Source organism: Gordonia spumicola (genome assembly GCF_009932475.1).
In the GTDB taxonomy this organism is placed as follows: domain Bacteria; phylum Actinomycetota; class Actinomycetes; order Mycobacteriales; family Mycobacteriaceae; genus Gordonia; species Gordonia spumicola.
Genome location: NZ_BJOV01000005.1, coordinates 2,122,448 through 2,179,144 on the forward strand (window position 1 = coordinate 2,122,448; position 56,697 = coordinate 2,179,144).

Annotated in this window: 53 protein-coding genes, 2 pseudogenes, 1 CRISPR repeat array and 1 riboswitch (2 of these 57 only partly in view); of the genes and pseudogenes, 24 read left to right on the forward strand and 31 right to left on the reverse strand. The window is 67.1% G+C overall.

The window, feature by feature from the left end; translation table 11 throughout:
- Positions 1-712: the 3' portion of an alpha/beta fold hydrolase gene (locus tag GYB83_RS21160; RefSeq protein ID WP_161897255.1), read on the forward strand. 65 nt of this gene lie to the left of the window's left edge; 712 of the gene's 777 nt are visible here — the last part of the coding sequence; the start codon falls outside the window, past its left edge; the stop codon is at positions 710-712.
- 12 nt (positions 713-724) lie between these two features.
- Here the strand turns inward: GYB83_RS21160 and GYB83_RS21165 are convergent, their stop codons facing one another.
- Positions 725-1,135, reverse strand: coding sequence for a hypothetical protein (locus GYB83_RS21165; RefSeq protein WP_161897256.1), 411 nt, complete (start codon positions 1,133-1,135; stop codon positions 725-727).
- Positions 1,136-1,281: 146 nt separating this feature from the next.
- Between GYB83_RS21165 and GYB83_RS21170 the strand changes: the two genes are divergently transcribed.
- Both GYB83_RS21170 and GYB83_RS21175 read left to right on the forward strand, forming a co-directional pair.
- Positions 1,282-1,914 (forward strand): DUF2461 domain-containing protein, encoded by a 633-nt coding sequence (locus tag GYB83_RS21170; protein WP_161897257.1) that lies wholly within the window; start codon positions 1,282-1,284, stop codon positions 1,912-1,914.
- Positions 1,915-2,037: 123 nt separating this feature from the next.
- Positions 2,038-2,679 (forward strand): dihydrofolate reductase family protein, encoded by a 642-nt coding sequence (locus GYB83_RS21175; RefSeq protein WP_161897258.1) that lies wholly within the window; start codon positions 2,038-2,040, stop codon positions 2,677-2,679.
- 12 nt (positions 2,680-2,691) lie between these two features.
- Here the strand turns inward: GYB83_RS21175 and GYB83_RS21180 are convergent, their stop codons facing one another.
- Together GYB83_RS21180 and GYB83_RS21185 are read right to left on the reverse strand one after the other, a co-directional pair.
- Positions 2,692-3,429, reverse strand: coding sequence for a class I SAM-dependent methyltransferase (locus GYB83_RS21180; RefSeq protein WP_228461692.1), 738 nt, complete (start codon positions 3,427-3,429; stop codon positions 2,692-2,694).
- Positions 3,426-4,385, reverse strand: coding sequence for a glycoside hydrolase family protein (locus GYB83_RS21185; RefSeq protein ID WP_161897259.1), 960 nt, complete (start codon positions 4,383-4,385; stop codon positions 3,426-3,428). Before GYB83_RS21185 ends, GYB83_RS21180 begins: the two co-directional genes overlap by 4 nt.
- A 152-nt stretch (positions 4,386-4,537) precedes the next feature.
- Between GYB83_RS21185 and arr the strand changes: the two are divergent.
- Positions 4,538-4,941 (forward strand): annotated as a pseudogene (gene arr, locus GYB83_RS21190) (NAD(+)--rifampin ADP-ribosyltransferase).
- 45 nt (positions 4,942-4,986) lie between these two features.
- On the opposite strand, the gene GYB83_RS21195 reads toward arr, so the two are convergent.
- On the reverse strand, positions 4,987-5,637 hold the full coding sequence (locus GYB83_RS21195; RefSeq protein ID WP_161897260.1) for a glyoxalase superfamily protein: 651 nt from the start codon (positions 5,635-5,637) through the stop codon (positions 4,987-4,989).
- A 152-nt stretch (positions 5,638-5,789) separates the two neighbouring features.
- Between GYB83_RS21195 and GYB83_RS21200 the strand changes: the two genes are divergently transcribed.
- From GYB83_RS21200 to GYB83_RS21210, 3 genes are all read left to right on the forward strand, one after another.
- Complete coding sequence (locus GYB83_RS21200; RefSeq protein WP_161897261.1) at positions 5,790-6,701, forward strand: SDR family NAD(P)-dependent oxidoreductase; 912 nt, start codon at positions 5,790-5,792, stop codon at positions 6,699-6,701.
- A complete protein-coding gene (locus tag GYB83_RS21205) occupies positions 6,694-7,668 on the forward strand; it encodes an alpha/beta hydrolase (protein WP_161897262.1) in 975 nt (324 codons plus the stop codon). The genes GYB83_RS21200 and GYB83_RS21205 overlap by 8 nt, the downstream gene beginning before the upstream one ends.
- Positions 7,669-7,736: 68 nt before the next feature.
- On the forward strand, positions 7,737-8,726 hold the full coding sequence (locus tag GYB83_RS21210) for a helix-turn-helix domain-containing protein (protein WP_161897263.1): 990 nt from the start codon (positions 7,737-7,739) through the stop codon (positions 8,724-8,726).
- A 7-nt stretch (positions 8,727-8,733) separates the two neighbouring features.
- On the opposite strand, the gene GYB83_RS21215 is transcribed toward GYB83_RS21210, so the two are convergent.
- Positions 8,734-9,171, reverse strand: coding sequence for a VOC family protein (locus GYB83_RS21215; RefSeq protein ID WP_161897264.1), 438 nt, complete (start codon positions 9,169-9,171; stop codon positions 8,734-8,736).
- Positions 9,172-9,256: 85 nt separating this feature from the next.
- Positions 9,257-9,835 (reverse strand): TetR/AcrR family transcriptional regulator, encoded by a 579-nt coding sequence (locus GYB83_RS21220; RefSeq protein WP_161897265.1) that lies wholly within the window; start codon positions 9,833-9,835, stop codon positions 9,257-9,259.
- Between the two features lie 83 nt (positions 9,836-9,918).
- Between GYB83_RS21220 and GYB83_RS21225 the strand changes: the two genes are divergently transcribed.
- Positions 9,919-10,362, forward strand: a complete 444-nt coding sequence (locus GYB83_RS21225; RefSeq protein WP_161897266.1) for an anthrone oxygenase family protein — start codon at positions 9,919-9,921, stop codon at positions 10,360-10,362.
- A 20-nt stretch (positions 10,363-10,382) separates the two neighbouring features.
- Here GYB83_RS21225 and GYB83_RS21230 read toward each other — a convergent pair whose 3' ends face one another.
- Positions 10,383-10,874 (reverse strand): peptide-methionine (S)-S-oxide reductase, encoded by a 492-nt coding sequence (locus tag GYB83_RS21230; protein WP_161897267.1) that lies wholly within the window; start codon positions 10,872-10,874, stop codon positions 10,383-10,385.
- A gap of 212 nt (positions 10,875-11,086) precedes the next feature.
- Between GYB83_RS21230 and GYB83_RS21235 the strand changes: the two genes are divergently transcribed.
- Positions 11,087-11,539, forward strand: a complete 453-nt coding sequence (locus GYB83_RS21235; protein WP_161897268.1) for a hypothetical protein — start codon at positions 11,087-11,089, stop codon at positions 11,537-11,539.
- Between the two features lie 57 nt (positions 11,540-11,596).
- Here the strand turns inward: GYB83_RS21235 and GYB83_RS21240 are convergent, their stop codons facing one another.
- Both GYB83_RS21240 and GYB83_RS21245 read right to left on the reverse strand, forming a co-directional pair.
- Complete coding sequence (locus GYB83_RS21240; RefSeq protein WP_161897269.1) at positions 11,597-12,010, reverse strand: styrene oxide isomerase; 414 nt, start codon at positions 12,008-12,010, stop codon at positions 11,597-11,599.
- 168 nt (positions 12,011-12,178) lie between these two features.
- Entirely contained in the window at positions 12,179-12,568 is a 390-nt protein-coding gene (locus tag GYB83_RS21245; protein WP_161897270.1) for a DUF1877 family protein, read from the reverse strand.
- A gap of 333 nt (positions 12,569-12,901) precedes the next feature.
- On the opposite strand from GYB83_RS21245, the gene GYB83_RS21250 reads away from it, so the two are divergent.
- A complete protein-coding gene (locus GYB83_RS21250; RefSeq protein ID WP_161897271.1) occupies positions 12,902-14,611 on the forward strand; it encodes a site-specific integrase in 1,710 nt (569 codons plus the stop codon).
- A 137-nt stretch (positions 14,612-14,748) separates the two neighbouring features.
- Here GYB83_RS21250 and GYB83_RS21255 read toward each other — a convergent pair whose 3' ends face one another.
- The 5 genes from GYB83_RS21255 to GYB83_RS21275 form a co-directional block, all read right to left on the reverse strand.
- Positions 14,749-15,075 (reverse strand): hypothetical protein, encoded by a 327-nt coding sequence (locus GYB83_RS21255; RefSeq protein ID WP_161897272.1) that lies wholly within the window; start codon positions 15,073-15,075, stop codon positions 14,749-14,751.
- 2 nt (positions 15,076-15,077) lie between these two features.
- A complete protein-coding gene (locus GYB83_RS21260) occupies positions 15,078-15,548 on the reverse strand; it encodes a hypothetical protein (RefSeq protein ID WP_161897273.1) in 471 nt (156 codons plus the stop codon).
- 305 nt (positions 15,549-15,853) lie between these two features.
- Positions 15,854-16,918 carry a P-loop NTPase family protein gene (locus GYB83_RS21265; RefSeq protein ID WP_161897274.1) on the reverse strand — a complete coding sequence of 355 codons (1,065 nt, stop codon included), beginning with the start codon at positions 16,916-16,918 and terminating at the stop codon, positions 15,854-15,856.
- A gap of 480 nt (positions 16,919-17,398) precedes the next feature.
- On the reverse strand, positions 17,399-17,767 hold the full coding sequence (locus tag GYB83_RS21270; RefSeq protein WP_161897275.1) for a hypothetical protein: 369 nt from the start codon (positions 17,765-17,767) through the stop codon (positions 17,399-17,401).
- A 669-nt stretch (positions 17,768-18,436) separates the two neighbouring features.
- Entirely contained in the window at positions 18,437-21,037 is a 2,601-nt protein-coding gene (locus tag GYB83_RS21275; RefSeq protein ID WP_308469726.1) for a replication initiator, read from the reverse strand.
- Positions 21,038-21,143: 106 nt separating this feature from the next.
- Between GYB83_RS21275 and GYB83_RS21280 the strand changes: the two genes are divergently transcribed.
- A complete protein-coding gene (locus GYB83_RS21280; protein WP_161897277.1) occupies positions 21,144-21,578 on the forward strand; it encodes a hypothetical protein in 435 nt (144 codons plus the stop codon).
- Between the two features lie 79 nt (positions 21,579-21,657).
- Here GYB83_RS21280 and GYB83_RS21285 read toward each other — a convergent pair whose 3' ends face one another.
- The 3 genes from GYB83_RS21285 to GYB83_RS21295 form a co-directional block, all read right to left on the reverse strand.
- Positions 21,658-22,254: a hypothetical protein gene (locus GYB83_RS21285; RefSeq protein WP_161897278.1), complete on the reverse strand. Its 597-nt coding sequence runs from the start codon at positions 22,252-22,254 to the stop codon at positions 21,658-21,660.
- 243 nt (positions 22,255-22,497) lie between these two features.
- Entirely contained in the window at positions 22,498-23,577 is a 1,080-nt protein-coding gene (ychF, locus tag GYB83_RS21290) for a redox-regulated ATPase YchF (protein WP_161897279.1), read from the reverse strand.
- Between the two features lie 6 nt (positions 23,578-23,583).
- On the reverse strand, positions 23,584-24,840 hold the full coding sequence (locus GYB83_RS21295) for an AI-2E family transporter (protein WP_161897280.1): 1,257 nt from the start codon (positions 24,838-24,840) through the stop codon (positions 23,584-23,586).
- A 49-nt stretch (positions 24,841-24,889) separates the two neighbouring features.
- On the opposite strand from GYB83_RS21295, the gene GYB83_RS21300 reads away from it, so the two are divergent.
- The 4 genes from GYB83_RS21300 to GYB83_RS21315 all read left to right on the forward strand — a co-directional run bounded on the left by GYB83_RS21300 (position 24,890) and on the right by GYB83_RS21315 (position 29,006).
- The gene (locus GYB83_RS21300; protein WP_161897281.1) at positions 24,890-26,389 is read left to right on the forward strand and encodes an AlkA N-terminal domain-containing protein; all 1,500 of its coding nucleotides are present in this window, start codon (positions 24,890-24,892) and stop codon (positions 26,387-26,389) included.
- Positions 26,386-26,922 (forward strand): methylated-DNA--[protein]-cysteine S-methyltransferase, encoded by a 537-nt coding sequence (locus tag GYB83_RS21305; protein ID WP_161897282.1) that lies wholly within the window; start codon positions 26,386-26,388, stop codon positions 26,920-26,922. Before GYB83_RS21300 ends, GYB83_RS21305 begins: the two co-directional genes overlap by 4 nt.
- 47 nt (positions 26,923-26,969) lie before the next feature.
- The gene (locus tag GYB83_RS21310) at positions 26,970-28,025 is read left to right on the forward strand and encodes a DNA recombination protein RmuC (protein WP_228461694.1); all 1,056 of its coding nucleotides are present in this window, start codon (positions 26,970-26,972) and stop codon (positions 28,023-28,025) included.
- 63 nt (positions 28,026-28,088) lie between these two features.
- Entirely contained in the window at positions 28,089-29,006 is a 918-nt protein-coding gene (locus GYB83_RS21315) for a DUF6542 domain-containing protein (RefSeq protein WP_161897283.1), read from the forward strand.
- 16 nt (positions 29,007-29,022) lie between these two features.
- On the opposite strand, the gene GYB83_RS21320 is transcribed toward GYB83_RS21315, so the two are convergent.
- The 5 genes from GYB83_RS21320 to trhO all read right to left on the reverse strand — a co-directional run bounded on the left by GYB83_RS21320 (position 29,023) and on the right by trhO (position 33,587).
- On the reverse strand, positions 29,023-29,562 hold the full coding sequence (locus GYB83_RS21320; protein WP_161897284.1) for a nucleosidase: 540 nt from the start codon (positions 29,560-29,562) through the stop codon (positions 29,023-29,025).
- Positions 29,559-30,455: an SDR family oxidoreductase gene (locus GYB83_RS21325; RefSeq protein ID WP_161897285.1), complete on the reverse strand. Its 897-nt coding sequence runs from the start codon at positions 30,453-30,455 to the stop codon at positions 29,559-29,561. Before GYB83_RS21325 ends, GYB83_RS21320 begins: the two co-directional genes overlap by 4 nt.
- Before the next feature lie 30 nt (positions 30,456-30,485).
- Positions 30,486-31,583 (reverse strand): N-acetylmuramoyl-L-alanine amidase, encoded by a 1,098-nt coding sequence (locus GYB83_RS21330; protein ID WP_161897286.1) that lies wholly within the window; start codon positions 31,581-31,583, stop codon positions 30,486-30,488.
- 142 nt (positions 31,584-31,725) lie between these two features.
- On the reverse strand, positions 31,726-32,757 hold the full coding sequence (locus tag GYB83_RS21335) for a CobW family GTP-binding protein (RefSeq protein WP_161897287.1): 1,032 nt from the start codon (positions 32,755-32,757) through the stop codon (positions 31,726-31,728).
- Positions 32,745-33,587 (reverse strand): oxygen-dependent tRNA uridine(34) hydroxylase TrhO, encoded by an 843-nt coding sequence (gene trhO / locus GYB83_RS21340; RefSeq protein ID WP_161897288.1) that lies wholly within the window; start codon positions 33,585-33,587, stop codon positions 32,745-32,747. Before trhO ends, GYB83_RS21335 begins: the two co-directional genes overlap by 13 nt.
- Before the next feature lies 1 nt (position 33,588).
- Here trhO and GYB83_RS21345 point away from each other — a divergent pair, with 1 nt between their 5' ends.
- The 4 genes and pseudogenes from GYB83_RS21345 to GYB83_RS21360 all read left to right on the forward strand — a co-directional run bounded on the left by GYB83_RS21345 (position 33,589) and on the right by GYB83_RS21360 (position 37,402).
- A complete protein-coding gene (locus tag GYB83_RS21345; RefSeq protein ID WP_161897289.1) occupies positions 33,589-34,344 on the forward strand; it encodes a hypothetical protein in 756 nt (251 codons plus the stop codon).
- 55 nt (positions 34,345-34,399) lie between these two features.
- Entirely contained in the window at positions 34,400-34,738 is a 339-nt protein-coding gene (locus tag GYB83_RS21350) for a histone-like nucleoid-structuring protein Lsr2 (RefSeq protein WP_161897290.1), read from the forward strand.
- Positions 34,739-34,867: 129 nt separating this feature from the next.
- Positions 34,868-36,647, forward strand: a pseudogene (locus tag GYB83_RS21355) (ABC transporter substrate-binding protein/permease).
- Positions 36,647-37,402 (forward strand): amino acid ABC transporter ATP-binding protein, encoded by a 756-nt coding sequence (locus GYB83_RS21360; RefSeq protein WP_371865351.1) that lies wholly within the window; start codon positions 36,647-36,649, stop codon positions 37,400-37,402. Before GYB83_RS21355 ends, GYB83_RS21360 begins: the two are co-directional and overlap by 1 nt.
- Before the next feature lie 6 nt (positions 37,403-37,408).
- Here the strand turns inward: GYB83_RS21360 and GYB83_RS21365 are convergent, their stop codons facing one another.
- The 6 genes from GYB83_RS21365 to GYB83_RS21390 all read right to left on the reverse strand — a co-directional run bounded on the left by GYB83_RS21365 (position 37,409) and on the right by GYB83_RS21390 (position 42,694).
- Positions 37,409-38,332 carry a hypothetical protein gene (locus GYB83_RS21365; RefSeq protein ID WP_161897291.1) on the reverse strand — a complete coding sequence of 308 codons (924 nt, stop codon included), beginning with the start codon at positions 38,330-38,332 and terminating at the stop codon, positions 37,409-37,411.
- A complete protein-coding gene (locus GYB83_RS21370; RefSeq protein ID WP_228461696.1) occupies positions 38,329-39,141 on the reverse strand; it encodes a Cof-type HAD-IIB family hydrolase in 813 nt (270 codons plus the stop codon). The genes GYB83_RS21365 and GYB83_RS21370 overlap by 4 nt, the downstream gene beginning before the upstream one ends.
- On the reverse strand, positions 39,134-39,871 hold the full coding sequence (locus GYB83_RS21375; protein WP_161897292.1) for a (2Fe-2S) ferredoxin domain-containing protein: 738 nt from the start codon (positions 39,869-39,871) through the stop codon (positions 39,134-39,136). The genes GYB83_RS21370 and GYB83_RS21375 overlap by 8 nt, the downstream gene beginning before the upstream one ends.
- Positions 39,868-40,671 (reverse strand): ABC transporter ATP-binding protein, encoded by an 804-nt coding sequence (locus GYB83_RS21380; RefSeq protein WP_161897293.1) that lies wholly within the window; start codon positions 40,669-40,671, stop codon positions 39,868-39,870. The genes GYB83_RS21375 and GYB83_RS21380 overlap by 4 nt, the downstream gene beginning before the upstream one ends.
- Positions 40,668-41,636 (reverse strand): FecCD family ABC transporter permease, encoded by a 969-nt coding sequence (locus tag GYB83_RS21385; RefSeq protein WP_161897294.1) that lies wholly within the window; start codon positions 41,634-41,636, stop codon positions 40,668-40,670. Before GYB83_RS21385 ends, GYB83_RS21380 begins: the two co-directional genes overlap by 4 nt.
- A gap of 95 nt (positions 41,637-41,731) precedes the next feature.
- On the reverse strand, positions 41,732-42,694 hold the full coding sequence (locus tag GYB83_RS21390; RefSeq protein WP_308469727.1) for an ABC transporter substrate-binding protein: 963 nt from the start codon (positions 42,692-42,694) through the stop codon (positions 41,732-41,734).
- A gap of 32 nt (positions 42,695-42,726) precedes the next feature.
- A riboswitch (cobalamin riboswitch) is annotated at positions 42,727-42,910 on the reverse strand.
- 114 nt (positions 42,911-43,024) lie between these two features.
- Here GYB83_RS21390 and GYB83_RS21395 point away from each other — a divergent pair.
- A complete protein-coding gene (locus GYB83_RS21395) occupies positions 43,025-44,113 on the forward strand; it encodes a CapA family protein (RefSeq protein ID WP_161897656.1) in 1,089 nt (362 codons plus the stop codon).
- A gap of 7 nt (positions 44,114-44,120) precedes the next feature.
- On the opposite strand, the gene GYB83_RS21400 is transcribed toward GYB83_RS21395, so the two are convergent.
- From GYB83_RS21400 to GYB83_RS21410, 3 genes are all read right to left on the reverse strand, one after another.
- Positions 44,121-44,639 carry a hypothetical protein gene (locus GYB83_RS21400; protein WP_161897296.1) on the reverse strand — a complete coding sequence of 173 codons (519 nt, stop codon included), beginning with the start codon at positions 44,637-44,639 and terminating at the stop codon, positions 44,121-44,123.
- A 77-nt stretch (positions 44,640-44,716) separates the two neighbouring features.
- Complete coding sequence (locus GYB83_RS21405) at positions 44,717-45,031, reverse strand: thiamine-binding protein (RefSeq protein ID WP_161897297.1); 315 nt, start codon at positions 45,029-45,031, stop codon at positions 44,717-44,719.
- 47 nt (positions 45,032-45,078) lie between these two features.
- Positions 45,079-46,296 (reverse strand): acyltransferase, encoded by a 1,218-nt coding sequence (locus GYB83_RS21410; RefSeq protein WP_228461700.1) that lies wholly within the window; start codon positions 46,294-46,296, stop codon positions 45,079-45,081.
- Positions 46,297-46,620: 324 nt separating this feature from the next.
- Positions 46,621-50,922: a CRISPR direct-repeat array (repeat unit 28 nt; unit sequence GTGCTCCCCGCGCAGGCGGGGATGGTCC).
- Between the two features lie 558 nt (positions 50,923-51,480).
- Here GYB83_RS21410 and cas3 point away from each other — a divergent pair.
- The 4 genes in view from cas3 to cas7e are tightly spaced (at most 41 nt apart) and all read left to right on the forward strand, a layout consistent with a single transcriptional unit that may run on beyond the window.
- Entirely contained in the window at positions 51,481-54,267 is a 2,787-nt protein-coding gene (gene cas3, locus GYB83_RS21415; RefSeq protein ID WP_161897298.1) for a CRISPR-associated helicase Cas3', read from the forward strand.
- A complete protein-coding gene (casA, locus tag GYB83_RS21420) occupies positions 54,264-55,853 on the forward strand; it encodes a type I-E CRISPR-associated protein Cse1/CasA (RefSeq protein WP_161897299.1) in 1,590 nt (529 codons plus the stop codon). The genes cas3 and casA overlap by 4 nt, the downstream gene beginning before the upstream one ends.
- Positions 55,853-56,500 (forward strand): type I-E CRISPR-associated protein Cse2/CasB, encoded by a 648-nt coding sequence (gene casB, locus GYB83_RS21425; protein ID WP_161897300.1) that lies wholly within the window; start codon positions 55,853-55,855, stop codon positions 56,498-56,500. The genes casA and casB overlap by 1 nt, the downstream gene beginning before the upstream one ends.
- A 41-nt stretch (positions 56,501-56,541) precedes the next feature.
- Positions 56,542-56,697: the 5' end (the start) of a type I-E CRISPR-associated protein Cas7/Cse4/CasC gene (cas7e, locus tag GYB83_RS21430; RefSeq protein WP_161897301.1), read on the forward strand. The gene runs 957 nt beyond the window's last position; 156 of the gene's 1,113 nt are visible here — the first part of the coding sequence; the start codon lies at positions 56,542-56,544; the stop codon falls past the right edge of the window.

The following is a 56,697-nucleotide window of genomic DNA, read 5'->3' on the forward strand; positions in this document are numbered from 1 at the left end:
CGTCGTCCAGCTGCACGGACTCACCTCGAGCCGGTCGCGCGACCGCACCCTCGGCCTCGACCTCGGACGCGGTCTGAGCGGCACTCGACTCCTGCGGTACGACGCCCGGGCCCACGGACGGTCCACCGGGCGCGCCGTCCCGGACGACTACCGCTGGCCCGCACTCGCGACGGATCTGCTCCGACTGCTCGACGAGTGGTTCCCCGGTGAACGCGTCCACGGCGTCGGACCGTCCATGGGGACAGGGACGCTGCTGCACGCCGCCGCGATCGACCCGGATCGCTTCTCGGGACTCACGCTGATGATCCCCCCGACGGCGTGGGACACCCGCGCCGCCGTCGCCGACGACTACCGCGCGGCGGCCGACCGGATCGAGGCCGACGGCGTCGACGCCTTCATCGAAGCCGGCCGCGCCGTCCCGCAGCCGCCGACCCTGGCCGGTGTCGCCGAGACCGTGCCGGACGTCGGGTCCGATCTGCTGCCGTCGGTGTTCCGCGGAGCCGCATCGAGCGATCTGCCGTCACCCGACACCGTCGCGGGCATCTCGGCGCCGACGTCGATCCTCGCGTGGATCGACGATCCCGGCCACCCGCTGTCGACCGCGCACGCGCTCGCCGATCTGCTGCCCTCGTCGACCTTGACCGTCGCCCGCACGCCGTCCGACCTGGCCGAATGGCCGCTGCTCCTGCACGACCAGGTCGCGTCCGGCTAGGATGTGTCCGCCCTACGCCGCGATCGTGGCGAAGCCGGGCGTCATGATTCCGCCCGCAGCGAGGGTCAGCACCACCTGACCGCGTCCGGTGGAGAGACGAACCTGCGGGACGTGACCGTTGAGGCCGCCCGAGAGCCTGGCGTGCCCGGTGCGGCCGGTCGACAGATTGATCCAGGAGACGGTCGCGCTCGGGATGCAACCCCAGCGGTCACGCATGGTCCCGGTGACGGTGACGACGCCCGCACCGTCGCGGACGACGCCGCATCGGACCGCCGGAACGTCGAGACTGCCGTTCGGATTGCCGAACGCGGCGGGCTGGATCTGGAAGGGTCGGACCGTCGCGGCGTCAGCGTACGGCGCGGTCACCGTGACCGCACCGATCACGATCGCGCCGATCGTCAATCCTCGACTGATTCTGTTCATGAGCGCATCCCCTGGGTATCGGAACCGACCCTCACATCACCTTACGACCGAACCGCCCGCTTTGTCGTCCGTTCGCGCCGAGAAGTCCGTCGTGGACGACGTTCGGCGTCGTCCGTGGACCCGCCCGTGACCGATACGCTGTCGGCATGCCGTTCACCGGATTCCCCGAGGCCGCACTCGATTTCTACGACGACCTCGAACTCGACAACTCGAAGTCGTATTGGGACGCGCACCGCGACACCTATCGCACGGCCGTCGCCGAACCGATGACGGCGCTCACCGCCGAGCTGGCCGACGAGTTCGGGGCGGCGAAGATCTTCCGACCCAACCGCGACGTGCGCTTCTCCAAGGACAAGTCGCCGTACAAGACGCATCAGGGCGCGTTCGTCCCCGTCGCCCCGACGACCGGGTACTACGTGCAGATCAGCGCGCCCGGGGTGCGGGTCGGCGCGGGCTTCTACGAGGCGAGCCCGACGAGGCTGACCGCGATCCGCAAGGCGATCGACCACGACCGGCACGGCCCGGAACTCGAGCGGATCGTCGCACGCCTTCGGAAGGCGGGCTGGGAGTTCGCCGGTGACACGCTCAAGACCGCACCCCGCGGCTGGGACAAGGACCACCCGCGGATCGAACTGCTCCGCCACAAGACGATGAGCGCCATGCGCGACTACGGTTTCGCCGACCTGATCCACACACCGGCCCTCGTCGATCAGGTCCGCGATCACTGGCGCGAGACGAAACCCCTGCTCGACTGGATCGTCGAGCACGGCGACGTCTGATCGGGCGAGAGTCGTGGACGCCTGAGTCGAGAGGAGGCGGACGTCTCGACAACAGTCGCTGACCGATTGTCGGTGGCCTCCCCTATCGTGAGAGCATCACCTCAGTCAACCTTGGAGCGCACCATGGCAGTCCGCGTCGACCTCAACATCTCCCTGGACGGGTTCGCGACGACCACCGACCAGACGCCCGAGAACCCGATGGGCGACGACTGGGGCCGCCTCGTCGATGCGTACGTCTCCACGAAGACCTTCCGTGAACGGGTTCTGCACGACACGTCCGGTGAGGGCACCACGGGCGTCGACGACGAATACGCCCGCGCCTACTTCGACGAGGTCGGCGCCGAGATCATGGGCGCGGGCATGTTCGGGCTGCACAACTTCCCGGACGATCCCGACTGGAAGGGCTGGTGGGGCGACGAGCCGCCGTTCCGCGTGCCCGTCTTCGTCCTCACCCACACGGCGAGGCCGTCGATCGAGATGTCGGGCGGCACCGTCTTCCACTTCCTCTCCGCCACTCCGCGGGAGGCGTTGGATCGTGCCCTCACCGCGGCCGACGGCAAAGACGTCCGCATCGGTGGCGGGCCGACCGTCGTCCGACAGTTCCTCAAAGCGGGCCTCGTCGACCGCCTCCATGTCGCAATCGCCCCCATCATCCTCGGCAGCGGCGACCGCCTGTGGGACGATCTCCGCGGACTGGAAGCCGACTACGCGGTCACCGCGGAGACCGCTGATAGCGGCGTCGTCCACCTGACATTCGGCAGGTGAGGTCGGAAGGAGTCAACGAATGCCGACGACCAGGTGCCATCCGTGCTGACCGGTGCCGAGCGTGCGATGGTCGACACTGGTGAAGCCCGCGTCGCGAAGTGAATCGGCGACGCCGTCGGGCTGCCGGAGGCGGAATCCGTGGCTGGTGACAGCCATCGCCGCCATCCGTTCGGGATCTCCGATGCCGACTGCGAACCGTCCACCGGTGCGCAGCACGCGGGCGGTCTCGCGAAAGGCCGCATCGAGGTCGTCGATGAAGTAGATCGTGTTCGTCGACACGATCGCGTCGACCGCGGCATCGTCGAACGGCAACGCATCCATCGGCGCCTCGTGGAGGGTGAGCCTGCCGTACTCGATCGAGTCGGCGAACGCCGTGCGCGCCGCGTCGATCATGGTGGTCGAGACTTCGACCCCGTGAACGTGATCGGACACCGCGAGCAGCGCCCGAAGGCCCACGCCGCCACCGAATCCGATATCGACGACAGTCGAATCGGCGCCCGCACCGGCGGCGTCGACGGCCGCGAGCACCACGTCCTCATTTCGACGGTTGAGGATCCGGCCTACGATGCGCCCGACCGCGCCGCTCGGCTTGCCGAGTTGGCGGGCGAGGAATGCCGTCGGGCGATCGGTGAGGGCCATCAACTCATCGAACACAGTTCGTCGGCGCAGGTCAAGGGCCTTGCGGCGCGTGCGGATCGTCGAACCGTCGGCACCACGAGTGAGCCCGGGCTGGATCGACGCATCGGTCAAGACGCCTCGCGCATGATGCCGATGTGACGGGCCGCCCCGGACAGCCCCGGAACCTCGCGTAGCGGAGTCCACGTGTCCAAGCCGTCCGTGCTGTCGGCGTACAGGTACTTCCCCTTCGTGTAGGCGTCGAGGAAGATCCGCCAGGCACCGTCGGGCAGTTGGACCAGTTCGGGCCCCTCGACAAGAGTTCCCCAGTCACCGGCCGGGACGAACCGGTACGGACCGGCCAGCGAGGTGGCGACGGCGTGCTGGATGACCTTCTTCGTCTCATTCTTGGTGAACGCGTGGTACGTCGAGCCGATCTTCACGACCGTCGTATCGATGTGGTCGGCTCCGATGCCGTCGAGCGGTGTCGGCAGGCTCCATCGGGTGAATGTCGAGTCGAGCGCCGTCATCAGGTACGGAACGAAGCCCCCGCCCGTCGACATCGACAGGATGACGTTCACTCGCCCGCCGTCGACGAACCATTCGGGCGCCCAGGCCTTCGTCGTGAACGGCGACAGCGACGGCACCTCGCGGAGCAGCGATCCGGTGCTGCCGAAGCCCGGGACAGACGCATGTCCGTCGCCGGTGCCGGGCAGGAGGAAGCAGCAGTACGGGACGCCGTAGTCACCGATCTTGGTCCAGTGCACGCGGTCTGAGCTTCGGGCGAAACCGATCGTCGCACCGTTGGCGGTCGTGTAGGTGACGTAGTATTCGCCGTCGGCCGCACGGAAGATGCTGGGGTCACGTACCCGCCCGGTGGGTGGGCTGTACGCCGCCTTCTGCAGAACGGTGAACGATGTCGCGTCGTCCGACTCGTAGACGTCCATCGTGCGGTCGGTCGCGCCGCTGAAGGCGACGACGGTGTATCTCCACCCGGCCGCGTGGGCTGCTGAGGGAACCGCGACGACGAGTCCGCATAGTGCGAGGAGCGCTGCGGCGATACGTGTCAGGGTCCGAACTGTTCGCGTCACCAGTCGAGTATCCGCGATCTCAGCCGCTCCCCGCCCGATCGTTACGGAACAGTTCCCAATTCACCCCGGTCGACAGTGTGGATTCCGCCTGAGGCGACGACGGATGAGCGCATGCCGGCGCCTCGCCCCTCTCGGTCGCATACGCTGCGCAGATGGGCGAAGCACTCGATTCCGGGCCGTTCTTCCACGGAACCAAGGCGGACTTGCGAGCGGGCGACCGTCTGACCGCGGGGTTCCGCTCGAACTACCGGCCCGAGATCGTCATGAATCACATCTACTTCACCGCCCTCGTGAACGGCGCCGGGCTGGCGGCCGAGTTGGCGACGGCGAACCGCGCGTCTACCGGGTAGAACCGACCGGCGAGTTCGAGAACGATCCGAACGTGACGGACAAGAAGTTCCCCGGGAATCCGACTCGGTCGTATCGCAGTGCCGAACCGATCGTCGTCGTGGACGAGGTGGCCGACTGGCCCCGACTCACGCCCGACGCACTGCAGGCGTGGCGCGACCGGTTGGCCGCGGGCGTGCGCGACGGCACCGCCGAGATCATCAACTAGGTGCACTACTCCGCCCAGGCGGGCGAAGGGAGCTCGCAATGCGCCCTACGTCGGCTGGCAGAACCTCAGCACGTTCCCCGACGGGTCGATGACCACGATCGTCGGACCACCCGGCGAGTCGACGTCGATCCCCGGTCGCAGTTTCGGGTGCGGACGCTCCACGAGCTCGGCGTGAAATTCCGCCGCATCCCTGATCGGAATCCACACCACCGTGCCCGGCGTCCCGTCACCGTGATGCTCGGAGAGATCGATGACGGCGTCGCCGCGTCGGATCCGCATGTACAGCGGAGTCCCCGGCTCGAACCGGTGCTCCCACTCGACCCGAAATCGCAGGTAGTCGATGTAGAAGTCGCGGGCCGACGCTTCGTCGAACATCCGGACCACCGGAATGGGCGGACCGACGTCGGGCACGTCCGAGCCCGCCTCCTCGACGCGGTAGTCGCGGTCGACGCCGTCGGTCGCACGAGCCCAGTCGCTGTCGGCGACCCGAGCCTGGTGAGCGTCGAATCCGGCACGGTCGGCGAACCGCTCCGACACCAGCCAGACGAGCGGATCGTCGGTCGGTTCGACGTGAAACGACACGCATCCAGGTTCGGCGCGTGTCAGTGCCGCGTGACGCGGCAGATGTTCGCGGACGCGGTCGGCCTGGTCGGCCGTCGCGCATGTCAGGCGGCCCGTCAACACGATCTGTGACATGCCCTGGAGGATATCCGTCACCACCGATCGAGGTGAGCGCGCGAACGGCGGTCATATCCGCCGAATCCGGTGATGATCGGCGGTTGTCCGTTCCCCCGCCCGCTGCGAAGACTGAAAGTCACGAAACCGCAGAACAACCGAGAGGATCGACAATGACTTGGCCCGCAGGAGAAACCGCCTTCGTGACAGGAGCCGCATCGGGAATCGGACGCGGTATCGCCCGCGCCCTCGTGACCGCGGGCGCCAATGTGGCGCTCGCCGACATCGACGAGGGCAGGCTCGCCGACGTCGCCGGGGAACTGACCGACGCGGGCGGTGTCGTGTCGACCGTCGTACTCGACGTGAGCGATCCCGATGCGTGGGCGACCGCGGCCGACCGGGTGGAGAAGGAACTCGGCGAAGTGTCCATCCTGTGCAGCATCGCGGGCGTCGTCGGCACGCCCGGACCGATCGAGCGGACGCCGTTCGCGGTGTGGCGGTGGGTGCAGTCGATCAACGTCGACGCGCAGTTCCTCGCCATCTCGACGTTCGTGCCGCGCTTCAAACTGCGTGGGACGCGAGCGCATGTCCTGAACTGCTCGTCGATGGCGGGACTCACCCCGATGGGGTTCGTGGGGTCGTACGCGGCGTCGAAGTTCGCGAGCGTCGGACTCTCGTTGTCCCTGCGGGAGGAACTGCGCGACACAGCGATCGACGTGTCGCTGCTGGTCCCCGGCACCGTCGCGACCGACATCACGCGCACGGCGGCGGCGGGCGAGGCGAAACTCCTCGGCCGTGACGCCGAGACCACGGTCGCGGAGGCGAACGCGGCGATCGCCGCGGCGGGCGCCGATCCGGATCTCGTCGGCGTGCAGGTGGTCGAGGCGATGCAGGCCCGCCAGTTCCTGATCCCGACCCACCCCGAGTTCGGGGTGCCCGTGGCGGCGCTGCACGCCGAGATCGTCGCGGCGTTCGACGGCCTGGACGGTCGTCACGGCCCCGATCCGGCGGCTGCGGCGTTCGCCGACGGCGGCAACCCCATCGTCTCGGCCGATCTCGTGAACGCGGGAGTCACCAATGACTGACGCCACCGTCGCCCGCCCACCCGTCGATCCCGAATTGGACGCGGTCCTGTCGGTCGTGAGCACGCAGATGCCGAGGATGTCCGCAGACACGATGGCATTGATGCGGCAGATCATGATCGACTCCGTCGACGTCACCGAGGAGTCGCTCGCCGCATACGGCCTCGTCGCGCGCGAGATCACCGTTCGCGGACATGAGGGCGCAGAGTTGGCGGCCACCGTGATCTCGCGCGCCGATCACACGGGCGACGGACCGGGGATCTTCCACATCCACGGAGGCGGGATGGTGGTCGGCACCCGCCTCAACGGCCCGATCCACATGCTGCCGTGGGTCGTCGAGCACGACGCCGTCATGGTGACCGTCGAGTACCGGCTCGCTCCCGAGTTTCCGCACCCGTACCCAGTGGAGGACTGCTACGCGGGCCTCGCGTGGACCGTCGAGCACGCCGCCGAACTGGGCATCGACCCCGACCGACTGCTCATCGCAGGCGCGAGCGCGGGCGGAGGGATCAGCGCGGGCGTGGCACTCCTCGCCCGGGACCGCGGCGGCCCGTCTCTCATCGGCCAGGTGCTGGTGTGCCCGATGATCGATGACCGCGACGTCACCGTGGCCTCGCTCCAGTACGACGAGGTGACCACCATCTGGGATCGGGCTAGCAACCGCTTCGGCTGGGACTCACTGCTCGGCGCCGATCGCGGCACCGGCGACGTGCCGATCTACGCCGCGCCCGCTCGGGCCGACGATCTGTCCGGCCTTCCGCCGACGTTCATCGACTGCGGTTCGGCCGAAGTGTTCCGCGACGAGGACGTCGCCTACGCCACTCGACTATGGGCGGCGGGCGTCCCGACGGAACTGCACGTCTGGTCGGGCGGATTCCACGGATTCGACCAACTGGCCCCACATGCGGCGGTGTCCCAGGCCGCGATCGCGGCTCGCGCGGACTGGGTCGCTCGACTGCTCGGGTCCTGAGTCGGCGACGGGCTCACGCCCGCGGGCTCGGAGGGTAGCCTGAGTGCGAATCGAGCCTTGGAGAACGCATGCAGCAGTTGCGGGGCCGACTGACGGCGCTCGACCCCGAGGCCGCCGAGAGCCTGAAGGTCATCGCGCACTTCGACGCGTTGATCATGGCGGGTGTCGGCCTCGAAGGTCTCCTCCGATCGGCGGCGGTGCTGTCCGGAACTGTCGCCGGTGCGGAGCGTCGGTCGAGGACCACACGTGTCGGCCATGACGGGCGTCGTCTCGCCGCCGGTGAGGTGGTCCGGCCGGCGGTGCTCGAGGCCGCGTCGTCCGACTGTCGCGTGTGGTTGGAACGCGAGGGCCCGCCGCTCGTGAACGATGCGATGGTGGTCGAGCGGCTGGCGTTCGCGATCACCCTGCTCGAGTCGCGTTCGGCCGTCAGACACGGGCTCGACGCCGTGATCGACGCGGCCGTGCCCGTGGGCGAGCGCGCCGCCGTCCTCGCCCGGCTGCGAATCGACTCGTCCACCCAGGTGAGAGTGATCGCGACCAGTGCTGACGATCCTGCCCCCGACGGCGGTCTGTCCACGATCGTCGCGACCCGGTTCGGGATGCTGCGGGCCACCGTCGACATTCCGGTCACGGGCGTCGTCGGCACGCCGGTCGGACGTTCCGGGTTCGGCGTGTGGGTCCGCGCCGACCGGGCCCCGGAGTCGTGGGACGGCGCCGTCATCGCGTTCGGGCTCACCGATCGCGAGGACCGGACGATCGATGCGACCGACCTCGGCGTGATATTGCAGCTGCTGCAGGCCCCGGACTCCAACGCCGAGGACGTTGACGCGCTCGAACGTCTCGACCCACTGGAGACGACGATCCTCCGGACGCTCGTCGAAGCCGACAGTGTCCGTGCCGCGGCCGCACGCCTCGGCATGCACCATTCGACGGTCCAAGCGCGGCATGAGTCGTTGACCAGGGCCCTCGGCTACGACCCACGTACACCTGTCGGTCGAATGCGATGCTCGGCGGCGACGCTCGTCCTCCGACTTCGGCGTGCCGACCGCGAGGCCTGAGGTCGAGTCAGCCCTTCGTGAGATCTTGCGCGAGCATCACGATGATCCCGCTCGGTCCGGGCACATAGGTCAGCTTGTAGGCGTCCTGGTAGTTCGCGACGCCGCGCAGCGGGTGGCACCCGTGTCGTGCGGCGATCGCGAGCGCTTCGTCGATGTCGTCGACGGAGAACGCGACCCGGTGCATGCCGATCTCGTTGGGCAGGGTCGGCTCCGTGGGAATCGCATCGGGATGGATGTACTCGAACAGTTCGAGCCGACCGCTCCCGTCGGGCGTCTGGAGCATCGCGATGCGAGCGTGATTGCCGTCGAGCCCGACGGCCGTGTCGGCCCACTCGCCGCTCACCTCGTCCCGTCCGAGCACGGTGAGGCCGAGGTCGGTGAAGAAGGCGACGGTCGCGTCGATGTCGTCCACCGCGATGCCGACGTTCTCGAGCTTGATGGGCATGGGTCCACCGTACGCACTCGACCGGACGACCGCGTTCGATCAGGCGGCAGTGCGGCTCGCATGTCCAGGCCTCATGACCAGCGTTTCACCGACCTGCGAGTCGATCGACGAGAAGGTCGATCCGCTCCTCGACGCGATCGCCGGGCAGGCGGCCCGCCCTGGTGAGGGTCGCGAGGCCGTGCAATGCCGACCAGAACGTCTCCGTGTAGACGCCGGGGTCCACGCCGGGGCCCGCGGCGTCGGCGAGGTTCTCGTACAGCGCGGCGAAGGCGTCCTTCAGGGGTTCCGGCGTGTCGTCGACGGCGAACGTCAGACCGCCGTCGAGCTGGAAGATCGCGTCGTAGACGGCCGGATTCCGGGCCGCGTAGTCAAGGTACGCGCGGGACAGCGCTCGAATCCGTCCAGTCGACGTGTCGGCGTCGGCCACCGCGCCCCTGATCGCTTCGGCCAACTCGGACGCGCCTTCCAGCGCGGCCGCGCCGATGATCTCCTTCTTGCCGCGGAAGTGGCCGTACAGCACCGGCTGGCTGTACTCGATCCGGTCGGCGAGTCTTCGCGTGGTGACGGCCTCCCATCCGTCGCGCTCCGCGATCTCGCGCGCGGTCGCCACGATGAGCCTTTCGCGCTCCGCTCGTTCGCGACGCTTCCGATCCTGTATCGCCATACAGAAATTCTAGCATTGATAGACATGCCGATTTAGCAGTGCTAGATTTCTGATCACAGCTAATTGTCGGTCAGGAGAACATCATGGGCACTGCACTCGAAGTCGTGACGATCGTCGTCGTCGGAATCCTCGTCGGCGTGGAGTTCTGCGTCGCGTTCATCGTCAACCGAATCCTCAACGCGCTCCCCGAAGACAGCAATCAGCTCGGTCGGGCCCACGGCGGCCGGATGCTCGGCGCCCTCATGCCGTTCTGGTACATCGGGTCGATGGTGCTCGCCGGCGTCTGGGCGGCGACGGTGTGGGGACGGTCGGGCGCGGGCCTCATCGTCGCCGGGGCCGCCCTCCTGATGGTCAGCGTGATCATGTCGATCGCCCTGCTCGTCCCGATCAACAATCGGAGCAAGACCTGGACGCCGGAGAATCGGCCGGCCGACTGGAAAGCGCAGATGCAGCAGTGGGACCGGTACCACTACGCGCGCGTCGCGGTCCTCATCGCGGCCTTCGCCCTGCTCGTCGTCGCCGCATGAGCGTCACACGCATACCGACGTCAACTGCGGTACTTGGACAAGAGCTCCCGAGGGATGTGGCACGAGTCGTCCGGACACCGAGCCAGCCGATCTTGATGCTCGTCGGCGCTGCGCACATAGTTGACCATCGGCAGCACCTCGACGGCGACCCGGTCCGCGTCCGACCGCGCGTCGACGAAAGCTCGCGCCCGACGCAGGTGCCCGGGATCCTCGGAGTACAGGCCGGTGCGGTACTTCTCACCCACGTCCGGCCCCTGCCGGTTGACGCTGTACGGGTCGATGATCTCGAAGAGGTGAGCCATGAGCTGCTCGACGCTCACCACGGTCGGGTCGAAACGGGTCCGGACGCACTCGGCGTACCCGTCGTAGTCGCCGTCGAGTGAACGAGTCGAGCCGTTCACTCGACCCGCTTCGGTGAAGGTCACGCCGGGCAACGTCTCGACGAACGCCTGCACGCCCCAGAGGCATCCCCCCGCGAGGTAGACCTCGTGTTCCGAGAAATCGTCGGCCATCGTTCGATCGTACGACACCCGCGACGATGCGCCCAGCGCCTCTCGATCGTCCGTGGATTCCCTCGACATTGCGATCATTGTTCCAGAAGAAGACGAGAATCCCATTCCGATGATCAGTCACGAATATCGCCGATCCAGTATCGATGTATCGACGGAGTGCGATGTTGAATATGAGCCGCATCACCAGATGCAAGTATGGAGGGGAGTTCCACATGACCATGAAGAAGATCGCCGTGGCAACCGGCGTCACCGCCACTGTGCTGACATCAACGCTGGTGGCAGCCCCGGACGCACACGCCGCGTCCAGAGTTCTCACCATCGGAAACAACTGCTACGGCCCCAATCCGAACTATCTCGGATTCCCGTTCTACGGCGGAGCGAACATCACCACCAATGCGCCGTGGCCCGGACAGATCACGATCAACTCCGACTCGAAAGACGTGTTGCCGTACACCACGTACACGACGGTCAAGGTCACCACTCTGAGCAACAACCGCACGCAGACCTTCCGGCGCACCTGGCACCACACGATGGGCGACGACTCCGGCTACACGATCACCGGGATCAAGGCCAGCGGGCGCGTCAAGGTGACGATCAGCGCGATCAACGTCGGACTGTTCCAGACTCAGCGCGGACCGACCTGCAGTGGAATCGTCCGCGTCTGACCGACGCCACCGCCCCCGGAGTGAGTGCTCGCAATGCGCCGAACCCGGGCCTGTGGCTCACCGGCCGAGGAGCACCCCGACGATGAGCAGCACCGTCGCGACGATCATGGCGACCGCGAGCGAGGCGAGGAGGAAGTCGACGATCCGCTCCCGCCCCGGCGACGCGGCGTGGTCGCCTGATGCCAGCGGCGCGTACCGACGACCCGCACCCCACAGCGCACCGAGTTGGGTCGCCAACCAGTTCGCATACGTGCCGTACACGAGGAGTGCAATCGTCACGATCTGCCAGACGCCGGGCAGGTCGACGTGCGGCCACAGGAGTCCGACGACGATCAGGAACGGCCCATTGGTCATGCCCTGTAGGTGACTCGCGACGGCCATCCGCGGGTTCGCCATCGCCGGCGTGAGCATCCCGGTGATCAGGCCGAGCAGGAACAACAGCAGACCAGCGGCGAACAGGACGGTTTCCATTTCTGGACGATAGTCCTGCCGCCGCGGGCAGGAAGCCTTTCGCGGCGCGTCCGCCTGTGTCGGGTCAAGTTCGAGACGTCGGCTACTGCGATCCTCGGAATACAGGCCGGTGCGGTACGTCTCACCCACGTCACTCGCGACCCGATCGTACGGCTGGACTGCTCAGGATCACCCGATCGTGTACACCATTCCCTGCCCGTTCGCGGCGAGAGACGACATGAACTCACGCGCCTGGCGCAAATAGGTGAGCACATACTCGACTTCCCTGTCATCGGGGTCCCGATAGACGGGATGTGCACGGACGTCGGCCGCCACATCCTCGTCGTCGATGGTCGCGAGGTCCGCCGCGATCGCCTGCACCTCCCGCGCCCCCAAGGCACGCTCGAACGGCAGATACCCACAGCCAGTGTTCGTGACGGCCCCCTCGAACATCGCGAACGCCGGCCGAGCCGGCATCCCGGGACGTGGACCCGTGAAGTTCTGAAGCGATCTGAACGCCTTGTCGAGATCGAGCGTCGCCGGGTAGCGGCTGCGCCGCACAGCGAGCGAGTCTGCCACCGCCTCACTCGTGAGTACCTGACCGACTGCGTGTGCGAAGTATCGAATTCCCATGACGCCAGTGTTCATCGCAAACGAGCGAATTCCCCGTGGAGAACCATCATGTGGACAAATACTCCGCGCACGCCCCGATTTCCACAGAGTGGCAACCTGCGGCAGCCGCTCATGATCGTCGGTTCAGAGTGGTACTACGCGTCAGACGTTGAACCGGAACTCCACCACGCGCCAGTACCCCATACACTCACAAACGCCCTGACCTGCTGCTATGCTCCAGTCACCAGGAGGTCACTCCGCCTCTTGCCACAACGATTTGCCACACGATAGGGGGCCAGGATGTCGGAACAGGTGCTGGGGGGGCAGGCGACGCTGTACGCACCCACGGCGAGCAAAGCATTCTGGAGGTACGCGATCACGGATGCCGGAGGCAAGCGCAGGGTGCTGACGGGCGGATCGAGCCGGGACGAGGCGCTAGCGCGTGCTCGGGAGGCGCTCGGAGACTACATTCCGGGCCGGAAGATCCGGGGTGGCCAGCCGCCAAGTGTGGATCAGGCTTTCGAGGACTGGGTAGCGGACAATCAAGAGCGCTGGGTAGACCGGACGATTGAGGTTTACAGGTACAGGTACAGGGCGAACCTCCAGCCGCAATTGGGGCACCTACTGGTCACGAAGATCACCGACGCACATATCAAGGGCCTGAAACTCGACGTGTCACGGGAGCAGGCGAAAAGGGTGCGATCAATCCTGCGAGGCGTTTTCGGCAGTGTCGAGAGGTGGACCGGAATGCCCGGAAACCACTACGGCGACTTGCTCAGACTTCCGGGGACGAAAACAGCGGACAGGTCACGAATGGTCCCGAGGAACCAAATCCCAAGCGCCAGGTACGTGAACGCGCTCATCAACTGCACACTGTCGACGTGCCAAGAACACCCACTGGAACCAATACTGCCCGCACCGGTAGACCCAATCACCGGAGTCCGTGAAGAGTTCGGACTGAGGGACGTTGAACCCGAGATCGAGATCTGGAGCGGACTACCCGAGCACATCATCAAGAAGAACAGGCGCGGAGTCCCCAGGCACTACAAGGACGCCGACGCCAGGAGGAAGACGGAGACCCTCGAACTCGCGTCAAGGTACAGACAGGCTGCGCTGGTCGTGGGGTTAGGCGCTGGAGCAGGTCTCCGCATAGGAGAGGTCCTGGCGCTTCGCCCACGGCACCTCATCGACCGCAGCGGGAAGTTTAGAACAGCGAAGTTTGAAGGGTGGTTCGCGCACGGCGACATGTCCCGAACGTTGACCGGAACCATCCGCGAAGACTGGGACCCGTTGAGACAGGCGCTCTGGACTCGCAAGATCCGAGTGGAGGAGCAGGTCTCCCCGCTCAGCGGCGGTAGAATGGCAATCTCGCTCCCCAAGCAAGGCCGGACAAGGGAGGTATGGATCCAGCCCTACCTGTACCCGAACTACCACGTCAAGGACATGGGGGAGGAAGTGCGTTCGAAACTGCCGGAGGTCGACAGGCATCGGAGCGTCTGGGAGACGACAATCGACCAGGCCCTGCACGTTTGGAGGGGGCAGGACGACGACGGGCCAATCCCCTTGCACTTCCTACTGTACCTGCGACTCAGGGAACTCTGGGAAGAGTCAAACAGAGACCTAGGGGTCTGGGAGAACGCGTTACTGTTCCCTGCACGCAACGCGAGAAAACGTTCTCAGGAGCCCCTTTACCCCGCCTCATGGCCGTACCAACGCGAGCCCACGAACGGCATCTACCAAGACCCCACCAACTTCACGGCGCGGATGATGAACCCCATTTACGACCACTTACAGGATCTCCTGGGAGAGGCACCCGGACACACCGCGAGATCTCGACAGGGATGGACACACCACGCTTTGCGGCATTTTGCGATTTCGCAGTGGATCGCACATGACCTGGATATACCCTTCGTCACGCAGCAGGCGGGGCACTCGGACGAGACCTTCACCCTTAGTCGGTATGCGTCAGCCGTGGATACGGCCTACGTCCAGACAGGGTTTGAGGGCTAGTGAAATAACACCCTACGAATGATCACGTACAGGGGCCACACCGCCACGAGGAGCAGGAGGGACCCCCAGCCCAAGACACCGTTGACAGCCAGCATGAGGAATAGCAGTACGCCGAGCAACTTCACGCTCATGATCTATCAGGTGGCTCCGACAACGCCCGAGCGAAGAAGATTCGGGTAACCGGCAAAGACCGCTGACGCATACGCGAGGAAGGCAGCCTCCCAAGCACCGGCAATCTCGATAGCGAGATCTGCGGCAGGCCCTGGAAGATACCCAGATGCAGAAAGGAACTCCAGGAGAGGCTGGAAACCCACGTACTCAGTGCCGACGTAATTGGGCAGGAAGTCGACACGGGAACCGACAAGGGAGTCCAGGGAAGCCAGCGCAATACCCGGATCGGCAAAGGCGTCGAAAGCAAGTTCGCGGACCAGGTAGAGGTCTCCGGTGTCAATGATCTTGAACATCCCTATGCACCCCGGAGGGCCCGCCAGTGGGCGAAATGTCGAATCTGAGTAGCGGCACCATGCTCTACCGAAGGGACGCGCACATCAATTCCGTCGTCAATCGCATCGTTGATCTTGCGAACTACCTCGATTGCAGTCTCAGGCGCGAGCCAAGAGACCACGGTTTCCGAAGTGGCTGGGTCCTCGTACGTAACCCGGGATAGTTCGGAGACACTGCCCTGAATCGGGTCGTCAGCAAACTTGGCAGAACAACCGGCGCAGAGGACTGTGACCTCACCGAGAACTTCCCAGACCAGGTAGGCATCAGGATCTCCCGAAAGACCGGCGTACGAGATCTCTAGTCGGTCAGAGCAGGACGCGCAGGCGATGGATTTGGTCAGCAAGCCCTTGGACACGGCGACCTCAGAAAGCAAGGACAGTACGGCGTCTGAGGACGACTTCTTAGCAGCGACAACTGCGGCGAGATCAGTCATTGCACGCGTCCTCGAAATCGAGGGTCATCTGAACAGGCACGACGGGCGGCGCCTGCCGGAGGGCCAGGTGAAGAGCCTCTGACGCGAGCAGGCTGGCATCTAGCAGTAGGGAGTCAACACGCGAGACGTCCCGCGAAGATGACGTGGCCTTTGCGGCAGTACGGAATCGGCGCAGGGATGCGCAGAACTCCTGATGGGCGGACAGTAGGGACTGACTCATGGTGAACCTCCGTTCTAGAATGTGGTCTTTCTCAATACAGTGGGGGCGCTTCCCGGAAACACAACCCAACATCATGTGATGTGCCTCACCCCTCATCTGACGGGCTAGCAGGCGGAGGTGCGAGGAAGCGCGAAACGAACTCCGTCTTCGGGATGTGCCACCCACGGCACCGGCGAACACGGTCGACAGATTCACCACCGAGAATGAACAGCCCTGCACTCGTACGGAGACCATCTCGGCCGATGGAACCCACGATCTCGTGAGGCTGCGGAGCACCAGGAGGCATTGACGGCAGAATCATCCCGGTATCCGACGGCGTAGCCAGTTGGTGGGCAACACGGATATCAAACTGACTACGCGCCCGACTCGGGATCGTATCCGCAGACGAGACCTGCATCGAGACCACGAGAGTGATCCCCGCTTTACGCGCACGCTGGGCCAGAGAGGTAAAAGCGGCCTCGAAAACAGCGCGACTCTTCTTATCGGGGTTGGTGTCGGTCATCGCGGAAAGTTCCTCCAGAACGAGGATGATCGGCTTGCCGTGTTTGGGAGCCTGGAAGCAGTCGTCTCCATCGGCCATGTACTGATCCACCCGAGAATCCTTCAAGGTGTCCAGGTCGACAACCATCTGGATAATGTCCTCCACAGTTGAAGCAGAGCGGGTCACATAGGGCTCGTAAGCCCCGAAAGTTTGCATCTGCGGGTCCGCCAGCCAGACGTCGTAAGCGGCGGAGCGTAGAGCCGAGGCTAGAACGTTGTTGGGTACCGTCGATTTGCCAGAGCCCGAGGAACCAGCGATCAGGATACGGACACCGCCCTGACCAGGCGTGTACAGAGGCAGTTCCACAACTTCACCAAGGTCATCGACCGCAACAGGAACCCAACCGTCGGCCAACTTCTCGATAGGAAACAACTCAGCACCAGACGGCGTACCAGGAGTGAAGGGCTCTGAGATCAGGTCGCGCATCACAACGCAGAACTTGGTGGTACCGCCAACTTGAACATTGAGCGGATAAACACTTTCTGCACGTAGACGTGCTTGCAGGACACCGGCAAGAGACTCCACAACCAGATCGCTAGCACCGCGAGGCGTATCCACCTCAATGATCTGCACAGGGGCCAGGGCGCGGTATGCGTCGAAGATGGTCATCGAATTTCACCCCCGAAGGCGGTTTGAGTAGACTTCTGGAACGATGCAGGCGAGGTGACGCGAACCCGAGGGGTCTCGTGCGACCACGCAGGATTGTCGGCTAGGACCTGCTCAGCGGCAGCCTGAGTTGCAAGCAGCGCACGACGGCGACGCATACGAACACCGACCCACATCGCGAGGGTGTAGCCGACAGCCAGGCCTACGAGGTTCGATGGAGTGTCGAAGCCAGGTACTGCGACGTTCAGCCCGAGAAGCAGGAATGTTAGTGCGGCGAGGAACAGGTCGGGAAACTTCTTGAGGGTCCGCCAAGCAACACCGAGAACTTGCAGGGGAAGACGTAGAAGCCAGAAGCCCAGGACGAAGCCGACTGACTCGGATTTGGATCTAGTAGTGGGTGGATAAGACATGTGGGTTACCTCCGTATTGGTGAAGAAGGGGGTGGGGAGAGGTGGTGAGCAAGACCACCCCTCCCCGGCAGCGTCAGGCCGTCGGTGCAGACTTCTTAGCCACACCCGACTCGGTGCGGAGGTCACCAACCAGGGTGAAACTATGCTCTGCTCGACCTGACCCGGCCACGTACTTGACTGCAGTGAGACGGCCAGACACCTTGTACACGGTGCGAGGAGTGAGAACCGGGGCCTCTGCCGAGACGATCTTCAGATTGCCGAGGAGCAGGGCATGAGAGTCGTCAGCATCCCAGATCTCACACTGAACCTGCCAGACGGGCAGGCCGGTCTCCTTGTCGATCCGGTCAGTCTTCTGGCCGGACCCCTCATTCCAGGTGTAGGCACGAGTAACCTCCGCGCTAGAAAGGGTGAGAACCTCGATTGCAGTAGTGTCAACCTTCATGAGTAGGACCTCCGTTAGTTCGGTAAGCGGTACCCGGTGTTTCCGGGCTTACTAAACACCTTGGGGGCGCTTTTCCAGAACACAAGGATTTTGATGTGATCTCTGTCACATGTCAAATGGTCCACCTCCATCGAGAAAAGGGCATGACGAAGTTCCCCAACACTGCGGCAGTGTTCGGGCAGAGGACTGGGGTTGGCAATCGGCAACACCTCCAAAGAGTCGGGAACTTATACCTACTACTGTGGGGGCACCTTCTGTGAGCACAAGTACGGGACATCAATTATGTAGCCAACAGACTTTATTAGGGTACCCTTAGTGGGGGTTGGGTTATTGGGGGGAAATTTTCTTCTTTAACCAAGGGGCTCGGCTCCGCCGAGCCCTGGAAAAGATCCCCGCTCTGGCCGCTGCACTCTCGGTCCGGGCCTCTGGCGTCCGCGCTGCGGCTCCGCCGGTCGCTCCCGCCGCCACCCCTCCCCTACCGCTGGGACCTCCGCGCGTCCTTTTCCCGAAGGGTGAGGCACTGCGGACAGCACAAGGCCGCGCCTTCCGAACTGGGATGTAGAAGGCACGTCGAATAGACCGCAATAGGGTTGCGGTTTCGTCGTATTCAGTTATCTGGCTGGCGCGAAAACCTGAGCACGCTCAGGACTTCTTGCCTTCAATACAGGGTCACGGGCCTGGGCTGAACTGGTGGCGGGTTTGTCGGAGGTCACCAGTCTTCTCCAGATCGAGGTACCAGACAGGCTGAACGTCATCATCCGAGGCAGGCGTCAAAGAAGGAGAGTTGTCGGCAGCCCACGCGGCACGCCGAGCCCGAATCTCAGACATGCTGACTGGCCACCGGGACGAGTAGTTCACCCCGCCACTATGGCCTGCAAAGTCCATCAGTTTCTCGATCTCACTACGGAATCGGAACCAGGGGGAGAGGTGGCCGAAGTCGGGAAAGTACTCCTCAGGGTTGGCCATAACCTCGCGGAGCGGCCGGTTGATCCCCGACGGCTTTGCCAACAGAGTGACGGCAGTGCTGATTGCGGGCGCGTAGCCCAAGGACAGAACGGCTGCGCGGTTCGAGGCGTGCACAGTCCGGGCAGCGACCACGAAGCCCTGGGCATCGTCCATCTGATCCTGGAAGGCGGAAGCGGCGCGACGCATCGCGTACTCGGCCCAGGCCTGCGAGAGGCCCGAGGTAGTCAGCAGAGGCCGTACGCGCTCACGCAGCCCAGACGGAAGATCTGTGACCTTGGAGAGCAGGTGAGCATCGAAGGGAAGGGGCGGGGTTGCAGGAGCCGTTGCCCGGAGGGGGTCACCCAGGTCCCACGGTTTCGGAGGTGTGGGACTCCAGGAGGCAACGGCGCGCTCCCCTCTTTCCAGGACAGACAGCCAGTCATCGACCATAGCGTCGTCAATGAGTCCAGCGCGGTGCAGGGAAGCGGCGGACACTTGGCCGAACTTCTCGCGAGCGTTCTCTGTGAAGTAGTCGACCACCGCGTCACCGGTATCCCGATAGTTCTGGCGTACCGACTCGAACGGGACTCCCTGCAGATCGCGGTCCGCCTCGTCAAGAAGATCGAAGGCAAGAGGATCGGGACCGCCAAAGCGGACTGTCGACAGCACAGCATCCATCCAAGCGAACGACTGGGCGGTGTGCGTGAAGTAGGTGGAGCGCTCGTGGGCACTGTGGGACGCAGCCCAGGCCAAGGCACTCTGAAATGCCGCCTCATCTGCAGAATCGGGCATGGACGTGTATGACTCTTGCAGGCGGTCTACACGGGACTGAGTAGAGCGCTCTGCCGATGCCAAGCACTTCAACCACGTCAGGGTGGCGGTTTGAGCAAGAGTCTCCAGGCGCAGGCGGTACAGGTGGAGGAACCGTGCACCCTTTGAACCGGCCAAAGCGGACCCAGCAGCACCAGCGGCCTTTGACACGTACTTGGCCACATAGGCACCGAGGCGCTGGGCGGAGTTGCGGTGGTCGCCGTCGCGGTCGGTGTCGTGGGTGGCAACAACGCGGATATCCACGTTGGAGCCCCAAGAGATACGATCCGGGACCGGGTAGGTGGCGGTGTCGGGCAGGTAGACCTGGGCGTTGGGCGAGGTGAGGCAGCCCAGTGCGGCCTGGCGAATGGCTGGGCGGAGCGGGTCGGCGTATGCAGTGATGGAGTGCGCAACCTCAGCAGGAACGGCAGCAGACGGCCCAGGGCCCCACCCATCTTCAAAGTGCTTCTTCACTGTGGCAGGCGAGAAGTCTTGATGGGCCCAGTGGAGGATAGGATGGCACCACACTCGTCCGGCCTTGTCGCGGCGATAGAGGAACAAGAAGTCCTGCCACTCGTCAACACCGGGCGCAGGCACCATGTCACCCATCTTCCAAAGTCGGCGCGAACCAGGCCGCATATCGACGTACGGACCGGGGTCTGTAGGCGGGCGAACTGCGATGATGCAGTGGAAGTGCAGGGCCCCGCGTTTCTGGAACTCGGCCAGAATCTTGATCGAGACTGTGCAGCCGAAGTCCTCGTAGAACCGCAGACGAGAGCGGAGGTAGGGCGAGGTGCGGGCGATCAGGTCGGCAGCCATGCGGTTATGAAGTACCTGACCAGCGAAATCGTAGGTGGAAGGGTCGACAGGGGTACCGACGAGAGAGTCTGCCCGAGGGTCGCCCTCGATGAGCCGCCTGTCCTTCGGAATGTGGGCAAGAGCAGCATTGCGCTTGACGCACAGGACCTGGAAACCACGAGCATCGTGCGAGGAAAGCCACTCCTCACTGGTGGAGGATAGGTTGTGCTTAGCGGCGAGTTTGGCGGTGTCCTTGCGGGTCCAGTCGTAGCGATGGACGGCACCGAAACTGGGCTGGGTCAGCGTCACGAACAGCACAATGCCACCGTCACCGGCTGCGGCGCTTGGCATCCCCTCCTGCACGGATCGGCGCAGGATGTCCTGGTAGGCAGCAGCGCAGGGAGCACACTTGTCCTCACGGCGGGTCCCGCAGGGGAGGACCAACCGCTGTGAACCCTGGTCGTGAAGGGCCAGGCTAGACAGAACGATAGGCCGCACGCACTGGTCGGCTAGAGGCACGTAGGGCTTGGGCTCACTTGTACCGGCTCCCAGTAGGCCAGTGACCGCCGAGAAGGCTGCATCGTCGTCGGCGCTGGACCAGATAGGTTCGTCGTTAGGTTCGAGGAACTCCACGTCCTCTGGGAAGGCGTCAGGGTCTACACCTAGATCTGCCCAAAGTTCCGAGGGTCTAAACAATCTCTCCTGAGTGTCTGTCATCTCCTTCCTCCGAGGTTGTTGCGGGTAGTGGGTCTAGTAGTTACTGTGAGGGCGCTTTCCGGGAACACAAGTCGCCCGTAGTGTCGTCCAACGAGAAGGAGTCGCAATGACTGAACAACCGAACGTTTTTCTGAGTGTCTTCGGGCAGCAGTACGTGGTGCTGGATTCGAGCAAGCGTGAGGAGATCACGGAGGCGCTGGACGGACTTCTCTCTGAAGGGGCTCTGACAATCGAGGCCTGGGACGCTGCGGTTGCTGGTGTCAATCGGCAACGGGGTGGGCGCGCTACTCCCCCGGCACCGGCACCGAAGGCGGCCAGCGAGGCAGACAAGGTTGCGCGCGACTGGGCGAAATTGACCGAGAAACTGTTCAAGAAGCACGGGCGTGAGGTGCTCGTGCCAGCACTGCGGGAGTGGTACAACAACCAACTTCCGGAAGGTGCGGACCGGTGGACGAAGCAGAACGTTTTGACGGAGGTCAAGGTGGCGGCGCTGAAGACGTTCTCAACACCAGAGGATCTTGAAGCGCTCCTGAGCGAGTAGTGTGAGCGCGAAGAGCCCCCAGTCCGATGATGGAGTGGGGGCTCTTCCTATTGCCAGGAGAGGCTGTGCTATGGAATGACTAGTCGATCACGGGGCACTGGAAGGCTGTGAACGCCTTGAACTCGTAATCGGTGGGCGTCAGCCATTCTGGATGTGCGAGGACTTCATCCATTGTCGCGTAGCGGCTCTCATCGTTCTCAATTGTCCGGACAACCGCCCAAATCGAATACCCGTCGTCTTGCGACATCGGCTTGGTAGCGATTAGGTCACCGATGACGCCTGCACGAGGTGGGACCGCTCCAAACGGAACAGCGAGATAGATCGACTGAACGACTTCGGCAGGGCTGTCAACCGCGAACCAGGTGGTCAGCGCCGTTGAGCCCAGGACGGCAACCTTGCCGGAGAACTGGCTAGCAAGTCGCGCAAAGTCCGCCGTTCCGTCTGTACTGCCAGTGGACCCGTAGTTCACAGGGCCCTGGTCAGCGACGGAACACGGCTCGTATGCCAACGAAGACGGCTCCGCTGTAGGAAAACGCTGGCCGGTCAGAACTCCGCCTAGGAGCGTAGCGGCGACGAGGAGAACCACAACCACGATGTGGAGGTGGCGTGGGCCGCGCATCAAGTGCCAGCGGGTCAGAATGTGGGGTTTTGAAGTGGGGAGTTGAGTGTCTGTCATGGCGAAACCTCCGTAGCCAAGTAGTGAGCGGGTGGACTACTACTCACCGTGGGGGCGCATTCTGGAAACCCAAGGCGTTAGGTCACAATTTGGTAACGGTTCGACGGGGCGCGGCGGGGCGCATACCGGGGAGGGGTATCGCTGGTCTGCCACAACTCTTTGCCACAAAACGAGGATCTCCCCAGGTCGCCACGGCGTGTGCCACAGCGTCCTGGGGAGTGTTGCCCCTGGTCAGGGCGTTAGTCAGACATTAAATCTAAACTCCACGACGTCGCCGTCGGCCATGACGTAGTCCTTGCCTTCCATGCGGACCTTGCCCGCGGCCTTGGCGTCGTTCATGGTGCCCGCGGCGTCGAGGTCGGCGAAGGAGACGATCTCGGCCTTGATGAAACCCTTCTCGAAGTCCGTGTGGATGACGCCCGCGGCCTTCGGGGCGGTGTCGCCCTGGCGGATCGTCCACGCACGCGACTCCTTGGGGCCCGCGGTCAGGTACGTCTGCAGCCCGAGGGTGTGGAAGCCCGCCCGCGCGAGCTGTGCGAGACCGGCCTCGTCCTGGCCGATGGACTCGAGGAGTTCCTTCGCGTCGTCCTCGTCGAGCTCCAGGAGCTCACTCTCGACCTTGGCGTCGAGGAACACGGCGTCGGCCGGTGCGACGGCGGCACGCAGTTCCGCCTTGCGCGCATCGTCGGTCAGCACGCCCTCATCGGCGTTGAACACGTACAGGAACGGCTTCGCGGTCAACAGGTGCAGCTCACGGACCGACGACAGGTCGAACGAGTCCTTCGCCGAGAACAGCGTCTTGCCGCCGTCGAGGATCTCCTGCGCCTTCTTCGCGGCATCGAGCAGGACGGCGAGGTCCTTGTTCTTGCGCGCGTCCTTCTCCAGGCGCGGCAACGCCTTCTCCAGGGTCTGCATGTCGGCGAGGATCAGCTCGGTCTCGATCACCTCGATGTCGGCGAACGGATCGACGCGGCCGTCGACGTGCACGACGTCGTCGTCGGAGAACACGCGGACCACCTGGCAGATCGCGTCCGCCTCGCGGATGTTGGCGAGGAACTGGTTGCCCATGCCCTCACCGACGGAGGCGCCCTTCACGATGCCCGCGATGTCGACGAACGACACGGTGGCCGGCAGGATCCGTTCACTGCCGAAGATCTCCGCCAGGCGATGCAGACGAACGTCGGGCAGTTCGACGACGCCGACGTTCGGTTCAATGGTCGCGAACGGGTAGTTCGCGGCCAGCACGTCGTTACGCGTCAACGCGTTGAAGAGGGTCGACTTTCCGACGTTGGGCAGGCCGACGATTCCGAGGGTAAGACTCACGGGTGGTCAGTCTATCTGGCCCTTGGCGGCCTTCGCCGCCGCCTCGGCGTCTTCTTCCGCGATCTGCTCCCCCGCGGCCTTTCCGATCTGCTCCAAGATGTACCGCAACGCCACCGCGAGGCACGACGCCGCGGGCACCGCGAGGAACGCGCCGGTGATGCCGTACAGCGAACCGCCGAGCGTCACCGCCAACAGCACGATCACCGCGTGCAGGTCCATCGACTTGGCCTGCAGCCACGGCTGCAGGACGTTGCCCTCCAACTGCTGCACCACCAGGATGATCGCCAACACGATGAGCGCCTTCGTCACGCTGCCAGACACGAGGGCGATCAACACCGCGAGGGCTCCGGCGACGAACGCGCCGACGATCGGGATGAATCCGCCGATGAACGTGATCACGATGAGCACGCCCGCCAGCGGCACGTTCAACACCACCAGACCGATGCCGATCAGGGCCGCGTCGACGAAGCTCACGATCGCCTGCGTCCGGATGAACCCTCCGAGGGTGTTCCACATCCGCAGCATCACCTCGCCGAGATGCGACTGTCCGTCGGCGACGCCCATCGTGCGGTTGAGCCACGGGATGAACCGCGGCCCGTCCTTGAGGAAGAAGAAGACGAGCACCGCGGTCGTGAACAGCGTGACGATCGCCGACGTCGCGACCCCGACACCGTTGAACACACCCGTCGCGATCGTCGACGCGCTCTTCTGCAGCTTGTCGGTGATCTCCGTGACGACCGACGAGATCTGCTCGTCACCGATGTTCAGCGGCGGGCCCTGCGCCCAGTCCTGCACTCGCTTGACGCCGTCGACGGCCTGATTCGCCAGCTCCGGGGCCTGATCGACGATCGACGGCACGATCAGACCGATCACCCCCGCGACGACGCCCACGCCGATCAAGACCACCAGGACGGTCGCACCGGCGGCCGGGACGCCCTTGCTCCGCAGCCAACGAACCGGCGGCCACAGCACGGTCGAGACCACGATCGCGAGGATCACCGGGAGCAGCACGACCCAGAACTTCGCCAGCAGGATCATCAGCGCATAGAGGAACGCGAGCACCACGATCATCTGCAGACACACCGTGGCCGTCGACTTCAGTCCGGCGAGAAACACCCGGCCACGGGTCGAGTGGCCCTGCTCGCCGTCGGGGCCGATGGCGCCCTCGTCGGGCTCCACGAGAGGTTCAGCGTGCTCGTTGTCCTCAGTCACGTCCTCATGGTCACACAGGGCACCGACATTTCGACGACGGCGCACCGCCATGTCTGTTTTCCGCTAGACGAGGCCCGATGCGCGGCGGCATGGTGAACGAGTGACCGACACCGAACTCGCCCATCGTCGACTCGACTTCGACAGCTGCTACCGCGCACTCGCCGCCCGGGACAAGCGGTTCGACGGCCAGTTCGTGACCATCGTCCACAGCACCGGCATCTACTGCAGGCCGTCCTGCCCGGCGCGAACGCCCAAGCGCGAGAACGTCGACTTCGTGCCGACGGCGGCCGCGGCGGCCGTCCGCGGCTTCCGGGCGTGCCGCCGATGCCTCCCGGACGCGACACCCGGCTCTCCGCGCTGGAACAACGACGCGGACCTCGCCGCCCGCGCCATGCGACTGATCGCGGACGGCGTCGTCGACCGCGGCGGCGTCGGCGGGCTGGCGTCCGCGCTCGGCTACACCGAACGGCATCTGAGTCGGGTGCTGACCACCGAACTCGGTGCGGGGACCGCGGCGCTCGCCCGCACGCACCGGGCGGTCTCCGCGCGGATCCTGCTCACCGCGACCGACCTCACCGTCACCGACGTCGCCTTCGCGGCGGGCTTCTCCAGCGTCCGGCAGTTCAACGACACGATGCGCGAGATGTACGCCGCGACACCGACCGAACTGCGCGCGGCGGGCCGACGCACCGCTCACGCGCCGGGCGGACACAGCGACGCGATCTCGCTGAAACTGCCGTTCCGCCCGCCCTACGACGCCGCGTGGACCATGTACGGGCTCGCCTCGCACGCGGTTCCCGGCATCGAGCACTGCGACGGGCGGACGTACCGCCGCAGCCTGTCGCTGCCGCACGGGCCCGCGACCGTCCAGGTGACGCTCGAGGGCGACCACGCGGCCGTCCGTTTCGATCACCTCGACCTCGCCGACCTCGGCGCCGCGGTCAATCGCGTCCGCCGACTCCTCGACCTCGACGCCGACCCGGTCGCCGTCGACGCGACGCTGGGCTCCGACCCGATCCTCGGTCCCCTCGTGGCCGCGCACCCCGGGATACGACTGCCGGGCAGCGTCGACGGCGCCGAGACGCTCACCCGGGTGATGCTCGGCCAACAGGTCAGCGTCAAGGCCGCCAGGACCAGGACCGGCCGACTCGTCGCGGCGCTCGGCGAGCCCCTCCCGTGGGCCGACGATCACCTCACGCACCTGTTCCCGACCGCCGGATCGATCGCAGCCCGCGGCGCGGACGTCCTCACCGGACCCTCTCGTTCGATCGCCGCGATCACCGGGGCGGCCGCTGCCTGTGGACAGGGGATGGAACTGCACGCGGGGGTCGATGCGTCTGACTTACGAGCGGACCTGCTGCGTCTGAAAGGCGTCGGATACTGGACCGCCGACCAGGTGGTCATGCGGGTCACCGGCGATCCGGACGTCCTGCCCCGCGCCGACTTGGTGATCGACCGGGCGCTCGCCGACCTCGGAGCGGGCCCGGACGACGCCACGTCGTGGCGACCGTGGCGGTCGTACGCGTCGATGCACCTGTGGCGCAGACAGCTCGCTCACCTCATCGAAGACCGGGCATCCGAACAAGGAGCACGCACATGACCACCTTCCCTCCACCCGAGTTCACCTGGGCGGGCGTCGACACGCCCGACGGCCGTTTCACCGTGATCGTCGACGACGACGGCGTCGTCTACGCGTCCGGCTGGACGGACGATCCGGCGTACCTGCACAACCTGATCGCGCCGTCGCTGCGGGAAGACCCGCGGCGGGACGCCATGCGGCACGGGGACGGCGGCGACGCGATCGCGGCCGTGGAGTCCTACTACGCGGGCGACCTCGACGCCCCGTCGCGCATCCGCGTGCGGCAGACATCCGGCCCGTTCCTGACCGCGGCGTGGTCCGCCCTCCGCCGGGTCCCGCCGGGGCCGCCCGTCACGTACTCGCGCCTGGCCGAACTGGCGGGCAATCCGGCCGCCGTCCGCGGTGCCGCATCGTGCTGCGCGCGCAACGCGGCCGCGCTCTTCGTGCCGTGTCACCGCGTGGTCCGCATCGGCGGGGCACTCGGCGGCTTCCGGTACGGGCTTCAGGTGAAACGGTCCCTCATCGACCGGGAGACCTCCGCGAAAGCGGCTTGACCGGCGGCGACCGGCGAATTGTCGGAGGCGAGGTCCATGATGGCCGCATGACAACGACTGCAGCCGTCATCGGACCCGTCTGCCTCGTCATCGGGGCGTTGCTCGGGTGGTTCGCGCACAGCGCCGCCAGACGCGACGCGGCCGACCTCCCGTCGGCCGACATGGTCGCCCCGCTGCGCGACACGCTCGGCCAGCTGTCCGACGAGCTCCGCCGCTCCGAACACAACCGGGTCCACGCCTTCGCCGGGCTGAGCGAGCAGGTCCGCGGCATGCAGCTGACGTCGCATCGACTGCACGAGCAGACCGCGCGACTCGCCGGAGCCCTGCAGGCCCCGCAGATCCGGGGCCGCTGGGGCGAGATCCAGCTCGAGCGGGTCGTCGAACTGTCCGGCATGTCGCGGCACTGCGACTTCTCGACGCAGGTTCACGGCCAGACCGCCGACCGCGTGGTCCGGCCCGACATGGTCGTCCACCTCGCGGGCGGTCGGACCATCGTCGTCGACGCGAAGGTCCCCCTGCAGGCGTTCCTCGACTCGACGTCGGCGGGCATCAGCCCGGAGGCGGCCCACGACAAGGCCGTCCGCCACGCGCAGGCGGTGCGCGCGCACATCAACTCCCTGTCGGCGAAGTCGTACTGGTCGGCGCAGGCCAGCTCACCGGAGTTCGTCGTCCTGTTCCTCCCGGGCGACGGCGTGCTCGACGCCGCGATGCAACACGACGCCGACCTCCTCGACTACGCCTTCGCCAGGGACATCGTGCTGGCGACACCCGGCACGTTGATCGCGCTCCTCCGCACCGTCGCGCTCGGGTGGCGTCAGCACGCGATGGCCGAGGACGCCGAACAGATCCAGACCCTGGGGCGCGAACTGTACCGACGCATCGACCAGGTGCTCGGGCACCTCGACAAGGTCGGGTCGGCGCTGCGACGGTCCGTCGAAAGCTACAACTCCGCGATCGGAGCCGTCGACACCCGCCTCGGAGTCACCGCACGAAAGTTGTCGGAATTGGAGGCGCTGGCGGTGTCGCCCGGCCAGACGACGACCGACCGCACGCGCCTGAAACCCGTCGACGCCACGGTGAGATCCATGTCACCGCGCACCTAGTTTTCAGGAAACTCACGGGCTCGGATGGGGCCGGTTGGCACCACGTACCGGTACCGTCTAGGTGTGTTTCCCCGATCGTTCGCCGGCTCAGCCGTGCCCGCCGACCAGCAGTCCGTCATTCCGGCGGTCCGTGGTCTGCCGTGGTGGGCCGCGACCCTCCTGGCAACCGGCTTCACCGCCGTCGGAGCCTTCCTCAGCGCGGACGAGACTCCTCCCCTCGGCCGGATCTTCAAGATCTGCCTGGTCCTGGGCTCGATCCTCGCCGCGCTCGTCGTCCGACGCCGGGCTTTGTTCACGGCGGCCGTCCAGCCACCGCTCATCGCCTTCATCGTCGGCATCGTCGCACTGTTCAGCCAGCACACGGGCTCGACCGACAAGAAGACCGTCATCATCAAGGTCGTCCTGCCGATCGCGAACGCGTTCCCGTGGATGATCGTCGCCTTCATCGCCGCACTGCTGGTCGTCCTCGCCCGGTTGGCCTTCACCGGCCCCGCCGACAAACGCCTGTTCAGCCCGCTGACACGTCGGATCGGCGGCGGCAAGCCGACCACGAAGGGGTCGTCGAAAGGCTCCGCGTCGAAGGCCGGTCGGCCGAAGTCCGCCGCCACGAAGGCGCCCGCCACCAAGGGTTCGGCCAGGACCGCTCCGTCGCGCGAGCGTCGCTCGTCGGACGCGGCCACCACGAAGACCGCGGCGCGGACGGCTCCCTCACGCCAGGCCCCGGCACCGCAGACGAAACAGGCTCAGCAGCCGAAGCGCACCGCACAGCGCCAGGCTCCGAAGCCTGCGGCCGCCGCGGCGACCACCCGCATCCCCGCCCGTCAGGCTCCGCAGGCGCAGGCCCCGACGGCGACTCCGGCTCAGCCGCGTCGTCCGGAGCCGACCCGGTCCAGGCCCCCGAAGTCGCAGCGCCAGACGGCGGGACAGCAGCTTCGCGAACGCGGCCACATCGAAGACCTCGCCGCCGGTCTCGACGACTGACGTCTCGACGACGGGTCTACACGCCGTTCTCTGCCAGCCATGCGGCGAGGTCCCGGGCCGCGGCGTCGACGACCTGCGGCCAGTCCATCGCCGAGTCGTCGGCCTTGTCGCTGACCACTTTCACGAGCGTCAACGGCACGCGATACGCCCGGCACACCTGCGCGACGGCGGCGCCCTCCATGTCGACGAGGTCGGCGCGTCGCGCCAGCATGGCCCGATGATCCACGTCGGTGACGAACGTGTCTCCGGTGGCGAGCACGGTGCCGTCGCCCCCGTCGATCTCCCACCTGTCGGCCAGGTCGAAGCCGATCGCCGACAGCTCGGCCGCACTGATGTCGTGTTCGACCACGGCCGACGGCACGAACAGGCCCGAATGGCGATCGTGCAGCGCGCCCGCGGTTCCGATGTTGATCACGCGTGTGGCTCCGCCGCGTTCGAGCGCCCGGGTGAGCGCTATCGCCGCGCGGACCTTCCCGATTCCGGTGATCAACACGTCGACGTCGGACGGCACGTGAGCGGCCTCCGCTCGGGTGGCCGCGACGACGAGAACGCTCACGACAGCCTGGACAGGTGATCGAACCGGTTGTTCGCGATCCGCATCGCCACCTCGTAGGGGAACGCGAACTTGCGCGCCCACCAATACCCGAATCGGACGTCGAACGACGTGTACACCAGGTACTTGTTCTTGGTGACACCCTCGAGGATCGCCTCGGCGGCCCTCTCCGGGGACACCGCGATCTTGTGGAATCCGTCGACCTGTTTGGCGACGCGGGGATCGCTGCGGTCGAGGCCGACGATCTCGACGGTGCCGACGAGCGGCGTCGCCACGCCGCCCGGGCAGACGAGCGACACCCCGATTCCATGGCGACGCAGGTCGTACCGCAGCACCTCGGACACTCCGCGGATGCCGAACTTGCTCGCGCTGTACGCGGCGTGCCACGGCAACGCGAGCAATCCCGCCGCCGACGACACGTTGACGAGCTGACCGCCCCGACCACGCCGGACCATCGGCGGCACGAAGCACTCGATCACATGGATCGGTCCCATCAGGTTCACATCGACGAGCTTGCGCCAGTGCCGGTGCTCCAGATTCTCGACGGTGCCCCACGCGGAGATCCCCGCGACGTTCATGACGACGTCCATCACGCCGACCTCCGCGTCCACCGACCTCGCGAACGACGCGACCCATTCGTAGTCGGAGACGTCGCCCGCGGCGTGGTAGACGACGGCGTCGCCGAGATCGGAGACGACGGCGTCGAGGGCCTGCGCCGTCAGGTCGGTGAGGACCAGCTTCGCGCCAGCGTCGGCGGCCGCGACGGCCGTCGCCCGTCCGATCCCGCTCGCCGCTCCGGTGATGAGCACGGTGCGGCCGCGGAGCGTCGGAACGGGTGTCGGAACCCAGAACAAGTCGCGGATCGTGGTGAGGCGTGCACGCAAGTCGAGACCCATGCCACAGAGCCTACCGAGGCCTCGCCCCGATCAGATCGGGAGCTTCCCGCCGAACACCGAGTAGACCACCGACAGGATCGCCTTCAGGACGTCGGCGGACACGTCCTGCCCCTTCGTCATCAGGATGCGGGCCGCGTCCTGCGGGCTCTTCGCCTTGACGAGTTCGTCGATCAACGGGCCGATGGCGCTGAGTCCGGCGAGGTCGACGCCCGATGCGGAGTCGTCCGACGGGACCGTCTGATCCTGCGGGGTGACGCCGGAGTTCTTGTTCTCGACGCCGGGCGCGGGGACCGGAGCCGTCGGATTGGCGGCGGCGGCGTTGCCGTCGACGTACGACGAGATCCCGTTGGTGATGGCGACCGCGTAGCGCGCGGCGCCCTGCGGCGACGCCAACGCCGCGGCTTCGATCGGATCGGACAGGTTGCCCATCTCGATGAACACCGCGGGCACGCGGGTCAGGTTGACGGCCGCGATGTCCGGACGGGTCTGGATGCCGTCGACCGCTCCCGCGTAGTTCGCCGGGGTGAATCCGGCGGCCTTGAAGGCGTCGCGCATGGTGTTCGACGCCTTGCGGCCCTCACCGGACTGCACGGCGTCGACCGTCTTGTCGGGGATCGGCAGCGTCGGGACGATCATGTGGAAGCCGGTCTTGGCCGCGTCGGCGCCGGTGCTGGTGGAGTCGGCGTGCAGACTGACGGCGACGGCCGCTCCGGAGCGACTCGCGGCCTCGGCGCGTTCGTCGACGCAGCCGCCCCACCCGGTGTCGTCGTTGCGGCTGAGCACGACGCGTGCGCCCTTGCTCTCGAGGGCGGCCTTCACGAGTTGGGTGATGTCCCAGTTGATGGTGTGCTCGGGCTTGCCGGTCACCGAGATCGCCCCGGTGGTCTGGCATTCCTTGGTGCCGCCGCGACCGTCGGGGACCTGCTTGTTGAGGTCGTGCCCCGCCGCCGAGCCCTGATGTCCGGGATCGAGGAAGATCGTCTTGCCGGTCAGCTGCTTCGCGACCGGGGTCGCGGGCGCGGCGGGCGCCGCGTTCGACGACGGCGCCACGACGCCGAGCACGAGGGCCGACGATGCGGCGAGCGAGGCTGCCGCGAGAACTCCGCGACGTACACGTACAGCGTTCATCGGCGCTGATTCCCTTCCATACGAAACACCAGTGGTCACACTGATCACTTGCGTAACAGTGAACCAGTAGTCGAGGGTCGGTGTCGAACGGCGGACCGCCGCCGCCGGAAATCGTTAACCGCCTGTGACCAGACGGGCGATGTCAGGTCAGGTGCCGCGTGAGATGCAGAACGCCGTGTTCGTCGTCGGCGTCGGGACCGAGCACCGCCCGCAGTGCCGCGTCGGCCCCGACGACGTCCAACCCCGAGCCGATGACGACGAGCGACGTCGACGGCGATTGGGCGCCCCACGGCGCGCGCGTCACCCTGACCACTCCCCCGACGGCCTGGATGACGTACGCCTCGTCGGCATGCCCCGGCCGGTCGACGAGGACGGTGCCCTTGATCCGGTATGCGCCGACCGGCGGCCGCTCGAGGAAGGCCGCGAGCCTGCGCGGGTCGACCGGACCCGCGTGGTCGAGCGAGACCGATTCGAACTCGGCGTGCAGGTGATCGTGGTGATGGTCGTCGCGGAGCAGGTCGTCCAGCGCCAGCTGGCGAGGACCGTCGTCGGCCGGACGGTCGGGAGCGTCGTCGAACAGCAGGCTCGGATCGACGGCCGCATCGGTCACCGCGAGCACCGACGCGGTGGAGTTGACCGCCCGCACCGCCTCCCGCACGGCCGCCGACTCCGCGTCGTCCACCGTGTCGGCCTTGTTGAGGACCACCAGATCGGCGACGGCCACGTGCCCGCGGACCGAGGGATGCGTCGCGAGGGTCGTCAGATACTCCGCCGAGTCGACGACGTAGACGAGCCCTCCGTACGACACCGTGGCCGACCGCGCCGCCAAGACCAGACGGATCAGCGCGGGAGGCTCGGCGATCCCGCTGGCTTCGATGAGGATCGCGTCGAGACCGACGTCCGGCGCCGACAGCGCGGCGATCGCATCGCCGAGGCCCGCGGCGTCCGTGGTGCAGCACATGCAGCCGCCCGGCAGGCTGACGGTTCCACCCGCCGCCCCCGACACGAGCAGCGAATCGATGTCCACCGACCCGAAATCGTTGACCAGCACCCCTATCCGACGTCCGCCCGCGTGCCGGAGGACATGATTGAGAAGCGTCGTCTTGCCCGCACCGAGGAATCCGGCGAGCACGACGACGGGAATGTGCCGATCATTCCCCGTCAATGCGCGCATTCGGCACAGAGCACGGCGAGTTCCCGGCCGTCCCGATCGGGGTGATTGGCGACGTTCGACGTCGGTGCGCCGCATTCGACGCATCGCCCGATCACCGCGGGCGCTCCGAAGTCCACGGACATCCGTTTGTCGAAGACGTAGAGCGAACCGTCCCACAGTCCGTCGTCGCCGAATCGCTCGCCGTATCGGACTATTCCGCCGTCGAGTTGATACACCTCCCGGAATCCCCTATTGACCATGAGCGCGCTCAGCACCTCACATCGCACGCCGCCGGTGCAGTAGGTCACGACCGGTTTGTCTTTCAGGTGGTCGAGCGCTCCGCTCTCGATCAGCGGAATGAAATCCCTCGTGGTCTCGATCTCCGGGACGATCGCGTCGCGGAAACGACCGATCTGCGCCTCGATCGAGTTGCGTCCGTCGAGGAATGCGACGTCGGAGCCTCGCCTGGCGACAAGGTCGTGCAATTGCTCGGGCGACAGGTGCGTCCCGCCGCCGACCACGCCGTCGGCGTCCACCCGCACTTCGTCCGGCGCGCCGAATGTGACGATCTCGGGGCGAGTCTTGACCGACAGTCGAGGGAAGTCGTCACCCACTCCGTCCGACCATTTGATGTCGGCATTCTTGAACGCCGCGTATGAACGCGTGGCTTTCACGTAGCGTTTGACGTCGCGGATGTCACCGCCGACTGTTGCGTTCACGCCGTGAGGTGACACGATGATCCTGCCGCGCAGGCCTAGCGCGGAGCACACGGAGTGCTGCCAGAGGCTGATCGCCTCCGGGTCGGGCAGCGGCGTGAACACATAGAACAACACGATTTTGGGAGTCGCCACAGTGCAAGGGTACGGACCTCGCGGCGCGATCGTCGGCGTCGCCCTCCTCGGAGTGCTCGCCGCGGCCCTCTCGGGCTGCGGCCTCCTCAGCGAGAACGGTGCACCCGATCGGATCGTCATTCCGGCGACGGATCAACTGTCGACCGAATCGAAGCCCGCGACGATCTCGGCATCGGTCGGGGCACGGACGAGCGACAACTCCGTCCCCTCCGAGTGGAGCTACGAGCGGGTGATCAAAAGCGCTCCCCGCGTGAGCAATTCCGATTTCCAAGAGGGTGCGACGTCGCAGGACGGCGATCGGGAGGACGTGTCGGGATATCACTTCTCGTCGGCCGACCGCAGTGTGCGATGCTCCACCGGCAACAATGGAGCGCAAGCACTCGCGTGCGTGTCCGATTCGACGATCGGGCCCGCCTCGCCCCCGGCCGATGAGGACCCGGGCTGCACGTGGGACCGCCATCTCGTCGTCCTTTCGAGCGACGGGGTGCGCGCGGGAGGCTGTTCCAATCGCTACTCGGTGCTCTATCGCTCCCACACGGTGGCGCCCGGATCGGCGATCACCGTCGACCGTTTCGCGTGCCTGTCCGAGACCGACGGCCTGTATTGCGTCGAATCGAGCTCGGGCAGCGGATTCTCCATTACTCCAAAGGGTTACAAAGAGCTGCGGGCCGCCGATAGAGCCCCCGAATCACTGACCGGCGTCACGGATGAATCGTCGACGCCGAATTCGAGTTCCAGTGTTGTTCCGACACGCTGAAATACGTGTACAGTGGGCGCTGATATAGCTGCCAATTCGCCGCGAGAGGGAACCTATGGCAAAGAAGACCGTTATCAAGATCGTCGACGACATCGACGGTGCCGAGCTGCTCGACGATGAATACGAGACCGTGCGCTGGAGCATCGACGGCAAGAGCTACGAGTTCGACACGTCGCCCGAACACGCCGAAGAGTTCCGCAATCATGTCGCGACATATGTCGCCGCGTCGCGCATCGTGAACCGCGCGCAGCAGCGTCGTCCCGCGACGGGCGGAACCCGCCCCGCGGCCAACACCCGGGTGATCCGTGAATGGGCGAACGCCAACGGCTTCACCGTGAGCGACCGCGGCCGCATCCCGGCCGACGTCCTCGCCGCCTACGAAGCCGCGAACTGACGTCGACAAGACGGTCACAGCGCCCCGAACCGCGACTCGGTTCGGGGCGCTGTCTCATTCCGCGGGGATTCACGTCACCGTGACTTTTAGTCGTCGTCGACGGTGACGGTCCGGCTATCCTGACCAACCATGACTGCCCTTTCCACGGTGAGGCGACGCATCTCGTCCCTGCCGTCTCGACGCCGCTGGCTGCCATTGCTGATCGTGGTGCTGCTTGTCGGAGCCCTCGCCGCATGCGGATCGTCCTCCGACTCGAGCGATGGTGACGACGCGAGTCTGTGCGCGCCGCCCGGCGTGAACAGCGCGTCGGCCGCGCCGACCAACCTCGCCAAGAGCGCACAGGCTCCCGACCGCTACACCACCGAGTCGGTGACTCCGCTCGACCAGATCGACAAGAACGATCTCGGCCTCATCAAGCCCGGCACCATCATCGTCGGCACCCTCGGCGATGCTCCGCCGAGCATCTGCGTCAACACCAAGCAGCAGTACACCGGCATGGACAACGAGATGTTGAAGGCCATGGCGGGCAAGCTCGGACTGCAGGTCGAGTTCGTCGGGACCGAGTTCTCGGGCCTCCTCGCCCAGGTGGCGGGCAAGCGCTTCGACGTCGGGTCGTCGTCGATCACCACCACCGACGAACGACGCCAGACCGTCGCGTTCACCAACGGCTACGACTTCGGCTACTTCTCTCTCGTGGCGCCGGTCGGCGGCTCGATCAAGGGATTCGGCGACCTCAACGGATCGACGCGCATCGGCGTCGTCCAGGGCACCGTGCAGGACGACTACGTCGTGAACACCCCTGCACCTGAACCCGGTGAAGTTCCCCGACTACGCCACCGCGTACGCGAACCTGAAGTCGCGGCAGATCGACGCGTGGGTCGCGCCCAGCCAGCAGGCCGAGGGAACGGTTCAGCCGTCGGACGGCATGGCGATCCTGGAGAACACCTTCAGCATCAACAACTTCACCGCATGGGCCGTCAACAGGGGCAACCCGAAGCTCGTCGACGCGCTGAACAGCGCGCTGGACGCGATCATCGCCGACGGCACGTGGGCCACGCTCTACAAGGACTGGGCTCCGCGCACCCTGCCCGCGGGCTGGAAGCCGGGTTCGAAATCGGCTCCGGCTCCGGTGCTCCCCGACTTCGAGGCCATCGCGAAGGCCAATGCGAGCAAGAAGGAGCAGGCACAGGCCGTCGCCCCGAAGAGCACCCTCGAGCAGCTGCGGGAGACGTTCTTCAACGGTGAGAAGTTCCGTCAGGCGCTGCCCGACCTGTTCACGACCGGCCTGCCGAACACCCTGAAGATCGCGCTGACGTCGGGGGTGATCGGCACCGTCCTCGGCCTGCTTCTCGCGGTCGCGGGCATCTCCCGCACCCGATGGCTGCGCTGGCCCGCCCGCGTGTACACCGACATCTTCCGCGGTCTGCCCGCCGTCGTCGTCATCCTCATGGTCGGACTCGGCTTCGGCCCGGTGGTCAAGGACCTGACCGGCGGCAACCCGTTCTGGCTCGGTTCGATCGCGCTCGGGCTGCTGGCCGCGGCGTACATCGGCGAGATCTTCCGCTCCGGCATCCAGAGCGTCGAGGCCGGTCAGATGGAAGCCTCGCGCGCGCTCGGATTCTCGTACGGGTCGTCGATGCGCCTCGTCGTCATCCCGCAGGGCGTCCGCCGTGTGCTGCCCGCACTGATGAACCAGTTCATCGTCCTCATCAAGGACTCGTCGCTGATCTACTTCCTCGGCCTGACCGTGATGCAGCGCGACCTGTTCGCCGTCGGCAAGGACTTCAACGCCGACAGCGGCAACCTGACGCCGCTGCTCGCCGCGGGTCTGCTGTACCTGATCCTGACCGTGCCGCTGACCCACCTGGTCAACTACATCGACAAGCGCCTGCGCGTCGGAAAGGCCTGATCATCGTGAGCACTCCCCTCACCTCGCCGTCTGCCGTGTCCCTGACCGGCCGCGACCTCCACCTGTCGTTCGGCGACCACAAGGTGCTGCACGGCGTCGACATCCACGTGGCCGCCGGAACCACGACGACCGTCATCGGCCCGTCCGGATCGGGCAAGTCGACGCTGCTGCGCGTCCTCAACAGGCTCCACGAGCCGCAGCAGGGCGACATCCTCGTCGACGGCCGCTCGGTGCTCAAGGACAATCCGGACGTCTTGCGTCGCCGTATCGGAATGGTGTTCCAGCAGTTCAACCTGTTCCCGCACAAGACTGTCGCGCAGAACGTCGCACTGGCACCGCAGAAGCTCCGCGGACTCGCCAAGGACGAGGCGTACGCCCTCGCCCTCGCCCAGTTGGACGCCGTCGGACTGCGGCACAAGGCCGACGTCCGGCCGTCCACGCTGTCCGGCGGCCAGCAGCAGCGCGTCGCCATCGCGCGCGCTCTCGCGATGACCCCGGAGATCATGTTCTTCGACGAGGCGACCAGTGCGCTCGACCCGGAACTGGTCAAGGGCGTCCTCGGGCTGATGGCCGAACTGTCTCAGGAGGGCATGACGATGATCGTCGTGACCCACGAGATGGGCTACGCACGCGATGTCTCCGACAACGTCGTGTTCATGGACGAGGGCCGCGTCGTCGAGACCGGAACCCCGCAGAAGGTGTTCGAGGCGGCTGAGAGCGAGCGCCTCCGGACCTTCCTGTCGCAGGTCCTCTGACCTGCGTCAGGAGGCGGGGTCGACGGCCGCCGCGAAGGCCTCGGACGCGTAGAACGGCGCGAGCCTGCGGCGCACGGCGGCCTCCAGGAATCCGCGGCGGTCCACCTCGGCGATGACGTGCGGTCCGAAGCGCATGGCCTCTTCGACGAGGTCGTCGTAGCCGACGCCGAGTTCGGCGAGCAGTTCGGCCAGCGGAGTGTCCCCGTACGCCTCGAACACCTCGTCGACGCCCTCGGACAGGAGCCCCGCGAAGTAGTCGGTGTCGCGGAAGGTCCGCCAGAACTCGAAGATCAACACGACGACGTCCTCGACGTCGCCCGGTTCGACGAGGCCGACCGTGTTGTTGTCCGAACCGGCCCGCCACACGTCGGAGAGCGCGTCCGCCACCAGTTCGTCCGAGTCGTTCCGGTTGGCGCTCAACACGAATCGGGCGCCGCGACGCGTCACCTTCTCGACGGACGCGTCGACGATCCGGCCGAGTCGCTCGGGCAGCCGGGAGGAGTCGACGGCCCGCTGCACCACGTCGACGGCGGCGTCGACGGTGACCGGGCTGTCCAAGACCCGGTCCACGAGGCGGCGGGTGATGCCGAGGTCGGCGACACCGGCCGCGAGCTCGTCGAAGTGTTTGCGGTCGATGACGTCGGGCAGCCGGACGTCGCCGTCACGGGACAGCCGGTACAGGCGTGCGGCGACCTGTCCGACGAGTTCGGGGATCGCCCCTTCGACGGGGAAGGCGATCGCGTACTTGTGGGCGACCGCCTTGATCATGTCGCGGGACACCGCCTCGGACAGCGTCAGGTGCGAGGCGTCGGCGAGGAAGGCCGTGATCTCTTCGCGGGCGATCTCGGCGAACGCGTCGGGGTCGGTGAGCTGGCTCAATGCGAACTCGACCTGGGCGTCGAGGAGCCGGGCGGCCAGATCATCGGTCATGGGTGAACCTTACCCAGGAGTCGGGACAGGACCGTGACGACGCCGTGCTCGACGTTGGACGGCGCGCGGTGTGTCGCCGCGTCGGCGATCGTCGGGTGCGCGTTGTCCATCGCATACGACGTCGCCGCCGCCCCGAGCATCTCGAGGTCGTTGAGGTAGTCGCCGAACGCGATCGTCTGTTCCGCGCTCACGCCGAGTTCGGCCTGCAGCAGGCGGACGCCGACGGACTTGTCGACACCGCGCGCGGTGATGTCGATCCAGTGTTCGCCGGAGACCACCAGATTGTGGTGTTCGCCGAACGGCGCGAACACGTCGCGCGCCGTCTCGGCGGGATCGTCGAGGTCGTAGATCGCGATCTTGACGACGCCGTCGGTGTCGGCGGCGAGGTCGTCGACGACGTCGAGCTCGGCACAGTACTGGGCGGCGTGGACGGCGAACTCCGGATCCTGCGCCTCCACCAGCGCCCCCGGCACTCGGCAGAGGATCGCCCGCACCCGTCTTCCGCCCGCGTTGGCGTCGCGGACGGCGCGGACCACCCGGGCGACGAAGTCCGGTCGCATGGTCGTCGAATGCAGCAGTGTCCCCTCGTGCATGGTGACCGCACCGTTCTCGGCCACGTACGAGAGCGCCTGCGGCACGTGCGCGAACAGGCGGTGCAGGCTCTGATACTGCCGACCGCTCGCCGGGACGAACACGATGCCGCGGGAGGTCATGTCGTCCAGCAGCGGCCAGAAGCCGTCGGGCACCGCCCCGTCCGCGTCGAGGAGTGTGCCGTCCATGTCGCAGACCACCAGGCGGATGTCAGTCACATCCGCCACGGTATCGCCCGCGGCCCGGCGCGGCCCATTCGGTGACCGCGCGCCCGCCGACGAGATGCTCGTCGACGAACCGATCGACGCGTTCGTCGGTGAGTCCGCCGTACCAGGTGTCGTCGGGGTACACCGCGACGACGGGGGCCTGATTGCAGGGGAACATGCAGCCGGTGAGGGTGACGAGGACATCGTCGTCGCCGAGTCCGCGGGCGTCGAGTGCGTCGCTCAGCGACCGCTGCGTCTCGCCGCTGCCCTGCGCCGAGCACCGCGGGCCGCGGCAGACGAGGACGTGTCGGGCGAAGCCGGGGACGTCCTCCCACGCCGGTGAGGTGATGGGCGCCGTCGTCGCCCGGGCCGGTTCCCCGCCGTCGGCGACGGCGTCGGCGAGGAGATCCGCGAACCGGTCCAGGTCGGTGAGCGGCGGCCCGATGCGGACGTCCGGGGAGTCCTCCCTGGTCCGCAGCCAGTGCCCGATGACCCGTCGGAACCACGCGTCGTTCTTCCGGTCGGCGACGGTCTGACCGCTGACGACGAGCACTGTCCGCGCGCAGGCGTCGGCCGCCGCGTCCAACGCCTGCGTCACCGTCGAGCCGCCGCCGAGGACGGCCGCGCGGAACTCGGTGCGGGGCATCCGGGCGCGCAGCACGTCGAGCGCCGCCGCGAGGTCGGCCGCGGGCTCGCCGCCGCGGTCGGTCGGCGCGGTGACGATCACCCAGTCGGCGGTCATCGGACGGTCCCGCAGGGGACGATGAGCGGCCTGCCGGTCCGCGGGTGCTCGATGACGTCGGCGTCGAGTCCGTAGACGTCGGCGAGCAGCGCCGTGGTCAGCACCTTCTCCGGCGGCCCCTCGGCGACCACCCGGCCGGCGGCCAGCACCACGAGCCGGTCGCAGTAGGCCGCGGCGAGCGCGAGGTCGTGCAGCGCGACGACCGTCGTCCGGCCGCTGCGGCGCACCCCGTCCATGAGGTCGAGGGCGGCCGCCGGATCGAGATGATTGGTCGGCTCGTCCAACACCAGCACGTCGGGACGCTGCGCGAGCGCCCTCGCGACCTGTGTCTTCTGCCGTTCGCCTCCCGACAGCGTCCGCCAGGTGCGCAGGCGCAGATCGTCGAGGCCCATCGCGCGAAGGTACGGCTGCACATCGTGGACGGCGGACGGGCTCGCCCACCCGCCGCGGTGCGGGATGCTGCCGAGGCCGACGACCTGTTCCACGGTCAGGTCGAGTTCGGTCCCGGAGTGCTGTTCGACGACGGCGACGCGGCGGGCGTAGTCGCGCCGCCCGATCGAATCGACGCGCGTGTCGTCGATGTGCACGGAACCCGTCGACGGCGCGCGCCAGCGTGCGATCAACGACAACAGCGTGGTCTTGCCCGAGCCGTTGGGTCCGATGAGCCCGGTCACCCGCCCGGCGGGCGCGGTGCACGACACGTCGTGCAGGAGCGTGGCGGACGACAGTCGGACCGTCGCCCCGCGGACCGTCACGGTAGGCGCTGTCGGGGTGGATGCTGTCACGGCCGGTTCGGTCATGTGTCTCCTCCGCGCCGTCTCAGCAGCCACACGAACGCCGGGACGCCGATCACCGCCGTCACCAGGCCGACGGGCAGTTCCTGCTGGTCGACGACGGTCCGCGCGATCACGTCCGACCACACGAGCAGCAGTGCCCCGGCCAGGACGACGATCGGCAGCAGTCTGGCGTGCATCGGTCCGACGATCATCCTGGCGGCGTGCGGGACGACGAGTCCGACGAACCCGATGATCCCGCTGTGCGCCACCATCACGGCCGTGCAGATCGAGACCGTTCCGTACAACGCCCAGCGGGTGGCGGCCACGTTGACGCCGAGCGACATCGCGCTGCGCTCCCCGAACGCGAACGCGTCGAGGGTGCGCGACGACGCGAGCACACCGACGGCGACCACGCCGACGACCACCAGGATGACCGGCATCGTCGACCATCGCGCACCGGCGAGCGAACCGAGCGTCCACCGCATCACCCGGTCGGCGGCTCCGACGTCGGCACGGAGGATCAGAATCGCCGACAGTGCCGAACCGGCCTGTGCGACTGCGACACCCGCCAGGATCAGGCGGCTGGGCAGCAGCGCGCCCGACCGCGTGGTGGCGATCGCGAACACCAGCAACAGCGCGACGACCGCTCCGAGGAAGGCTGCCGCCGTCACCGACGCGGTTCCCGCCAGGCCGGCCACCGACACGCCGAGGGTGATGACAGCGGTGGCGCCGACCGATGCGCCGGACGCGAGTCCGAGGATGTACGGGTCGGCGAGGACGTTGCCCGTCAGGGACTGCAGCACGCTGCCGCACAATGCGAGACCGGCGCCGATGACCGCGCCTTCGACCACCCGCGGCAACCGCAGGTCGACGACGATGTACGCCGTGCTCGCATCGACCCCGGACCCGATCCCGACCTGACCGGCGACGGCCCGTAGGACGTCGCCGAATCCGATGTCGGCCGAGCCCGCGAGGACGCCGACCGCCATGCTCGCGATGAGTGCCGCGGTCAGCCCGGCCAGCCACAGCGTGTACGCGGTGACCGATCGGGCGGCGCGCGGCGCGGTGGTGCGGGTGACGGCGGTCAGCGTTCGCCCAATTGATCCGAGACCGACTTCGCGCCGTCGGCCAGGCGCGCGCCGGGCGTCGACTCGGAGAACGGCACGACGATGAACGCGCCCGTCTTGACCGCACGCAGGTTCTTCAGGACCGGATCGTTCTCCAGGTACGCCCGCTTGGCCTGCGCGGTGTCCCACCCCGCGTCGGCGAGGACGATGACGTCCGGGTCGGCCGTGATGACCGTCTCCCAGTCGCCGTCGGCCCAGTTCCCGTCGATGCCCGCGAACACGTTGGTTCCACCGACCGCGTCGATGATGAGCTGCGGTCCGCCCTTGCCGCCGCCGACGTAGGGCGTGGTGGTGCCGCTGTCGAACCAGAAGATCTTCTTCCCGCGGCCGGTGGCTGCGGCCTTCACACCGTCGACGGTGGTTCGCATCGCCGCGTTCACCTCGTCGGCTGCGCTCGGGCGACCGAAGAGGACGCCGTTGTCCGAGGTCTCGCGGGCGATCGCGTCCCACGATGCGGGCGCCCGCTTGGCCTTGTCGGCGCACGAGAACGGCGAGACGTAGCTGGCGATGCCGATCTTCGCGAGCTCGTCCTGGCTGCCGAGGGCCTTGTCGTCGAATGCGGTGCCGTACGACGCGAGCAGCAGGTCGGGCTTGCGACTGATCACGGTCTCGCGGTCGGGGAACTCCTTCGCGAGGACGGGGATCTTCGAGTACGCCTGCTCCCACTGGGGTGCGATCGTGTCGTCGAGGTAGGCGGTGCCGATCATCTGGTCGCCCGCACCGATCGAGAGCGCCGTCTCGGTGGCTCCCTGGTTGAGGGTGATCGCGGCCTTCGCCGGCGCCGCGAGAGTGACCGTGCGACCGCAGTTCTCGACACTGATCGCACCGGACGCGGGATCGTCGCCGTTAGTACTGGAACATCCGGACAACAGGGCTGTGGCGGCGACAAGGGTGGCGCCGACTGTGAAACGGGTACGCAAGGTACACCCGCCTTCCATGACTCGTGGAAAACTCTTCGGGGTCGGTCACGGCCGGTCTCCTGGCTTCGCAGGGTCTACCGGCAGAAACAGCCTTCCCGGGTGATCCCAGTGGCTCGGAGTCGTCAGCTCCACGGTCCTGCCGGACCTGCTCACAGTGGCGAGTACCGCGCCGGTTTCACACCGGACTTCCCGAACACCGCGACGTCGCGCTGATGGTACCCGAGGTCCGCCGTTCGACGGCTTGCCGACCGGGGTGAAACCCGCTTGGATGATCGGGTGTCAATCGGACGTATCGGTGTGGCCGCGGTGACGACGGCCGCGTTGTTTGTGATGGTCGGGGCCAGTGCCGCCCCGGTGGTCTCGCCCACCGCGGCCGACAGCGGGATCATCGATTCGAACTTCCGCGCCAATGCCCCGGTGCGGCCGCAGACGCCCGCGACCAGGACGATCACGATCAGTTGGGTCGGGGACAACATCCTGGGCACCGACAAGGACTTCGGCGGCGGGACGCTGCCCGAACTGTGGGCGCGATCGGGCGATTCACCCGACTACTTCTTCCAGAACGTGAAGCGCTACTTCAGCTCCGACGATCTGACTGTCGCGAACTTCGAGGTGGCGCTGACGAAGCGGCGCCAGGAGCGGTACAAGGGCGACGGCGAGACGTACCACTTCTTCGGTGATCCCGCGGTCGCGAAGTCGCTGCCCGCGGCGGGCATCGACGTGGTGACGCTGGCGAACAACCACACCTACGACTACGGTCGCGGCGGCTTCGAGGACACGACTCGTGCGTTGGACGCGGTGGGCGTCGACTACGTCGGGACCGGTGACGCGTCGGAGGGGTCGGACTACGACTTCCGCGTGATCCGCGACGTGAAGGGCGTCCGCGTCGGTCTCGTCGGATATCAGGCCTGGGCCGACACACCGTCGTTCCGTGCCAAGATCCGCACCGACTTCTCGACCCTGCGGGCCGAGGGCGCACAGGTCGTCATCCCGTACTTCCACTGGGGCATCGAGTCGCAGAATCGGCCGTACGAGGTCCAGACGTCGTTGGCCCGGTACGCGATCGATCAGGGCGCGGACGCGATCATCGGAACCCACCCGCATGTGCTGCAGTCGATGTCGACGTACAAGGGCAAGCTGATCGCCTACTCGCTCGGGAACTTCTCGTTCGGCGGCAACACGAATCCGTCGGACAAGCGGACGATGATCCTGCAGACCCGACTGACGGTGACCGGCGAGACCGTCTCGGGCGCCGAGTACCGGGTGATACCGACGCGCCTGTCCAGCAAGTCCGAGTACAACGACTACGTTCCGACGCCGTACCGCGGCGCGGAGAAGGCCGAGGCGTTGGCGTTCATCAACGAGATCTCACCGGACATGAACGGCCGGATCGGGACGAGGTTCCGCCCGGTGCGCTGACGTCCGGTCAGGCCAGGTCGGCGCAGGGGCCGGTGGTGTCGCCGCCGACGGTGTTCCCGTTGCCGCCGACGCGTCGCACGCTGCAGTCGAGGTCGCCGCCGACGGTGTTGCGGAGCAGGGTGACGGTCCGCGCGTCGTCGACGAGGAGTCGGCCGCCGACCGTCGTGGAGGTGACCGTGGCTCCGCCCGCCGTCGTGACCGTGAGCGCGCCGCTCACCTTCGAACCGATGACGCTGACCTGCGACGACCCGTTGAGGTCGACCGATCCGCTGACTCGTACGTCGACGAGCTTGACGACCTTCTTCCCGGTGACGGCGAGGTCGCCGGTGATGACGGCTCCGGTGATGACGCACGAGTCGGCCCCGTCGGCGGGGCGGCACGGTGACGGCTTCGCGGTCGGGGTGGCCGTCTCGGTGACCGTGACGGTGTCGGTCTCCTGGACTTGACCGGCGATGTCGTCGCGTCCGCAGGCGGCGACGCTTGCGACCGCTCCGATGATCATCAGTGCCCCGACCGTACGTCGCATGTGGATCCTCCTCGAATCTGTCGGCACAGACGTTACCCGTGACGGCCGGTCACGATGTCGAGCGCAGCGTCGACCCGTCACTGACCGCTGTCGGCGATGGCTCGTTCGAGGCGTTCGAGCTTGCCGTCGATCTCGCCGTCGAACCCCGGACGGATGTCGGCCTTGATCACCAGGGATATCCGCGAGCCGTACGGTGCGACGGCTTCGGTAGCCCGCTTGACGACGTCGAACACCTCGTCCCACGTGCCCTCGACCTCGGTGAACATGCTCGACGTCCGGTTGGGCAGGCCCGATTCCCTGACGACTCGGACGGCCTGTGCGACGGCTTCGTGGACGGATCCGTCCGGGTTGCCGCCCGCGCCGGAGGGGGCGACGGAGAATGCGACGATCATGCGTCCACCCTCTGCCATGTCCCGGCCCTGCCGCAACCCGCCGACAGTCACGCCGTCGTCGGAGTCGGCGTCTGTCGGCGCATCGGAATGCGGTCGCGGGCGACGAGCCACTTGCTGAACGGGGTGCGCAGGAGAACCTCGACGGCCAGGAGCGACAGGAGGAGCGTCGCCGCGACGAGGGCCGCGCCGCGCGCGGTCCCGGAGTCGGGGAACCGCGCGAACAGTTCACCGAAGAAACCGAACCTCGCCAGGAGGTCGAGGATCAGCGGGTGGACGGCGAACACTCCGAAGGCCCGGAGCGTGGCGGCCGACACCGTTCGGGCTCCGACCCGATGACCCGCCCTGCGCATCGCGTCCCACCACGTCGCGCCGAGCCACAGGAGCACGAATGAGGCGACCCACCAGGGTAGGAACGCGGCGTTCCACGGGCTGGTCACACCCGGCGGGACGTCGTCGAACGACGTCGCGCAGAAGAACCAGACGATGCTGACCGCGGCGCCCGCCGCGCATGCCACGACGACTCCGAGCGTGTGCTCGCGCAGCCACTCCTCCAGCTGTTCGTAGTGTTGGGCGGCCACGCCGCCGATCGCGATGAACAGCGCGTACATCGGCAGCGTCTTCCACAGGTTCTCGTAGACGACGTTCCACACCGGTCCGGTCGGGCGCGGAAGGTATTGGTACACCGAGAACATCCCGACCTGGATCACCGCAGCCGTCCCGACGACCCACCACGGGCGATTCTCCGTGCGTTTGAACAGCCACGCGAGGACGGGGAACGCCAGGTAGATCTGCATCGAGATGAGCAGGAAGTACAGCTGGTACTTCGCCTCGCCGGTCGCGATCGCGTGCGCCGTGTCGCCGACGAAGCTGCCCGCGCTCGGGAACGGATCGTCCCGACCGATCAGGTGCGGCGACACCATGTAGATCACCGACCACACGAGATACGGGCCGACGACGAGACCGAACCGCCTGCGCCAGAACGTCACCGGCGACACCGTCCGCCCGCGCGTGGACAGGACCAGCACGAACAGGGTGACCGCGACGAAGCCGTACCGCGTCACGTGCAGCATCACCCCGAGCAGGCTCGTCGCCTGGAGCTCATCCGGCCCGTAGGCGATGCCGTTGACGCTGTGCGCGATCACCACGCAGGTGAACAGCACGACCCGCACGAAGTCGGCGGTCAAGGCCCGCGGAGGCCGCTGCGGCGCAGTCCTCTCCTCGACGGCGCGTTCGACGACGACGGGCCTGGAGATGGTCTGTTGCACTGGTCTGTACCTCTCGCCCTCGTAAGAATCCCCTCGTCCCGCGAGTGTAGGAACCGACCCTGTCAATCGGCTGGGAGCGAGTCGAAGGCGAGATGGTCCCGGTTGTCGAAGAAGTGCGGGCACCGCCTTGACGCCGTGTCGAGGTGACTCGACCTGGCTGCGAAGGCCTCGCGGTCCCTCCCATGTCGTTCAGTCATCCTCGGGAAGTCGCCCGCCGCGTCTTCAGGCCCCTGGTAGCCACGTAGCCTCGGAGTTGACCGGTCACTCTCGCACAAAGTCATCCTGAAACCGGAAATCACCATGTATCGTCCCAGGTCAAGAAGTGTGCTCCCCGCGCAGGCGGGGATGGTCCCGTTCTGGCTGCAATCCGCGACATCGACCGCGCGTGCTCCCCGCGCAGGCGGGGATGGTCCGGCTCGCGCGAACGGCTCCGGCATCGGGTCGGTGTGCTCCCCGCGCAGGCGGGGATGGTCCCCCGTGGGTCACCTTCCGCGCGCCGTCGTCCACGTGCTCCCCGCGCAGGCGGGGATGGTCCCGTGCCATCACGTCCGAGGTGCAGCTGCGAGCAGTGCTCCCCGCGCAGGCGGGGATGGTCCGGTCGTCCCGTCGGGGCGGAGGACGCGGACCTCGTGCTCCCCGCGCAGGCGGGGATGGTCCCCGGGCAGCAATCGTCGAGGAGTTCCCGAGCAGGTGCTCCCCGCGCAGGCGGGGATGGTCCCTGGCGATGACGTGCCTGCAGCCGATCATTGGGGTGCTCCCCGCGCAGGCGGGGATGGTCCCGGCGTCCGCGTGTCGGCCCGCTACGAGTCGAAGTGCTCCCCGCGCAGGCGGGGATGGTCCCCCGAGCTGGTCGGTCGGGTTTGAGATCGGGACGTGCTCCCCGCGCAGGCGGGGATGGTCCCGCCCGTGTCGTCGACGGCGACAGAGTCGGCAGGTGCTCCCCGCGCAGGCGGGGATGGTCCCGTCGCCGCATCGAGCGCCGCTCCCGCCGCCGTGTGCTCCCCGCGCAGGCGGGGATGGTCCCGCGGGTGGGAACGCGGCGAGGTCGGCCTGCCGGTGCTCCCCGCGCAGGCGGGGATGGTCCCTGTCGGGGCGGGTCGCGACACACTCCCTGCTCGTGCTCCCCGCGCAGGCGGGGATGGTCCCCCGCAGGTGCTTTAGCTGCCTTCATGGTCCCCGTGCTCCCCGCGCAGGCGGGGATGGTCCTCCTTGCCTGGAAAGTCCGGCACGATCTGCCGGGTGCTCCCCGCGCAGGCGGGGATGGTCCCCGGAAGACTCGCCGGAAGGCAGAGAAAGCGAAGTGCTCCCCGCGCAGGCGGGGATGGTCCCGACGATCCGGTTCGTACCGGAGCCACCATCAAGTGCTCCCCGCGCAGGCGGGGATGGTCCCTTCGGGATGAGGTCTGATGTCCGGGCCGACGTGTGCTCCCCGCGCAGGCGGGGATGGTCCGGTGGGCTCGAAATTGGTGAGCCCGTTGACGAAGTGCTCCCCGCGCAGGCGGGGATGGTCCCGCGTGGAAGACGCTGAACCTCTACCCCGGTGCGTGCTCCCCGCGCAGGCGGGGATGGTCCCGCGCTCGAATCATTGGCGCTTGGATCGCTATGGTGCTCCCCGCGCAGGCGGGGATGGTCCCTTGACGGCCCGGAGGAAGCTAAGTGCGCTCGCGTGCTCCCCGCGCAGGCGGGGATGGTCCCGGCCGCACCGTCACCGAAGTCCACTCCGACGAGTGCTCCCCGCGCAGGCGGGGATGGTCCTCCTTGCCTGGAAAGTCCGGCACGATCTGGCGGGTGCTCCCCGCGCAGGCGGGGATGGTCCCACGGCCTCGGCGCCCGAGTGCAACTGGATTCGGTGCTCCCCGCGCAGGCGGGGATGGTCCCTCGGCCGCCCGCGAGCGGCCGGTCTTGCCGACGTGCTCCCCGCGCAGGCGGGGATGGTCCCTCGCCGAGCACCGCGCCGCTGCCGAGACCCGCGTGCTCCCCGCGCAGGCGGGGATGGTCCCGCATCCGGGACCGCCGCCAGCAACTCCGAGAGGTGCTCCCCGCGCAGGCGGGGATGGTCCCTCCCAATCAGACGGGACCTCGATGACCACCGAGTGCTCCCCGCGCAGGCGGGGATGGTCCCGGACCCCCCGCGCACGCGGGGGTTGGCATGCAGTGCTCCCCGCGCAGGCGGGGATGGTCCCGTCATCAGGGAGGGGCAAGGGGCGGCGTAGGCGTGCTCCCCGCGCAGGCGGGGATGGTCCCAATCCGATCTCGACGTGCTTCCGGCCGTCGGTGTGCTCCCCGCGCAGGCGGGGATGGTCCTGGATGCGGAGGGTGATCTCCTCGACGTCGAGGGTGCTCCCCGCGCAGGCGGGGATGGTCCCGGAGGCGAAGATCCTTGCGGTCACCGTCCCCGGTGCTCCCCGCGCAGGCGGGGATGGTCCCCGGTGGTCGTCGAGGTAGACGCGGACCTTGCCGTGCTCCCCGCGCAGGCGGGGATGGTCCGTCGACGAAGGGGTAGTCGTTGGCGACGTAGGCGTGCTCCCCGCGCAGGCGGGGATGGTCCGTATCAGGCTCAGGACCTTGTCGCGATCGGGCTGTGCTCCCCGCGCAGGCGGGGATGGTCCCGTGCTGGTCTAGCGTCCATCGCATCTGGATTGGTGCTCCCCGCGCAGGCGGGGATGGTCCCACGCCGCCGATGATCGAACCGACCTGCACGAGGTGCTCCCCGCGCAGGCGGGGATGGTCCCATCGCGCCGGGGACGCTCCCGCACGATGCGTCGTGCTCCCCGCGCAGGCGGGGATGGTCCGCTGATGGGCGTGTCGATGGGGTCCCGCGGATTGTGCTCCCCGCGCAGGCGGGGATGGTCCCGACATACCGATCGAACCCCATACCGGCGTGATGTGCTCCCCGCGCAGGCGGGGATGGTCCCATCTGGAAGAACATCTACTGGATGCAGCAACGGGTGCTCCCCGCGCAGGCGGGGATGGTCCGTAGCGGATCATCGGCGCATCCCGGCCGACCGGGTGCTCCCCGCGCAGGCGGGGATGGTCCGTTGGCGACACCCCGCGGCGCTGATCGGCATATGTGCTCCCCGCGCAGGCGGGGATGGTCCGGCCGCCGTCCCGGCACGGTTCTTCGCGCCCGCGTGCTCCCCGCGCAGGCGGGGATGGTCCGGTCCCGGATTCTGATCGTGCTCATGCCGCCCAAGTGCTCCCCGCGCAGGCGGGGATGGTCCCGCGGCGGTCGCGAGGATCGACGATCGGACCGCGTGCTCCCCGCGCAGGCGGGGATGGTCCGACGTCCTCCGTCGAGGAGAAGGTCGTCCCGTCGTGCTCCCCGCGCAGGCGGGGATGGTCCCTGTCGGGGCGGGTCGCGACACACTCCCTGCTCGTGCTCCCCGCGCAGGCGGGGATGGTCCTGCCGCGTCGTCGGGGTTGATGACGATCGTCCCGTGCTCCCCGCGCAGGCGGGGATGGTCCCTTCACACCGAGGGGGCCCGATGCGCGCACACCGTGCTCCCCGCGCAGGCGGGGATGGTCCCAGCACGAACGGCGCGATCGCGAGCATGAACTCGTGCTCCCCGCGCAGGCGGGGATGGTCCCTTGCAGCCCGCGTGGTCCGACGTAACGGGCAAGTGCTCCCCGCGCAGGCGGGGATGGTCCGGCCGCCGTCACCAAGGCGACCACCGACCGCGAGTGCTCCCCGCGCAGGCGGGGATGGTCCCGCGCTACGTGCGCCGATCATCATCGCGCAGACGTGCTCCCCGCGCAGGCGGGGATGGTCCGAAGCGTCGCCGCATCACCTGGAAGCTCGCCGAGTGCTCCCCGCGCAGGCGGGGATGGTCCCTCGACGGGGTCGTGGCCGGAGCATCACCAGGAGTGCTCCCCGCGCAGGCGGGGATGGTCCCTGGTCGATGACTGGGCCAAGGCACGCAACGGCGTGCTCCCCGCGCAGGCGGGGATGGTCCCTCGCGATGGCTACGCAGCCCGTGCTGCGTCAGGTGCTCCCCGCGCAGGCGGGGATGGTCCTCCGTACATGCGGTCAGACACCCTCTTCTTCGGGTGCTCCCCGCGCAGGCGGGGATGGTCCCATGGCACTCACTCTGGCCCAGGCCGCAGTCCTGTGCTCCCCGCGCAGGCGGGGATGGTCCCGAATCCGTCCGTCATGTGACGACGCGAGTAGACTGCTCCCCGCGCAGGCGGGGATGGTCCCGGTGACTACGTCCAGCGCGTGACCGCCACTGGGTGCTCCCCGCGCAGGCGGGGATGGTCCCTGGTTCTCGATCAGTTCCTTCAGCTTCGTCGGGTGCTCCCCGCGCAGGCGGGGATGGTCCCGGCGTCGCGCACGGCCTGGCCGGACTGCTCGCGTGCTCCCCGCGCAGGCGGGGATGGTCCCGGGCCGAGGGAATCCGCGTCACGATGCGTTCGGGTGCTCCCCACGCAGGCGGGGACGGGTCCCTCGATCCGGGTACGCATCGCCGGACGTTCCTGGTGCTCCCCGCGCAGGCGGGGATGGTCCCTTCGCGACATCGTTGCCCGCGGCCTCCGCGAAGTGCTCCCCGCGCAGGCGGGGCTGGTCCTGTCTCGCAACATCCGGCGGTCGTCGTCGGTGAGTGCTCCCCGCGCACGCGGGGATGGTCCCGGCGGCTACTACTATTCGGCGCTTAGCCTCAAGTGCTCCCCGCGCACGCGGGATGGTCCGTCGGCACCGACGACGAAGCGCATCCGGCGGTCACATTGAGCGGCGGCCGAACAGACCTTTGATGGTTCGACTCCCCCGCCGACATCTAAGCCAGCCTGCATCGCCGCGCGGACATCGAGATCGTGAAGCTGGCTAAATCATCCGCCGTGCGATCATGGAGCGCATCGATAGACACTCCGCGTAGGTCGTCACAGTCCCATCGATTCAGAAGGATTCGTCCGGCCACGCAAGTTAGCCTCATTCCTGGGTCCAAACGACCTATAGCAGATCCCCGCTGGGATGGCCCCTAGGTGTTTCGACTGCCGACACCCAGGGCTTCGTGATCCCCTCATCTACAGGGGCGCGACCGGGCTGCATGAGCGGCCCGGTCGCACACACCAGGGCATCTCTTCGCCTATGAATTAGGTATTTCACCTGCAATTTTCATCCGAACGGACGAAATCCGGCCTACCTCCCGCCAACCGCCAAATACCTCCGTACGGTCCCTACTCATGGACATGAAACCACCCACCCCCGACACCTCGCGCCAACCCGGCGCGATGTCGGCACGGGCCCGTGTCCTCTGGGCCAAGTCCGACTACGACGCACCAGAGAACTGGATGCCGCTCTACCAGCACATGGCCGACTCCGCGGCAGTCGCGTCGCAACTCTGGGACGAGTTCCTCCCGTCCGCGGTGAAGCTGATCGTCACGGAATCGATGGACGGCGACGACGCGCGAGCGAAGCGGCTCGCCGTCTTCCTGGCGAGTGGACACGACGCCGGCAAGGCGTCGCCGGCCTTCGCGTGCCAGGTCGATGGGCTCCGCAGCACGATCGCCGACTCTGGCCTCCCGTTCCATGTGTCGGTCGATAGGAACAGGTCAAAGCTCCCGCATTCGGCAGCAGGCAAACTGATTCAGGAACGATGGCTGGTCGAGACCCGCGGATTCCACCCCACGCGCGCCGACATGTACGCCGCGATCGCTCTCGGCCACCACGGTTCGTTCACGCCTCCGGCACCTGTGTATGCGGACGGCAGTGCCGAACTCCTCGGCAGCGGCACGCTCTGGGAAGCCACCCAGAACGAGCTGATGGAGTACGTGGCAACACTAGCCGGACTCACTGATGACGATTTCGACGAGTTGCGGTCACTTCGATTGACGCAACCCGCGGCGATCGTCATCGTCGGCCTGACCGTCATGGCGGATTGGATCGCCTCAAACACGTACTACTTCCCGCTCACCACCGCACCGCGCGACGTCGGCGCCGCCGCTGAGGCTATGAACCGCCTCCGACTACCCGCGCCATGGCGGACCGAGGACCTCGCCGATGCCGAGATCTTCGCCGACCATCTCCGACTTGACGCGCCGCGACCGCTCCAGACCACGCTCGTCGCGCTCGCACGCACTCTCGAATCCCCCGAACTCCTGATTCTCGAAGCCCCCACGGGCGACGGAAAGACCAAGGCCGCGTTGGGCGCCAGCGAGATCCTGGCCGCCCGCTTCGGCCTCGGCGGAGTCATGTTCGCGCTCCCGACCCAGGCCACCTCCGACGGCATCCTCGGACCGGTCCTCGACTGGTTGGACGCGGCCAACGGCTCGGGCACCACGTCGTTGGTGCTCGCTCACGGAAAGGCCGAGTTCAACGACGAGTATCAGGACATCGTGGAGATGTCCCGCGTCTACGACAACAACGACGCCGACGGCCAGGTGATCGCGCACTCCTTCCTGACCGGACGCGCGAAGCTCACCACGATGTCCGACTTCGTCGTCGGGACCATCGACCAATTGTTGCTCGGCGCACTGCGGTCCAAGCACGTCGCACTCCGCCACCTCGGACTCGCGGGCAAGGTAGTGATCATCGACGAGTGTCACGCTGCCGACGCCTACATGCGGGTCTACCTGTGCCGGATGCTGACGTGGCTCGCCGCGTACGGTGTGCCCGTGATCGCGATGTCGGCGACGCTCACGCCCAGCATCCGCGCCGAACTCCTCACCGCATACAACGACGGCCTCGGTCGATACGACGACCTCGCCGCGGACGAGGTCATCGTCTACCCCCGCATCACCAGGACCAGCGACAACGGATCCGAGATCATCGCCGTCCCGGCATCGTCACGCACAGCGGTCCTGACGATCGGCGAACTGCCCGGAGAAGCCGACACCGTCGCATCGGCGGCGGCCGAAGCCGCGTCGACCGGCGCCAACGTGGCAGTCGTCTGCAACGCGGTCAACAGGGCCCAGAGCGTGTACCGCGCGGTGCGATCCCTGGTCCCCGACGGCGTCGACGTGGTCTTGCTGCACTCCCGATTCCTCGCACCCGACCGCGCCGCACGTGAACAACGACTGCGGGAAAGGCTCGGACCGGACACCGTGCGCGACCCAGCGACACGTCCGGTTCTCGTCGTCGCGACGCAAGTGATCGAGCAGTCGCTCGACATCGACTTCGACGTCATGTTCTCCGACATCGCCCCGATCGATCTGCTGTTGCAACGCGCCGGTCGCCTTCATCGGCACGACTGGAAGCACGGCGATCGACCCGCCCAACACCAGACGGCGACGCTCACCCTGACAGGCTTCACGCGAGAGGACGTCGGTCCGCCCGTCCTGGACAGCGGATGCACGGCCGTGTACGGCACCGCGTCGCTCCTTCGTGCCATCGCCACGATCGACGAACACTTCCAGACGAGCGACGTGATCACCAGCCCCGACGATGTAGCAGTCCTGGTGACTCGGGCGTACGAGACGATCACCGCCCCGTCGGGCTGGGAGGACGCGTGGGCGACGGCGACCACGGCCGACGAGGAAGCCCGAGTAAAGCAACAAAACAAGGCCGAAGACTTTCTCCTCGATCCACCGACCAGCAAGTCGCTCACCGGCTGGTCCGAGCGACAAGCCGCGGACCCGACGACGAGCGAGCGCGGCGCCGCCCAAGTCCGCGACACCGAAGACACCATCGAAGTGGTCGTCGTCCAACGCGTGGGCCGCACCGTGGTGATCCCGACCTGGGCCGCGGACTCGCCCGGCGCGCAGGTGGAGAACAGCACCGTGGTCGACGACGACGTGGCCCGCGCCGCCGCGATGAACACGCTGCGCCTGCCCGGCTTCCTCGGTCGCCAGGGAATCGGCGACCGCCTGATCGACGAACTCGAACAGAACGGCGTCGACTGCTGGCAGAACTCCCGTTGGTTGCGCGGAGCACTTCCCCTCGTGCTCGACACGAACGGCGACGCCGAGCACGTCGACTTCTTGTTTCACTACGACACCGAGCTCGGCCTCGTCCTCACCCCACTGGAGAAGTCATGAACGCACCGGCCTTCAACCTCGTCGAGGACCCGTGGATCCGGGTTCGACTGCTCGACGGGACGTCGACCGACGTGTCGCTGCGCGAACTGTTCCATCGCTCATCCGAGATCCGTCGTATCGCGGGCGAACTCCCCACTCAGGATTTCGCGGTCCTCCGGATCGCGCTCGCCGTCATGTACCGATCGCTCGACTCCGACGACGACCTCGCCGCGATCTGGGATTCCGGGACGCTGCCCCTCGACCGCATCGACGCCTACCTCGAGAAATGGCACGACCGCTTCGATCTGTTCCACCCCGTCCACCCGTTCATGCAAGTGGCGGGGCTGGAGAGCACGTCGGGCGAAACGAAGCCGTTGGGCATCCTCATCCCCGACAGCCCCGGCCCCGACAGCCTCTTCACGATGCGGCGCGACGTCACCGACCTGTCGTACGCAGAGGCCGCGCGATGGTTGGTGCACTGCCAGGCGTACGACTTCGACGGCATCAAGTCGGGCGCCGTCGACGATCCGCGCACCAAGGGCGGTAAAGGCTACCCCGTCGGCGTCGGCTGGGCGGGCTGGCTCGGCGGGCTGTACCTCGACGGCGACGATCTTCGACAGACGCTTCTGCACAATTGGGTGCCGTCGAACGACGCCGGACTCCGCGGCCGCGACAAGGCCTTGTGGGAACTCGACCCGCTGACACCGGAGCCTCGGTCGTCGACGGCCGACCCGGTCGGTCCCGCAGGTCTGTTCACATGGCCGATCAGGCACATTCGACTGTTCGCGGCCGACGGACACGTCCAACGAGTCCTCGTCTGTGTCGGGGACCCGGTCGCCAAGGCGTCCCAGTTCAAGGTGGAGCCGATGACGTCATGGCGATACAGCGAGCCGCAGACGAAGAAGGAGAAGTCGGCGAATCCCCTCCACATGCCCCGCGCGCACGACTTCTCACGCGCCATGTGGCGCGGGCTCGCTTCTCTCCTACCCGACCCCGCACCGAAGCATGATCCGAAAGGGGTGCGTCTCGCGCACCCGTCGAGGATCGTCGAACTACTCGCTGTACGAGTCAGCAGACACGAGGTTCCGAACCGACTCATCGGGGTCGTGTCCGTCGGCGTCGAGTACGGCCCGCAGATGTCGACATACTCCGAGATCTTCACCGACAGCCTGCGGCTCCATCCGGCCGCCGCGGTCGCCACCGGATCGGCGCGGACCTGCATCATCGACGCGGTGAAACGAGCCGACGACGCCGTGACCGCGCTGTCGCGTCTCGCCGGGGACCTCGCCATCGCGGACGGCGGAGACCGTGCGGCGGCGGCTGACGAGGCCCGGCGGTCGGCGTACACCGCACTCGACCATGAGTTCCGGAGGTGGGTCGTGCTCGTCGACGGCGAACGAGACACCGATGCGCTATCCCGTGCGTGGTTCGGAATGGCCCGCGATGCGATCGCCTCCGTCGCCGATCAACTCCTCGACTCCGCGACACCCCGCTCCCGGGCTGTCCGGATCGTCGACGGACGAACCGTGTCCGCGGGTTCGGCGGCCAATTGGTTCCGATACAACCTGCTCCAACATCTGCCTGACGACCGGAAGGACGTTTCCTGATGACGACCGAAGAGAAGACCGCCGCGGTGCCGCGCACCCGCCGCGGCATCGACGCCTACGTCGCCCGACGTGCGAACGAACTGCACGCCGGAGCGCAGAAGAACAGCGGCGCCGCGGTGGCAGCGTTCGCGAAGCTCCGGCGCGCGGCGTCGTCGGAGATCGGCGAGGACGCGGCCGCCTGGCAGACCGCGTTCCTCGGTTTCGCGACGACCGACGCCGACTACCCGTTCCCCACGTACGACGAGCAGGCCGTCTACACCGCGCTCACCCTGTACGCCTTCCACCAGCAGTCGAAGACGCAGGCGATGCACACGGACGGACCGTCCCTCGGCGCGGCATTGAATCGTCTCGCCTACGCCGCCGGATCGGACGCACCGAGCGAACCCGTGGTCCGACGCTTCAACGCACTGGTCACCGCCGACACCGTCGACGAGGTCCATTGGCATCTGCGCAGCCTGATCGGGCAACTCCGGTCGCACGGGATCGCCCTCGACTACGGGATGCTCGCCGACGATCTCGCACGACTCGCCGGGCGCGACCGCACGGGCGCGGGCGAGTCGCGGCGAGCGGTTCAACTCAGGTGGTCCCGCGACTTCAGCAGGTCCCCGAGACCGTCTGACGACTCCCCTGCCGAGTCCACCGAGTAGCCCCTCTCCCGACCCGTTCACCGACAACAGGAGCCCTTCTCATGTCACTCTTCATCGACTTTCACGCGATTCATCCCGTCCCCCCGGCCAACATCAACCGAGACGAGGACGGCAGCCCCAAGACGACGGTCTTCGGCGGCAGCCGACGTGCCCGTGTCTCGAGTCAGGCGTGGAAACGCGCCATGCGTCACGACTTC

Excerpts from the sequence above, each read along its gene's own strand:
- GYB83_RS21365 (WP_161897291.1), bottom strand. The coding sequence starts at position 38,332 with ATGACCGATGATCTGGCCGCCCGGCTCCTCGACGCCCAGGTCGAGTTC.
- GYB83_RS21280 (WP_161897277.1), top strand. The coding sequence starts at position 21,144 with ATGACTGAACAACCGAACGTTTTTCTGAGTGTCTTCGGGCAGCAGTAC.
- GYB83_RS21335 (WP_161897287.1), bottom strand. The coding sequence starts at position 32,757 with ATGCGCGCATTGACGGGGAATGATCGGCACATTCCCGTCGTCGTGCTC.
- casB (WP_161897300.1), top strand. The coding sequence starts at position 55,853 with ATGACGACCGAAGAGAAGACCGCCGCGGTGCCGCGCACCCGCCGCGGC.
- GYB83_RS21215 (WP_161897264.1), bottom strand. The coding sequence starts at position 9,171 with ATGCCCATCAAGCTCGAGAACGTCGGCATCGCGGTGGACGACATCGAC.
- GYB83_RS21395 (WP_161897656.1), top strand. The coding sequence starts at position 43,025 with ATGGTCGGGGCCAGTGCCGCCCCGGTGGTCTCGCCCACCGCGGCCGAC.
- GYB83_RS21235 (WP_161897268.1), top strand. The coding sequence starts at position 11,087 with ATGACCATGAAGAAGATCGCCGTGGCAACCGGCGTCACCGCCACTGTG.
- GYB83_RS21240 (WP_161897269.1), bottom strand. The coding sequence starts at position 12,010 with ATGGAAACCGTCCTGTTCGCCGCTGGTCTGCTGTTGTTCCTGCTCGGC.
- GYB83_RS21295 (WP_161897280.1), bottom strand. The coding sequence starts at position 24,840 with ATGGCGGTGCGCCGTCGTCGAAATGTCGGTGCCCTGTGTGACCATGAG.
- GYB83_RS21310 (WP_228461694.1), top strand. The coding sequence starts at position 26,970 with ATGACAACGACTGCAGCCGTCATCGGACCCGTCTGCCTCGTCATCGGG.
- GYB83_RS21270 (WP_161897275.1), bottom strand. The coding sequence starts at position 17,767 with ATGAAGGTTGACACTACTGCAATCGAGGTTCTCACCCTTTCTAGCGCG.
- GYB83_RS21255 (WP_161897272.1), bottom strand. The coding sequence starts at position 15,075 with ATGTTCAAGATCATTGACACCGGAGACCTCTACCTGGTCCGCGAACTT.
- GYB83_RS21305 (WP_161897282.1), top strand. The coding sequence starts at position 26,386 with ATGACCACCTTCCCTCCACCCGAGTTCACCTGGGCGGGCGTCGACACG.
- GYB83_RS21210 (WP_161897263.1), top strand. The coding sequence starts at position 7,737 with ATGCAGCAGTTGCGGGGCCGACTGACGGCGCTCGACCCCGAGGCCGCC.
- GYB83_RS21380 (WP_161897293.1), bottom strand. The coding sequence starts at position 40,671 with ATGACCGAACCGGCCGTGACAGCATCCACCCCGACAGCGCCTACCGTG.
- GYB83_RS21175 (WP_161897258.1), top strand. The coding sequence starts at position 2,038 with ATGGCAGTCCGCGTCGACCTCAACATCTCCCTGGACGGGTTCGCGACG.
- GYB83_RS21250 (WP_161897271.1), top strand. The coding sequence starts at position 12,902 with ATGTCGGAACAGGTGCTGGGGGGGCAGGCGACGCTGTACGCACCCACG.
- GYB83_RS21325 (WP_161897285.1), bottom strand. The coding sequence starts at position 30,455 with ATGGGTCTCGACTTGCGTGCACGCCTCACCACGATCCGCGACTTGTTC.
- GYB83_RS21200 (WP_161897261.1), top strand. The coding sequence starts at position 5,790 with ATGACTTGGCCCGCAGGAGAAACCGCCTTCGTGACAGGAGCCGCATCG.
- casA (WP_161897299.1), top strand. The coding sequence starts at position 54,264 with ATGAACGCACCGGCCTTCAACCTCGTCGAGGACCCGTGGATCCGGGTT.
- GYB83_RS21195 (WP_161897260.1), bottom strand. The coding sequence starts at position 5,637 with ATGTCACAGATCGTGTTGACGGGCCGCCTGACATGCGCGACGGCCGAC.
- GYB83_RS21405 (WP_161897297.1), bottom strand. The coding sequence starts at position 45,031 with ATGATCGTCGCATTCTCCGTCGCCCCCTCCGGCGCGGGCGGCAACCCG.
- GYB83_RS21350 (WP_161897290.1), top strand. The coding sequence starts at position 34,400 with ATGGCAAAGAAGACCGTTATCAAGATCGTCGACGACATCGACGGTGCC.
- GYB83_RS21220 (WP_161897265.1), bottom strand. The coding sequence starts at position 9,835 with ATGGCGATACAGGATCGGAAGCGTCGCGAACGAGCGGAGCGCGAAAGG.
- GYB83_RS21225 (WP_161897266.1), top strand. The coding sequence starts at position 9,919 with ATGGGCACTGCACTCGAAGTCGTGACGATCGTCGTCGTCGGAATCCTC.
- GYB83_RS21230 (WP_161897267.1), bottom strand. The coding sequence starts at position 10,874 with ATGGCCGACGATTTCTCGGAACACGAGGTCTACCTCGCGGGGGGATGC.
- GYB83_RS21260 (WP_161897273.1), bottom strand. The coding sequence starts at position 15,548 with ATGACTGATCTCGCCGCAGTTGTCGCTGCTAAGAAGTCGTCCTCAGAC.
- GYB83_RS21205 (WP_161897262.1), top strand. The coding sequence starts at position 6,694 with ATGACTGACGCCACCGTCGCCCGCCCACCCGTCGATCCCGAATTGGAC.
- GYB83_RS21275 (WP_308469726.1), bottom strand. The coding sequence starts at position 21,037 with ATGACAGACACTCAGGAGAGATTGTTTAGACCCTCGGAACTTTGGGCA.
- GYB83_RS21165 (WP_161897256.1), bottom strand. The coding sequence starts at position 1,135 with ATGAACAGAATCAGTCGAGGATTGACGATCGGCGCGATCGTGATCGGT.
- GYB83_RS21400 (WP_161897296.1), bottom strand. The coding sequence starts at position 44,639 with ATGCGACGTACGGTCGGGGCACTGATGATCATCGGAGCGGTCGCAAGC.
- GYB83_RS21330 (WP_161897286.1), bottom strand. The coding sequence starts at position 31,583 with ATGAACGCTGTACGTGTACGTCGCGGAGTTCTCGCGGCAGCCTCGCTC.
- GYB83_RS21285 (WP_161897278.1), bottom strand. The coding sequence starts at position 22,254 with ATGACAGACACTCAACTCCCCACTTCAAAACCCCACATTCTGACCCGC.
- GYB83_RS21265 (WP_161897274.1), bottom strand. The coding sequence starts at position 16,918 with ATGACCATCTTCGACGCATACCGCGCCCTGGCCCCTGTGCAGATCATT.
- GYB83_RS21385 (WP_161897294.1), bottom strand. The coding sequence starts at position 41,636 with ATGGCGGTCGGCGTCCTCGCGGGCTCGGCCGACATCGGATTCGGCGAC.
- GYB83_RS21375 (WP_161897292.1), bottom strand. The coding sequence starts at position 39,871 with ATGACCGCCGACTGGGTGATCGTCACCGCGCCGACCGACCGCGGCGGC.
- GYB83_RS21170 (WP_161897257.1), top strand. The coding sequence starts at position 1,282 with ATGCCGTTCACCGGATTCCCCGAGGCCGCACTCGATTTCTACGACGAC.
- cas3 (WP_161897298.1), top strand. The coding sequence starts at position 51,481 with ATGAAACCACCCACCCCCGACACCTCGCGCCAACCCGGCGCGATGTCG.